Annotated in this window: 58 protein-coding genes and 2 pseudogenes (2 of these 60 only partly in view); 35 read left to right on the top strand and 25 right to left on the bottom strand. The window is 39.6% G+C overall.

All coding sequences use genetic code 11. From position 1 onward, the window contains the following. From NYE36_RS09435 to NYE36_RS09350, 18 genes are all read left to right on the top strand, one after another. Positions 1-546, top strand: the 3' portion of a protein-coding gene (locus NYE36_RS09435) for a hypothetical protein (protein ID WP_342496893.1). It extends 120 nt beyond the left edge of the window; only the last 546 of its 666 coding nucleotides appear in the window; its start codon lies off the left edge, out of view; it ends in the stop codon at positions 544-546. Next, complete coding sequence (locus tag NYE36_RS09430; RefSeq protein WP_342496892.1) at positions 543-1049, top strand: hypothetical protein; 507 nt, start codon at positions 543-545, stop codon at positions 1047-1049. Before NYE36_RS09435 ends, NYE36_RS09430 begins: the two co-directional genes overlap by 4 nt. Then, positions 1046-1756, top strand: coding sequence for a hypothetical protein (locus NYE36_RS09425; protein WP_069007082.1), 711 nt, complete (start codon positions 1046-1048; stop codon positions 1754-1756). The genes NYE36_RS09430 and NYE36_RS09425 overlap by 4 nt, the downstream gene beginning before the upstream one ends. Positions 1757-1796: 40 nt before the next feature. Continuing rightward, positions 1797-2600, top strand: coding sequence for a hypothetical protein (locus NYE36_RS09420; RefSeq protein ID WP_225045991.1), 804 nt, complete (start codon positions 1797-1799; stop codon positions 2598-2600). Between the two features lie 18 nt (positions 2601-2618). Continuing rightward, positions 2619-3083, top strand: coding sequence for a hypothetical protein (locus NYE36_RS09415; RefSeq protein WP_225045990.1), 465 nt, complete (start codon positions 2619-2621; stop codon positions 3081-3083). Between the two features lie 71 nt (positions 3084-3154). Further along, the gene (locus NYE36_RS09410) at positions 3155-3511 is read left to right on the top strand and encodes a hypothetical protein (protein ID WP_095353070.1); all 357 of its coding nucleotides are present in this window, start codon (positions 3155-3157) and stop codon (positions 3509-3511) included. After that, positions 3511-4842, top strand: a complete 1332-nt coding sequence (locus tag NYE36_RS09405) for a pyocin knob domain-containing protein (RefSeq protein ID WP_095353069.1) — start codon at positions 3511-3513, stop codon at positions 4840-4842. The genes NYE36_RS09410 and NYE36_RS09405 overlap by 1 nt, the downstream gene beginning before the upstream one ends. A 13-nt stretch (positions 4843-4855) precedes the next feature. Further along, a complete protein-coding gene (locus tag NYE36_RS09400; protein ID WP_095353068.1) occupies positions 4856-5131 on the top strand; it encodes a hypothetical protein in 276 nt (91 codons plus the stop codon). Next, on the top strand, positions 5132-5284 hold the full coding sequence (locus tag NYE36_RS09395; RefSeq protein ID WP_095353067.1) for an XkdX family protein: 153 nt from the start codon (positions 5132-5134) through the stop codon (positions 5282-5284). It begins immediately after the preceding gene. An 18-nt stretch (positions 5285-5302) separates the two neighbouring features. Further along, a complete protein-coding gene (locus tag NYE36_RS09390) occupies positions 5303-6151 on the top strand; it encodes a glycerophosphodiester phosphodiesterase family protein (RefSeq protein ID WP_113766212.1) in 849 nt (282 codons plus the stop codon). A gap of 82 nt (positions 6152-6233) precedes the next feature. Continuing rightward, positions 6234-6719, top strand: a complete 486-nt coding sequence (locus NYE36_RS09385) for a hypothetical protein (RefSeq protein ID WP_038458755.1) — start codon at positions 6234-6236, stop codon at positions 6717-6719. Then, positions 6719-7135, top strand: coding sequence for a hypothetical protein (locus NYE36_RS09380; protein ID WP_225045985.1), 417 nt, complete (start codon positions 6719-6721; stop codon positions 7133-7135). The genes NYE36_RS09385 and NYE36_RS09380 overlap by 1 nt, the downstream gene beginning before the upstream one ends. A gap of 13 nt (positions 7136-7148) precedes the next feature. Then, a complete protein-coding gene (locus NYE36_RS09375; RefSeq protein ID WP_215601726.1) occupies positions 7149-8150 on the top strand; it encodes a site-specific integrase in 1002 nt (333 codons plus the stop codon). A 430-nt stretch (positions 8151-8580) separates the two neighbouring features. Continuing rightward, complete coding sequence (locus tag NYE36_RS09370; protein WP_241158056.1) at positions 8581-9531, top strand: hypothetical protein; 951 nt, start codon at positions 8581-8583, stop codon at positions 9529-9531. An 83-nt stretch (positions 9532-9614) separates the two neighbouring features. Then, positions 9615-10295, top strand: coding sequence for an immunity protein (locus NYE36_RS09365; protein ID WP_124692888.1), 681 nt, complete (start codon positions 9615-9617; stop codon positions 10293-10295). 57 nt (positions 10296-10352) lie between these two features. Then, positions 10353-17243 carry a phage tail tape measure protein gene (locus NYE36_RS09360; RefSeq protein WP_327973080.1) on the top strand — a complete coding sequence of 2297 codons (6891 nt, stop codon included), beginning with the start codon at positions 10353-10355 and terminating at the stop codon, positions 17241-17243. A 44-nt stretch (positions 17244-17287) separates the two neighbouring features. Then, positions 17288-18049, top strand: a complete 762-nt coding sequence (locus NYE36_RS09355; protein ID WP_327973078.1) for a phage tail domain-containing protein — start codon at positions 17288-17290, stop codon at positions 18047-18049. A 15-nt stretch (positions 18050-18064) separates the two neighbouring features. Next, entirely contained in the window at positions 18065-20698 is a 2634-nt protein-coding gene (locus NYE36_RS09350; protein WP_327973077.1) for a phage tail protein, read from the top strand. A 108-nt stretch (positions 20699-20806) separates the two neighbouring features. Here NYE36_RS09350 and NYE36_RS09345 read toward each other — a convergent pair whose 3' ends face one another. Beyond that, the gene (locus NYE36_RS09345) at positions 20807-21394 is read right to left on the bottom strand and encodes a DUF6037 family protein (protein ID WP_069007067.1); all 588 of its coding nucleotides are present in this window, start codon (positions 21392-21394) and stop codon (positions 20807-20809) included. 516 nt (positions 21395-21910) lie between these two features. Here NYE36_RS09345 and NYE36_RS09340 point away from each other — a divergent pair. The 7 genes from NYE36_RS09340 to NYE36_RS09310 all read left to right on the top strand — a co-directional run bounded on the left by NYE36_RS09340 (position 21911) and on the right by NYE36_RS09310 (position 29174). Further along, positions 21911-22726: a hypothetical protein gene (locus tag NYE36_RS09340; protein WP_095353056.1), complete on the top strand. Its 816-nt coding sequence runs from the start codon at positions 21911-21913 to the stop codon at positions 22724-22726. A 13-nt stretch (positions 22727-22739) separates the two neighbouring features. Further along, positions 22740-25289: a peptidase G2 autoproteolytic cleavage domain-containing protein gene (locus NYE36_RS09335; RefSeq protein WP_095353054.1), complete on the top strand. Its 2550-nt coding sequence runs from the start codon at positions 22740-22742 to the stop codon at positions 25287-25289. 171 nt (positions 25290-25460) lie between these two features. Further along, the gene (locus NYE36_RS09330; RefSeq protein WP_327942370.1) at positions 25461-26504 is read left to right on the top strand and encodes an N-acetylmuramoyl-L-alanine amidase family protein; all 1044 of its coding nucleotides are present in this window, start codon (positions 25461-25463) and stop codon (positions 26502-26504) included. Positions 26505-26610: 106 nt separating this feature from the next. Beyond that, on the top strand, positions 26611-26982 hold the full coding sequence (locus NYE36_RS09325; RefSeq protein WP_031303970.1) for a hypothetical protein: 372 nt from the start codon (positions 26611-26613) through the stop codon (positions 26980-26982). A gap of 12 nt (positions 26983-26994) precedes the next feature. Then, the gene (locus NYE36_RS09320; protein ID WP_060964935.1) at positions 26995-27246 is read left to right on the top strand and encodes a phage holin; all 252 of its coding nucleotides are present in this window, start codon (positions 26995-26997) and stop codon (positions 27244-27246) included. Between the two features lie 337 nt (positions 27247-27583). Continuing rightward, positions 27584-27862, top strand: a complete 279-nt coding sequence (locus NYE36_RS09315; protein WP_022553060.1) for a hypothetical protein — start codon at positions 27584-27586, stop codon at positions 27860-27862. Between the two features lie 151 nt (positions 27863-28013). Beyond that, positions 28014-29174 (top strand): tetratricopeptide repeat protein, encoded by a 1161-nt coding sequence (locus NYE36_RS09310; protein WP_079891475.1) that lies wholly within the window; start codon positions 28014-28016, stop codon positions 29172-29174. 163 nt (positions 29175-29337) lie between these two features. Here NYE36_RS09310 and NYE36_RS09305 read toward each other — a convergent pair whose 3' ends face one another. The 4 genes and pseudogenes from NYE36_RS09305 to NYE36_RS09290 form a co-directional block, all read right to left on the bottom strand. Further along, the gene (locus NYE36_RS09305) at positions 29338-30588 is read right to left on the bottom strand and encodes a UV damage repair protein UvrX (protein ID WP_113766221.1); all 1251 of its coding nucleotides are present in this window, start codon (positions 30586-30588) and stop codon (positions 29338-29340) included. Continuing rightward, positions 30581-30913: a YolD-like family protein gene (locus tag NYE36_RS09300; protein WP_113766222.1), complete on the bottom strand. Its 333-nt coding sequence runs from the start codon at positions 30911-30913 to the stop codon at positions 30581-30583. The genes NYE36_RS09305 and NYE36_RS09300 overlap by 8 nt, the downstream gene beginning before the upstream one ends. 214 nt (positions 30914-31127) lie before the next feature. Then, a pseudogene (yunB, locus tag NYE36_RS09295) lies at positions 31128-31783 on the bottom strand (sporulation protein YunB). 236 nt (positions 31784-32019) lie between these two features. Next, positions 32020-32223 carry a hypothetical protein gene (locus NYE36_RS09290; protein ID WP_021493638.1) on the bottom strand — a complete coding sequence of 68 codons (204 nt, stop codon included), beginning with the start codon at positions 32221-32223 and terminating at the stop codon, positions 32020-32022. A gap of 242 nt (positions 32224-32465) precedes the next feature. Here NYE36_RS09290 and NYE36_RS09285 point away from each other — a divergent pair, with 242 nt between their 5' ends. Then, a complete protein-coding gene (locus tag NYE36_RS09285) occupies positions 32466-32555 on the top strand; it encodes a putative holin-like toxin (protein ID WP_076982784.1) in 90 nt (29 codons plus the stop codon). Positions 32556-32865: 310 nt separating this feature from the next. On the opposite strand, the gene NYE36_RS09280 is transcribed toward NYE36_RS09285, so the two are convergent. The 3 genes from NYE36_RS09280 to NYE36_RS09270 all read right to left on the bottom strand — a co-directional run bounded on the left by NYE36_RS09280 (position 32866) and on the right by NYE36_RS09270 (position 36247). Further along, positions 32866-33708 (bottom strand): hypothetical protein, encoded by an 843-nt coding sequence (locus NYE36_RS09280; RefSeq protein ID WP_327942366.1) that lies wholly within the window; start codon positions 33706-33708, stop codon positions 32866-32868. Positions 33709-33931: 223 nt separating this feature from the next. Further along, positions 33932-34492 (bottom strand): SMI1/KNR4 family protein, encoded by a 561-nt coding sequence (locus NYE36_RS09275; protein WP_342496891.1) that lies wholly within the window; start codon positions 34490-34492, stop codon positions 33932-33934. Continuing rightward, positions 34493-36247, bottom strand: coding sequence for a T7SS effector LXG polymorphic toxin (locus NYE36_RS09270; RefSeq protein WP_342496890.1), 1755 nt, complete (start codon positions 36245-36247; stop codon positions 34493-34495). A 266-nt stretch (positions 36248-36513) separates the two neighbouring features. Between NYE36_RS09270 and NYE36_RS09265 the strand changes: the two genes are divergently transcribed. Continuing rightward, positions 36514-37527 carry a hypothetical protein gene (locus tag NYE36_RS09265; RefSeq protein ID WP_233162025.1) on the top strand — a complete coding sequence of 338 codons (1014 nt, stop codon included), beginning with the start codon at positions 36514-36516 and terminating at the stop codon, positions 37525-37527. 43 nt (positions 37528-37570) lie between these two features. On the opposite strand, the gene NYE36_RS09260 is transcribed toward NYE36_RS09265, so the two are convergent. Further along, a complete protein-coding gene (locus NYE36_RS09260) occupies positions 37571-38005 on the bottom strand; it encodes an SMI1/KNR4 family protein (RefSeq protein ID WP_076982859.1) in 435 nt (144 codons plus the stop codon). 263 nt (positions 38006-38268) lie between these two features. Between NYE36_RS09260 and NYE36_RS09255 the strand changes: the two genes are divergently transcribed. Then, positions 38269-39234 (top strand): thermonuclease family protein, encoded by a 966-nt coding sequence (locus tag NYE36_RS09255; protein WP_113766227.1) that lies wholly within the window; start codon positions 38269-38271, stop codon positions 39232-39234. A 686-nt stretch (positions 39235-39920) separates the two neighbouring features. Here the strand turns inward: NYE36_RS09255 and NYE36_RS09250 are convergent. Beyond that, a pseudogene (locus NYE36_RS09250) lies at positions 39921-40478 on the bottom strand (AAA family ATPase); the annotation flags it as partial. Between the two features lie 306 nt (positions 40479-40784). Between NYE36_RS09250 and NYE36_RS09245 the strand changes: the two are divergent. Beyond that, the gene (locus NYE36_RS09245) at positions 40785-41543 is read left to right on the top strand and encodes an N-acetylmuramoyl-L-alanine amidase (protein ID WP_241458223.1); all 759 of its coding nucleotides are present in this window, start codon (positions 40785-40787) and stop codon (positions 41541-41543) included. A gap of 49 nt (positions 41544-41592) precedes the next feature. Here NYE36_RS09245 and NYE36_RS09240 read toward each other — a convergent pair whose 3' ends face one another. The 9 genes from NYE36_RS09240 to NYE36_RS09200 form a co-directional block, all read right to left on the bottom strand. Further along, positions 41593-42213 carry a hypothetical protein gene (locus NYE36_RS09240; protein ID WP_012117609.1) on the bottom strand — a complete coding sequence of 207 codons (621 nt, stop codon included), beginning with the start codon at positions 42211-42213 and terminating at the stop codon, positions 41593-41595. A gap of 48 nt (positions 42214-42261) precedes the next feature. Continuing rightward, the gene (gene nrdF, locus NYE36_RS09235) at positions 42262-43251 is read right to left on the bottom strand and encodes a class 1b ribonucleoside-diphosphate reductase subunit beta (RefSeq protein ID WP_007410372.1); all 990 of its coding nucleotides are present in this window, start codon (positions 43249-43251) and stop codon (positions 42262-42264) included. A gap of 17 nt (positions 43252-43268) precedes the next feature. Further along, positions 43269-45371, bottom strand: a complete 2103-nt coding sequence (nrdE, locus tag NYE36_RS09230) for a class 1b ribonucleoside-diphosphate reductase subunit alpha (RefSeq protein ID WP_007410373.1) — start codon at positions 45369-45371, stop codon at positions 43269-43271. Continuing rightward, the gene (nrdI, locus tag NYE36_RS09225; protein ID WP_003154061.1) at positions 45331-45723 is read right to left on the bottom strand and encodes a class Ib ribonucleoside-diphosphate reductase assembly flavoprotein NrdI; all 393 of its coding nucleotides are present in this window, start codon (positions 45721-45723) and stop codon (positions 45331-45333) included. The genes nrdE and nrdI overlap by 41 nt, the downstream gene beginning before the upstream one ends. Before the next feature lie 259 nt (positions 45724-45982). Then, positions 45983-46198, bottom strand: coding sequence for a hypothetical protein (locus NYE36_RS09220; RefSeq protein WP_003154062.1), 216 nt, complete (start codon positions 46196-46198; stop codon positions 45983-45985). 82 nt (positions 46199-46280) lie between these two features. Next, positions 46281-46556 (bottom strand): YmzC family protein, encoded by a 276-nt coding sequence (locus NYE36_RS09215; RefSeq protein WP_007611597.1) that lies wholly within the window; start codon positions 46554-46556, stop codon positions 46281-46283. Positions 46557-46652: 96 nt separating this feature from the next. Beyond that, positions 46653-46874: an RNA chaperone Hfq gene (hfq, locus tag NYE36_RS09210; protein WP_003154064.1), complete on the bottom strand. Its 222-nt coding sequence runs from the start codon at positions 46872-46874 to the stop codon at positions 46653-46655. Positions 46875-46913: 39 nt separating this feature from the next. Next, positions 46914-47858: a tRNA (adenosine(37)-N6)-dimethylallyltransferase MiaA gene (gene miaA / locus NYE36_RS09205; protein ID WP_007410375.1), complete on the bottom strand. Its 945-nt coding sequence runs from the start codon at positions 47856-47858 to the stop codon at positions 46914-46916. A 97-nt stretch (positions 47859-47955) separates the two neighbouring features. Beyond that, the gene (locus NYE36_RS09200) at positions 47956-48360 is read right to left on the bottom strand and encodes a YmaF family protein (RefSeq protein ID WP_014417831.1); all 405 of its coding nucleotides are present in this window, start codon (positions 48358-48360) and stop codon (positions 47956-47958) included. A 100-nt stretch (positions 48361-48460) separates the two neighbouring features. Between NYE36_RS09200 and NYE36_RS09195 the strand changes: the two genes are divergently transcribed. From NYE36_RS09195 to NYE36_RS09185, 3 genes are all read left to right on the top strand, one after another. Beyond that, a complete protein-coding gene (locus NYE36_RS09195; RefSeq protein WP_094032454.1) occupies positions 48461-48772 on the top strand; it encodes a hypothetical protein in 312 nt (103 codons plus the stop codon). A 137-nt stretch (positions 48773-48909) separates the two neighbouring features. Then, complete coding sequence (locus tag NYE36_RS09190; RefSeq protein ID WP_007410378.1) at positions 48910-49224, top strand: multidrug efflux SMR transporter; 315 nt, start codon at positions 48910-48912, stop codon at positions 49222-49224. A 17-nt stretch (positions 49225-49241) separates the two neighbouring features. Continuing rightward, the gene (locus NYE36_RS09185; protein WP_007410379.1) at positions 49242-49595 is read left to right on the top strand and encodes a multidrug efflux SMR transporter; all 354 of its coding nucleotides are present in this window, start codon (positions 49242-49244) and stop codon (positions 49593-49595) included. Positions 49596-49608: 13 nt separating this feature from the next. On the opposite strand, the gene NYE36_RS09180 is transcribed toward NYE36_RS09185, so the two are convergent. The 3 genes from NYE36_RS09180 to NYE36_RS09170 form a co-directional block, all read right to left on the bottom strand. After that, a complete protein-coding gene (locus NYE36_RS09180) occupies positions 49609-50061 on the bottom strand; it encodes an OsmC family protein (protein ID WP_094032453.1) in 453 nt (150 codons plus the stop codon). A 59-nt stretch (positions 50062-50120) separates the two neighbouring features. Continuing rightward, positions 50121-50828 carry a poly-gamma-glutamate hydrolase family protein gene (locus NYE36_RS09175; RefSeq protein ID WP_007410381.1) on the bottom strand — a complete coding sequence of 236 codons (708 nt, stop codon included), beginning with the start codon at positions 50826-50828 and terminating at the stop codon, positions 50121-50123. A 255-nt stretch (positions 50829-51083) separates the two neighbouring features. After that, positions 51084-51317 (bottom strand): hypothetical protein, encoded by a 234-nt coding sequence (locus NYE36_RS09170; protein WP_015239897.1) that lies wholly within the window; start codon positions 51315-51317, stop codon positions 51084-51086. A 178-nt stretch (positions 51318-51495) separates the two neighbouring features. On the opposite strand from NYE36_RS09170, the gene NYE36_RS09165 reads away from it, so the two are divergent. Both NYE36_RS09165 and NYE36_RS09160 read left to right on the top strand, forming a co-directional pair. Continuing rightward, positions 51496-52824 carry a S8 family peptidase gene (locus NYE36_RS09165; RefSeq protein WP_020955853.1) on the top strand — a complete coding sequence of 443 codons (1329 nt, stop codon included), beginning with the start codon at positions 51496-51498 and terminating at the stop codon, positions 52822-52824. Between the two features lie 193 nt (positions 52825-53017). After that, positions 53018-53380, top strand: coding sequence for a hypothetical protein (locus tag NYE36_RS09160; protein ID WP_007410383.1), 363 nt, complete (start codon positions 53018-53020; stop codon positions 53378-53380). Between the two features lie 33 nt (positions 53381-53413). On the opposite strand, the gene NYE36_RS09155 is transcribed toward NYE36_RS09160, so the two are convergent. Both NYE36_RS09155 and NYE36_RS09150 read right to left on the bottom strand, forming a co-directional pair. After that, positions 53414-54169: a YoaK family protein gene (locus tag NYE36_RS09155; RefSeq protein WP_094032452.1), complete on the bottom strand. Its 756-nt coding sequence runs from the start codon at positions 54167-54169 to the stop codon at positions 53414-53416. A gap of 59 nt (positions 54170-54228) precedes the next feature. After that, positions 54229-54663, bottom strand: a complete 435-nt coding sequence (locus NYE36_RS09150) for a NucA/NucB deoxyribonuclease domain-containing protein (protein WP_012117601.1) — start codon at positions 54661-54663, stop codon at positions 54229-54231. A gap of 288 nt (positions 54664-54951) precedes the next feature. Here NYE36_RS09150 and NYE36_RS09145 point away from each other — a divergent pair, with 288 nt between their 5' ends. Continuing rightward, complete coding sequence (locus NYE36_RS09145; RefSeq protein ID WP_094032462.1) at positions 54952-56163, top strand: cytochrome P450; 1212 nt, start codon at positions 54952-54954, stop codon at positions 56161-56163. Positions 56164-56300: 137 nt separating this feature from the next. Here the strand turns inward: NYE36_RS09145 and NYE36_RS09140 are convergent, their stop codons facing one another. Further along, positions 56301-57671 carry the end of a beta-ketoacyl synthase N-terminal-like domain-containing protein gene (locus NYE36_RS09140; RefSeq protein WP_094032451.1) on the bottom strand. 6087 nt of this gene lie beyond the right edge of the window, so the window shows 1371 of its 7458 coding nt (coding positions 6088-7458); the start codon falls outside the window, past its right edge; its stop codon occupies positions 56301-56303.

Here is a 57671-nt window from a genome sequence, read left to right as displayed (position 1 = left end):
TACAACATTGAATTGAATGGTAAGCCTGAACAGGTGATAATTCAAACCACTCAGGACAGCGAAACAAAAAAAGTCCTTACAGTTTTAGGCTTATTAAATCGTGGAGATTTGATTTTGTATGACGGTAGTTACTGGCTAGTTAATTCACGTCCTACCGATAACAAAATGAATGACAGTGCTACTATGCGGCTTTGTAATTCATCAATTAGTCTAACATCTTCTGATGAACTAATTGATTCTGGGAAGATTGATGAAGTTACAGGGAGACCGATAAAGATTAAAGTACCTGGTGAGAAGGTTGACATCCCGTGTGTTTTAGAACGAACAACCTCAACAATTGGATCAGAATTGGCCATAAATATTCCTGAGGGACAGGCACACGTTACCATCCCCTTTATAAGACATGAAAAATTAAAGAAGGGTCTTTTTCTTTCTTTTTACGGCGAGGAATTCCGTGTTGATGATATAGACTACTCCAAAGTCTATGGAGACCATGGAACAATTAGACTTATAGCCAAAAAGAAAGTTGGAGGTGATAGCGAATGAGTATGATGGTCGAACATATGACAACTGTATTCAGAACCATTATGATTGATACAGAATTGAATCGTCTTTTATATTATAAGGATGACCCTCTCTCCTCTTCTCTCCCTGACGTTCAGACGTTGGAAAATTATTATGATCCAGTTGATGATTCTCCATCAATATTAAGCTCAATAATTAAACGTGCTCCCAAAACTGATGATTTAACCGATCAACCAATATGCAGACTTTGTGTTTATCTTGGCAATGGAATCCCTAAACCCTCGACCCAAAGTGTGATGCTGCTAGATCAAGACTTGATGATTGATGTTTATACACACATTAACACTTATGAGGAGACCGAATTCAGGAACCTGAAAATTACTGATCGTATTTGTGACATGCTCTTCAATCAAAATTTTGCGGGTATCGGTAAAAATGTTAAATACACAAGACTACTCATATCAAATGCACCTGAAGGGTACTTGGGATACAAATTGATATTCACTTTTGGAGCAAGTAAATGAATGTGTTAAAGGATTTTTTCTTTTTAGGAAGACCTATTAACACTGATGTCGGTGCTATCAGCTTTATTCGCTTAAGAGATTATCCAGAGTACATAAGTGAGCTAAATATGATGAAAATGAGCAAGAAGGAAATCATTAGAAACTTTTTAAAAATCAACAATGACGGTTCATTAAATGATTTAATTATCGAATTGAAGAAGAACAGCCTCTTCAAAATTGTTCATGATTACTTACCTGAATTTAACCAAGCTTATTTTAAAGTGTTTAGCAAAGTATTTGTGGACAAAGAGTCACTAAAGCTTATTGATCAGAAAGCATTTAATAATGTTAGAAAATTGATATTAGAGATGCATTGTTTGACTGAAGAGAAAATTGTTGAAAATGATGAATTGCAAGAGTTTAATGATTTAAATAATCAATTAAAGCTCCAAAATTCTCAAAATGATTTAAAGGACATCGTCAGCTGTGTGACTGCTTTTAATGGATATACATATCAAGAGGTAGCCGATATGACAATTTATCAATTGTACCTGTCATATTACAGAATGGGCGAAATAATGAATTATAACACTTCTGCGTTATTCGCTACTGTAGCAACTGATGTGAAAATCGGTGACTGGAATAGTCATGTAGATATGTATAAAGAAGAAAAGCACCACCTCAGTACAGCAGATGCCAAAAATTTAGAGCAATTATTCGGAGACTGATTTTCAGTCTCTTTTTCATTTTATATTAGGAGGAAAACACTTGGCAAAACAAACAGTTATCCATGAAGTTGGTAAGGTGCTAACCAAAAGACTTAGTGACCATAAGGTTGTTGCATCTTCTGTAACACAAATGACTCAGTTCGCCCAACAAGTCCAACAAGACTTTTTAAAAGGTGGATGGGGAAATAGAGACCTCTATGTCATCAACTCAAGCAAAGAGGTTTCAGGTAATGTAAAAAATGCTTTCTTTGATCTTGATTTTATGGCAATGCAGCAAGGTGTAAAAATTGAAAACGAGACGATTTCTGTATGGGAAGATGAAAGTCTTACTGTAAGTGATTCTGGCACAGTCAAAATCGCGTATACACCTTTATCAAAAGTCTCACTTACAAATGAAGACGGAGATCAACAAGAATTTGCTGTTTCAGACAAAACAATTACGGTTCCCGAAACGTTTGCTACTAAAGGGAACGTTGTAACAGCTCACTATCAAATTGAAGTTGATGCAGAAACAGTTGAAATTAGTGGTGAAAAATTCTCTGAGAACTATTACTTCGAAATCCACACACTTGAGTACGATCCAAAGACATCAAAAATTTACAGTGACCTCTATATCCAGTTACCCAAAGTTAATTTCTCTGGTGAAGCAGACATGTCTTTAGAAGCTGGACAAGCCTACACACCTGAAATTGGATACCGAGCATTAGCTGATGACAATGGCAAGATCGGTACTTTTGCACGTGTTAAGCGTAATCCTGATGGGACAAAAGGAGTTAAAACGGAACAAGAAGATGTGACATCTAAAAGCAGTGTAGACATTGGAACAACGCAAGAAACAAAATAACGTTAGGAGCTTGATATCTTGGCACTTTTAAATAAAGACGGAGACATTTACACTTCAGCTAGAGACGATGGAAATGGTAAACCGATCACTGACATTCATCTAAAATCACAAGAAAAACCCCTACAAGTTGACTTCCCTCAAGCTGGCTTGGATGCTATCAAAGGGATTCAAGTACAACCTCCTTCCGTGACCTTGAATGAAAGAGATCCAGGCTTCTCCTCTTTTAAAACGGATAAATTCACTGTTACTTCAACAGCTCAAAAAGTTACCGCAGGTATCACTGACAGGACAGCACTTACTATTTACCCTCCTGCAGAAGGCACGATTTACATTGGGAACTCAACTGTAACTGCTGATACAGGTATCCCATTGACAGCCGGTGACAAACCTTTTTCGGTGCCTGTTGCTGCTGGCAAAACGCTTTATGTCTATGTGATCAATGACGGTACTGACAGAGACGTAAGAGTATTTGAAGCTAAATAAATTGAGGGGATACTTCCCCTCTCCTTTTTAAATAAAAGTCAGTTTTTAAACAGACTTAGGAGGTGGAGTTGTTGACAGAAACCGATGAAAATATTTTAAAAACCATTCCAGATAAAGCAACCTTTACATTCCACGAAGCAACAACTGCCCCGTCTGAAGGTGAAGAATTTGTAGTATCACATTATCGGGATATTACTGTTAAGATCTCTGGTTCCTCAACTTCAAGAGAAATAAAATTCTTTGCCGTAGATGAAAATGGTGAAAAGACAGAAATTGCTGGAACAAACAAAACTGATTTTCAATTAGGTACGGGGACATTGAATACAAATGAAAACTGGGATTTCGATATTGCGGGGGTTTTCAAATTCATGGTTGAGGTTGTTTCCGTAAATGGAGATATAACGATTAAAGGAATTGCGGTGAGTTAATGAGTAGCAGTAAATTTGTAGGTCAGCTCAAACAAAACAATGAGCAAATTAATAATCTTAAAGATCAATTTTTCAGAACTGAATCTCATATGTCAGATCATGAAAAACGCTTGAATGACAAAGTTGATGAGTTCATGGAAAAGCAGAATTTCGATTTGAAAATGCACATTCAAAACAATGAGAATCCACATCAAGTTACAAAAGAACAAATTGGATTATCAAATGTACTCAATGAAGAGCAGGCTACAAAAGTGAATTTTGATAGCCATCTTGACGATAAGAAAAATCCCCATTCAGTTACTAAAAGCCAAGTTGGTTTGTCTAAGGTTGATAACATTCAGCAAGCAGCGAAAATTGATTTTGACGCTCACGATGCAGACCTCGATCGACATATCACAAAGGATGAGCGCAGTTATTGGAACAGTTCCGATGCAAGGTCAAAGTCTTTTTTAGCTGACCATACTAACGATCAATCAAACCCACACAAGGTTACTGCTGAACAGGTTGGGCTTGGGAATGTAGACAATGTAAAACAAGCCGCTAAAAATGATTTTGATGATCATCTGAATGACACCAATGTTCATATCAGTAAGTCTGATCGGGATAAATGGAACGCTGCTCAACTTTTCAAGCTCACTGCCGATGATGGAAAGATAATCTACAAAGACAGTTCCGAAAAAACGGAATACAATGATTTAATTACCTCCGGGTTTTATTTAATCGCTAACCAAGGGCTTCACTCCCCTGCTAACTTGTCCAATGTATATTTGGTTGTCATGAATTATGGTGATACAGTAGCCCAATTTGCTTTAGAAGCATATTACGGAACTCATACTTATTTCCGATTTAGAAAAAGCGATTTAACTTGGACTTCGTGGCAAACACATGAAACGACTGATGGAGCGCAATCCAGAGCTAATACTGCACTCAACTCAGCTAAAACCTATACTGATACCAAGCTTTCCTCTACGACATGGTACACTCCTACTTTACAGAACGGATGGGTTAATTACACTGATGTTAACTCTACAGATCAAACAGTGTTTAAAACTCGGTATACAAAAGATGCAACAGGGACTGTTTTTGTAGAGGGCGCTATAGCAAAAGGAACGATCGGTTTTGGAGTAGCAGCATTCACCTTACCTGAAGGCTACAGACCCGGAAGAGCGTTTCAGTGGGCTGGTGTAGCTTCCCAAGCAGGAATGTCAGGCATACCCCAGACTCACAGAACGCTTGTTGATACTGAAGGAAGAGTTATTATAGAAAGTTGTACAAATACCTCCAAACCCAATGATTACATTAGTTTCGGTTTTAATTTTAAGGCCGTGTAGGGAGAATATTATGATGCAAGTATACAAATATGACGAAAATTATATTTATGAATCCCCTGTTGTACTTGAAGACGATAGTCCGCTTCCTGATAATTGCACTACTATAGCTCCATCCGATGGTCTTTATATTCCCAAATTCAATCCTAAAACAAAAAAATGGGTTGAGTCCGCATCGAAAGAATACATTGACAGTTTAAAACCACTTGACCCAGAGCCATCGGAAGCTGAAAAAGTTAAAAAACAATTAAGCGACTTAACATATCAACTAATGGTGGATGGTGTACTTTAAATGAATTGGTATGAACTTATAAAAGATTATTACAATGACGGTAATGGTGTGTGGGATGAATATCGCGTAGCACAAGCTGTAGTAAAAGGCAAAATTACACCAGAACAGTACGAAGAAATTGTTGGAAAGAAATATATTGAACCAACTGCCTAATTATGATAATTTTAGATCATGAAAATAATAATTTTTACAACATTAACTATTGCTTTAGTCATATTAGGAGGATGTTCATTTAACGAAGTTGATTCATCAGCTTTAGGATATGGGAAAGGAAGCAGTAAAAAATACGAGCCGCTAATGATTGCACACAGAGGCGCCTCGGAAATTGAGCCAGAACATACACTGCTCTCCTATGAACGAGCAATAAAAGAAAAAGCAGACTACATTGAAATTGATTTACGACAAACCAAAGACGGTCACCTAGTCGCAAACCATGACAAGACTGTTGATCGAACCACAAACGGCAAAGGAGAAGTTGAGGATCTCACATTAGATCAGATTAAAAAGCTACGTACTGGAAAAAGACAAAAGATATTAACTATTGAAGAGATCATTAAAAAATTTGGACAAACTACAAAATATTATATCGAGACTAGAACAAACAACAAAGGCAAATTAGTAATGGAGAAAAAATTAATTGACATACTCTCTAAATATAAACTAATCGCTAATAACAAAGTTGTTTTAGAGTCATTTAGTGACAAAAGTCTAAAGAAGTTACATAAGCTAGACAGCGATGTTCCTCTTGTTCAACTTTTGAAAGATGAAGATATTAAGCCTATGAGCAAATCAAAGCTAAACGAAATAAAAAAATATTCAAATGTTGTTGGGCCTAATGCCAAATTGGTTGATAAAGGTTTTGTTGATTTAGTCCACAAAAACAATATGAAAGTACATGTGTTTTTTAATGCTGATAGAGAAAGAACACTCACACCAAAAATGCTTAAGTTGAAAGTTGATGGACTTTTTACAAATAACCCATCTTATACAGAGAAAGTTCTAAAAGAAGATTATAAATAAAATACAAGTTTTATTTAGACACCTCTCCCCTATTGAGGTGTCTTTTTTAATGTGTGCAGAGGATATATAAGGAGGAAATGAGATGGCATCGAAAAAATTAAATCTTGGGTTAATCGAAGAAAGTGTAAGTAAATATGACAAGAAAGAACGAGTGCAACTAACTGATGACGTTCATGTTTTTATTTACCCTTACTTCTCCCCTACCCGCTTAACTAAAATGCTTACTGAATTAATTACTGATCCACAAAATGCTCAAGAAAAAAACATTGACTTTAAAAGCATAAATCCTGTTCAATGGGGATTCTTTTCACTAATTAAAGAATTTACAGACTTGGGTATTCCAAGTGATATCAAAAACAAAGTAAAGTGGTTTGTTAAGCTTGTGGACTCTGAATTTTTCCCATTGATTATCAGTAGTTTCCCTGAAGAAAGCATGAAGAAATTTAGAGAAGCAACAAAGATGATGCAAGAAAATTTAGACAAACTGTCAAACATATCTCAAGAAGAAATAAATGATCTTATCCTTAATAAGGTCGAAGAGATTGAAAATGAACAAGAGGCTGAATAATGGCCAAGAATATAAAAGATATAGCAGCACTAATTGAATATGCCGCAAAGCAAGCCGTTCAAAAGCAATCCAGCACAAAAAATACGATGATTAAAACGGGTCAAGAGCATGTGCAATCTGATGTATATGACACATACGACCCTCTTGCATATGAACGTACATCTCTTTTGAAGGACTCCTTTGTCATTCAAAACGAATCTAACGGAATTTCATTAGACAATACCCGTGGAGACAACGGTAAGGATGTTGCCACGGTTGTTGAGACTGGTCAAGGGTACACGTATCCAGATAAATACGATTATGGATACGGAAAACCACGCCCATTTATGAAGAATACTGCTGAATCCTTAAAAGATGGACGATTAGTTGTTGCTATGAAGAAAGATTTAAATGCAAGTGGTATTAAAACAGAATAACGGTGGTGTATTAATGGCCAGAGAAATAAAACAAAACATGATGCGCTCTAGAGCCGAAAAGTTGCCCGAAGTCACGGATGAAATGTGGGGTCAGATTGATGACGAGCATAGAAGCTTAACACAAGAATTTCTTGATGCCCACTCATTCCGAGATAAAACCAGGAAGCAATACAACTCCTCTCTTCGTCAGTTCTTCTGGTGGGTGCATAATTCCTTGAATGGGAAGAAGCTTTACAAAATATCCAAAAGGGATTTCATCAGATATCAAAGCTTCCTGAAAAATAGAGGGATGTCTTCAAGTGGAATAGCTTTAAAAAAGGCTGGAGTATCTTCTTTAAATAACTACATTGAAAATGTTGTTGCTGAAGATGACGATAATTACAAATCATTCAGGAACTTCACAAGAGGTCTCCCTGCCATTCCTAAAACAACCACGTATGAAAAAGTAAAGGTTACTTACGATGAATACAGAACAATGATGAAAGTGCTTGAAGAAGATAAAAACTATTTGGGGATGGCTTGGTTAGCTACTGCCTTTAATGTAGGTGCCAGAAGAGCTGAAATCATTCAGTTTAAAACCGAAATCCTGAATTATGAGATACCTGAAGGTCAATCTTATGTCATGGCTCACAAAGTTCTCGGAAAAGGAAAAGGCGAAGGAAAACCCCTCGACTACATGATTAACACAGAAGCTCTGGAATATTTGAAGCTTTGGCATGAACAACGGGGATATGACCATGAATATCTATTTACTACACAGTACGGTGGCCAACCAAGACAAATGTCAGAGGGTTGGGCTGACTATTTTTGTTCTGATGTTCTTTCTGATATCCTCGGTCGCCGCATTAACCCTCACCTCTTTAAGGCCTCCTGTATTACTTACCTTCTTGAAGTCAAGAAAATTAAGATTGAGCTCGTGAGTAAATATGTTGCACAGCATAATGACGTTTCTACAACAATTAAGCATTACGACCTTCGTGATTTTAAAGAAGAAAAGAATCAAATCTTCTCGTAAACATTATGAGTCTCTTCAATCCTCACCAAAGTTCAATTGAGAATATGCAACTGCAAATTAATGAATTGAACGAAGCTGTTGCTGAATTAACTAGACTGCTTGATACTAAAGCAGATAAGAATCAATTCGGGTCTAAACAGATTGATGAATCTAAGATCAGTGACGGTAAAGTTCTTGTTTACAACGCGAGCACCGGTAAACTTGAATACGGAAAGATTAAGAAAAGCCTGTTGGGAGACATATCAATTGATTTGCTTTAGGCAGCACTCTTTATGAAATCCCTCTTTTATGCAGAATCAAGATCCTTCAAATGAGGGGTTTTGCTTACGTGTAAAATTCATGCACTCAATGGATAGCATTTTCAAACCTTGGCACAGAATCGCTTAAGTAAATCCATATTTAACCGATAATATTATCGAGGTGAATATTGGTGGAATTTATCGAAATTATAGAGTCGCTGATTACAACACCAAAATTAAGAAAATTAATTAGATTTATCCGTAAAGAGTTTCCTTCAAACGAGAGCCTCAATTCCGAGCAACAGTGGCAGAAGTTTGAATATCTAAAACAGCTGAGTGATAAAGATATTACTTCTGGAATAGCTAAGATGGCACGAATTGAATCAGGGTTTTTCTATTCCAAATATGCAATGTTTATTTTATGTATATTAAGTTTATCACTTGGGTCACTTAAATTTATATTTATGAATACACTACCAATTGGAAGCGAAGTTTATTTCATTTATTTGATAGTTTGTGTATTCACACTGCTAAGTGCTGTTATATTAGATATACGAGTGATGACAACAGCTACGTACTTTAAAACCCTTCTTGAACAAGCTAAGGCTGACAAAAAGAATGAAAAAGAGTCTTTACCGTCATCACAAATTGAAGTAAAGATTTATAAGGTGTGGCCTTTCTGGAAAAAGGACACCTTTTATATAAAACAAGCAAAATCCTTGGAAGAAGTCTTATTTAAATGGAAAAACAACGAAATAGCCTCTTACATTAGTGACCGTCTTGGATATTGGTCAACTAAAGATAAAAAAGCTGAACTTCAACGAATAAGAGGCTTAGATCTCGACACTTTAATTTTAGCTATAGCAAGAATGAAGGATATCGAAGAGTATTTCGATAATTCAAAGATTGTACCAGGCTTAACATCGGTAAGCACCTTATTCGTAACATATCTTGTATACTACTTCGCTTATGCTAACGAAGGTAAACCCACCATGGCATCGGTTACTATTGGAATTATGTTTTCTGTAGGGATATTTTATGGCATTACCTATGGTATGGATAGTAGTAGAACTTGTCGATCACGCGCAATTCAATACAGAAGCCTGTTGGAACAAGTAAAGTCCGAAATAGAGAAGAATTAATGCTTCATTTCTGCCCCCTTTGTTGGTTCTACACTTTTGGAAATCATGATATAATGTAGGAAAATAATACTGGTGGTGGTTGGATGGGTTATAAGATTATGGCTTATGGTGGCTATTTTTTATTCAGCCTTTTCTTCTGTTTGATGGATGGTTGGAGACCTCTGGGGGTTTGCTTAATAATTGGAGGATTGGCCTATTTAGCGCTCGAACCTTACAGAATAAAAAACGCAGCTCTTGCTGAAAAGATTAGAAAAAATGCTGAAATGCTAAAAGCCTACGATAGCGAATATAATCCTGATAATTTCTTTAGCACTTATAAAACAAAGATTGCTTACAATGAAGATAAAGAAACTCTCAAAGTATACCAGCTTAATGGCGAAGAAATAAACGAGTATGTTGTCCCTTTTGCCCAAATTATTCAATCTGAAATCTCACTGGATGACCAGGTGATTTCGAAGGTTGCCAAATCAGGGATTATTGCTGGAGGATTATTAGGTGGTGGAATCGGTGCAGCAATTGGTGGTTTGTCAGCCTCCTCTACTCAAACAGAAATGGTGAAGTCGATTACGCTTAAAATTACGGTCGAAAACCTCAAAAACCCTATACACTATATCCACTTCCTCCCTTCTCGCGAGGATGATGGATATGAGCCTCAAGGTTATAAAAAAGACGGAAATATCATACAGCAAGCTTTAAAAAACGCTGAGTATTGGCAAGGTGTCATGGATGTAATTATCAAGAAAACAAGTACAGTCGCTCAATAATTTGAGTGGCTTTTTTATTTGTGTTAATTTAGCCTACTTGAAAGGATGTGACTATTTTTGAGTCAGGATTTAAAAATAATATTGACCCCCAAAGCTGATACCTCCTCAAAGACTGTCGAACAGTTAAATCAGCAAATTAAATCTTTAGAGAAAAAGCTTAATTCCCTTAATTTAAAGACCAATATTGATGCCTCTGCTTTAAAGACTCTCAACGACTTCTCCTCTGCGGTTGACACTTACCAAAAACATCTCAAATCCTTCAACCAAACAGTTAAAGAAACTACAACGATTACCAGAAATGCTGATGGTACTGTTGAAAAGTTAACGCAGCAGTATAAGAAAAATGGCGAAATCATTCAGCGTGAGACAAAGACCATAGACAATCGCAATCAATCATTACGCGAACAAACGCAAGAAGTTAACAGGCTTGCTCAAGCGACTGAAAAACTAGGTCAGGTACAGAAAAGAACAGAACAGAAGAATTCTCAAGGACAAACAACGAAGGTTACTCAAAAGAATCGAAATGGCTTCGATGATATTACTTATACAACTGACCCAAAAACAAACGCTACTACATCAAAAGTAACAACGAACTATGATCAGCAACGAAAAGCAATTGAACAATTAAAGCTGGATTTAGAAAAACTTAGACAGCAAGGAATTGTAACTGACACCACCCTCTCTTCCCTTGGACGGAAATTAAATACTGCTCAAACAGCTCAACAAATTGAAGCATTACAAAACAGAATTAAGATGCTCGATGATAAGTCTGCTGCTGTGGCGAAAAATAATGAACTCAGAAAAACTATTGAGTTGTATCAACGCCAAGCGCAGGTAAACGTACAAAACCTTAATACTCGTTATGGCGATACGATGGGTGCTGGAAATAGGCAAGCCATCCAAGAATATCTGAATGCAGTTAATAGTCTTAACGTAAGTGCCGGCGGAAGCAATATCAGATCTCAAATGCAAAGCTTGAACATGCAATTCAGGGAATTAGCTTCAAATGCTCAAGCAGCCGCTAGTCAAGCCTCTTCCTTTGGTGCGGAGCTAACTCAAGCTTTCAAAAGTATGTCTACATATTTAATCTCCGGTTCTTTGTTCTACGGTGCTATATCTGGACTCAAGGAAATGGTATCTCAGGCTGTTGAAATTGATACTCTAATGACAAACATCAGACGTGTGATGAATGAGCCTGATTACAAGTACAATGAACTTCTTCAAGAGTCAATCGATTTAGGTGACACACTTTCAAACAAAATCACTGACATTCTCCAAATGACCGGTGATTTCGGGCGTATGGGCTTCGATGAAAGTGAATTGTCCACCCTAACAAAAACCGCTCAGGTTCTACAAAACGTCTCTGACTTAACTCCTGATGACACAGTTAACACTTTAACTGCCGCAATGTTAAACTTCAATATTGCAGCCAATGATACAATTTCAATTGCAGACAAGCTAAATGAAGTGGATAACAATTACGCAGTAACTACTCTTGATCTAGCCAATTCTATTCGAAAAGCAGGAAGCACCGCTTCGACTTTCGGCGTTGAATTAAACGATCTGATTGGTTATACTACAGCAATTGCAAGTACCACTCGTGAATCAGGAAACGTTGTTGGTAACTCACTTAAAACTATTTTTGCCCGTATAGGAAACAACCGAAGCGCAATCAAAGCGTTGGATGAAATCGGAATTTCTGTAAAGACTGCAGGTGGAGAAGCAAAATCTGCGAGTGAGTTGATTAATGAGGTAGCAGCCAAATGGAACACATTAACTGATGCTCAAAGACAAAACACTTCTATTGGCGTTGCAAATATCCATCAATTGTCTCGATTTAATGCCTTAATGAACAACTTCTCTATCGCTCAAAATGCCGCAACAACTGCTTCTAATTCTGCAGGTAGCGCTTGGAGCGAACAACAGAAATACGCAGATAGCTTACAAGCAAGATTAAATAAACTTCAAAACAATTTCACCGAATTGGCTATAGCTTCATCGGATGCCTTTATTAGCGACGGATTGATTGAGTTCACTCAAGCTCTGGGTTCTTTGTTAAAAGCATCTACTGGAATAATTAACACTGTTGGTTTCCTCCCCCCTCTTTTTGTAACGATTAGCACTGCTACATTATTACTCAGTAAAAACACTCGAATTTTAGCTACTACTCTTATATTAGGTTCAAAAGCAATGAGACAAGAAACTTTAGCTAGCATCGGATTAGAAGCAGGTATGACCCGTGCTGCTGTTGCATCAAGGGTTTTGAAAACTGCTCTTAGAGGGCTTTTGGTTTCTACAGTGGTTGGAGGCGCACTTGCTGCGTTGGGTTGGGCTTTAGAAAGCGTAGTTTCATCATTCGCAGATGCCAAAAAAGCTAAAGATGATTTTGAACAGAGTCAACAGACTAATGTTGAAGCAATTACAACCAACAAAGACTCCACAGATAAACTGATCAAACAGTACAAAGAGCTTCAAAAAGCTAAGGAATCAAGAACCCTTTCATCAGACGAAGAACAAGAATACCTTCAAGTTACTCAGCAATTGGCTCAGACCTTTCCCGCTTTAATTCAAGGTTATGATTCTCAAGGAAATGCTATTTTAAAAAGTAATAAAGCTTTAGAAGAGGCTATTGCAAATACTAAAGAATATCTTGAACTTAAAAAGACGGAAACTAAAGATAGTGCTAAGAAAACATTCGAAGACGCTGCTAAAGAAATCAAAAAGTCTAAGGATGAACTGAAGCAGTACAAACAAATTGCTGATTATAATGATAAAGGTAGACCAAAATGGGACTTCCTTGCTGATGATGACGATTATAAAATTGCAGCTGATAAAGCGAAACAAGGAATGCTTAAAGCGCAGTCCGATATCGCAAGTGGAAATGCAAAGGTTAGAGATAGTGTGCTCTCAATCGCCCAAGCATACAGTTCTATAGATATCAGCAACACTTTAAAGACGAGTATCAATGACATTGTTGGCAAACTCACTCTAAAAGATGATTTGAATCCTGATGATCTTGATAAATTCTCTTCTGCACTGGGTAAACTCCAAGAGAAAATGCAAACAGCGTTGAATTCAAACGATGAAAAAGCATTTGATAGCGCAAAAAAAGATCTTCAAACCCTTTTGGAGACCTATTCAAAATCCGGTTCTTCTATTGATATCTTTAAGTTGAGTTTTGATAAGGCACAAAAGAACATTAAAGATGGAGATAAGGCCATTTCTTCTGTTAAATCGGAAGTTGGTGATTTAGGGGAAACTCTTGCTGAAGCAGGTAATGAAGCTGAAGATTTTGGTCAAAAGCTCAAAGAAGCACTTGATGCAAATGATATCAGTCAGATTAAAGATGTAATCAAAGGCATGTCAGAATCAATGCAGTTTGACTCTGTTCAAGGCATTCTTAACGGGGATATTTTTAATAACACCAAAGAACAAGTTGCCCCTTTAAATGAACTTTTAGAAAAAATGGCTGAAGGAAAGAGCATTTCTGCCAATGAAGCTAATGCTCTAATCCAAAAAGATAAAGAATTAGCCAAAGCAATAAGTTATGAAAATGGTGTTATTAAGGTTAACCGTGATGAAGTAATTCGTCAGCGAAAAGTTAAGCTTGATGCCTATAATGACATGGTTCAATATAGCAATAAGCTAATGAAAACTGAAGTCAATAATGCCATTAAAACCTTAAACGCTGATTCTTTACGAATTGACAGCCTTAGAAAGCTTCGGAGAGAGCGTAAGCTCGATATATCCGAGGCAGAATTGTCTCAGCTTGAAGTTAAATCAATTAATAATGTAGCTGATGCGAAGAAAGAATTACATAAGCTTGAAGAAAAAATGTTGCAACCGGGTGGATTTTCTAACAGCCAAATCTCTGCAATGGATAGCGTTAGAGCTGCTCTTAAATCCTACATCTCAGCATCCGAAGAAGCTACGTCTACTCAGGAAACAAACAAACAAGCGTTAATAGAATCAGGTACTTCCCTTGAAAAATGGACAGACGAGCAAGAGAAAGCAAATGAAGAAACCAAAACGTCCATGTACGTGGCTGATAAATACAAGGAAGCTCTGGAGAAAGTTAATGCTGAAGTCGAAAAGTACAATAAGCAAGTAAACGACTATCCAAAGTATTCCCAAAGTTATCGAAATGCCCTGCAGAAAGAAATTAAAGCTCTTCAACAAAAGAAAAAGCTTATGCAGGAGCAAGCCAAACTCCTCAAGGATCAAATTAAGTCAGGGAACATTGCACAATACGGTATAGTTACCTCTTCCCTTTCCTCTGGTTCATCTTCTGGTGGTTCTTATTCTTCCGGTAACGGGTCTTACTCCGGTAAATACTCCAGCTACATTAATTCTGCCGCAAGCAAATACGGTGTTGATCCAGCTCTAATTGCAGCTGTAATCCAACAAGAATCAGGATTCAATGCAAGAGCTCGTTCTGGAGCAGGCGCTGCCGGATTAATGCAGTTGATGCCTGCCACTGCTAAAAGCTTAGGCGTAAACAATGTTTATGATCCTTATCAGAGCATTATGGGCGGCACGAAATATTTAGCCCAACAACTAAGCAAATTTGGTGGCAATGTTGAGAAAGCACTTGCTGCTTATAACGCAGGTCCTGGTAATGTAATTAAATATGGTGGAGTCCCTCCCTTCAAAGAAACACAGAATTATGTTCAGAAGATCATGTCAAACTACACCAAGTCAATGACTTCTGCTAATTCCTCCATTGCAAGCTACTACACGAAGAACAGCGCTTTTAGAATAAGTTCTAAATATAATGCGCAAGATGGCGCTTACCGATCCACCCCACATAAAGGTATCGACTTCGCAGCGAAAGCTGGAACCGCAATTAAATCGGTTCAAAGTGGAAAAGTTCAAATTGCTGGTTATAGTAAAACTGCCGGTAACTGGGTTGTCATTCAGCAGGATGATGGAAAAGTTGCTAAGTATATGCATATGCTTGATACCCCTTCTGTTAAAGCCGGTCAAACTGTTAAAGCTGGCCAGACCATCGGTAAAGTTGGTAGTACGGGTAATTCAACAGGAAATCACCTTCATCTTCAAATTGAGGAAAACGGAAAGACCATTGACCCCGAGAAGTATTTAAAAGGTGTCGGTACATCTATTTCAGATGCATCTCAAGCTGAAGCAGAACGACAGCAAGCAATAGCGCAAGCTAAATCCGATCTTCTCTCCCTCCAAGGTGATATTGATTCAGTAAACGATCAGATCCAAGAACTCAGATATGAGATCGTTCAATCGAAGCTCGATGAATATGACAAACGTATTGGTGATTTTGATGTAAGAATCGCTAAAGACAAAGCACTCGCTAGTCATTATCTGAGCGACAGTAAAGAATTCCGCAAGTATACAAACGATCAGAAAAAAGCTTTAACTGAACAGCAAAAGATCCAGAGTCAGAAGGTTTCTTTTATTGAAAAAGAGATCAAAACAAACAAAACTCTGAACTCTGCCCAAAGAGCGCAACTTGCTGAAGAATTAAAACAAGCTAAGATTGATCTCATCAATTTCCAAGAAGAAGTAAGAGAACTTCAGGGACAGCTCATCCAATCTAAGGTTGACGAAACGCTTAACGGTATTGAGAAATCCACCAAGAAAACTGAATCTAAGCTTAAAGATGTTAGCAACAAAATATCCATGACCGAAGAAGATGAAGACAAGGTTAAATATTATAGCCAACAGATTAAACTTATTCAGCAGCAACAGACTGAAGCGAAGAAGTATATCAAACAGTTGGAAGCTCAAAAGAAAGCTGCAAAAGGATTTCCAGATATTCAGAAACAAATTACTGAAGAGATAGAAAACTGGAAAGACAAGCAGAAGGATTACAATCTGGAGCTTTACAACACAAAGAAATCAATCAAAGATGTGTACAAATCCCTTGCTGACGAAGTTGTCTCCATCTATAAAGAGATGTACGAAAAGATGCGAGATATTGAATTAAAAGCGCACCAAAAAGCTACGCAGGACTTGATTGATGAGATTGATAAAACTGATGATGAAGATAAATACCAAAAAGAACTCAAAGAAAAGAATCAGGCTATTCAGGAAACCAAAGATAAGCTAAACAAACTATCCCTTGATGACTCAGATGAAGCAAAATCACAGGTAAAAGACTTAGAAAAGCAACTTCAAGAACAGCAAGAAGCATTAGATGAGTTTCTTAAAGATCGTGAAAACAGTAAACGAAAAGAATCGTTACAAGATCAGCTTCAAAAAGATGAAGATTCAATTAACAAGAAATATGATGATCTCGTTAATGATGAGCGTGGATTCAAGGAACTTGAGAAGAAGCTGATGGACGGAAAGATTACTGATATTGCTAAGCAACTGAATGAATTCTCTAAGTTCATTAACAGCAATATGGAGTCCATAGGGAAAAGCATCTCCAATAACCTTATCGATAAGCTTAAAGAAGCCTCTAATGCCCTTAATACTGTGACCAAAGGTAATAAAACTGGAAAAAAGGTATCTTCTTTTGCATCAGGTGGATATACAGGAACAGGACTCGGCGCAGGTAAACTCGCCTTCCTACACGATAAAGAGCTCATCCTTAATAAAACTGATACTGCAAACATCTTGGATACAGTAAAAGCTGTACGTGAGAACAATACTCCAAGTGAAGAGACGCCTAAATGGGGTCAAGGTGGGAAATTAGCAGCCTTGATTAACAAAGGAATCACCACTATTCCATCAATAATTCCGAATATTAATCAATCAAGTCTTTCTAATAGTTTGATACCGAGCATTCAAAACCTCTCTTCCCCACCAGACACAGCTAAGTCAGTAAATGGCACTATAAACAACAATGATTTTAAAGTTGAATTCACCATTAACGAATCAGGAAATCCTCAGAAAACAGCTGATTTTGTATTCAATAAATTTGCAAATGGTCTTAAAAACAAGGGCATAAATTTCAACAACTCATGAGCCAGCATATTTACTGGCTCTTCTTATTTTTGAGGTGATAAAAATTGATTAGAGAAAGCCTCTATTTTTTATTTAATGACGAAAAATCAAGTGACTATGGAGTCACAAATGTTAATACTGATTCAGGCTTGGTTGAAGAACCGTTTTTAGGCTCAAGAACAGTTAATGAAACTTATGTAAAGGGTCGGCCTGAACCCTACACTGAAGGTGTTAAACAGGAACCTAAGCAATTCCCATTGAATTTTTATCTCGGTGATCACTTTGATGAAAAGAATGTACGAGCAATTAAACGTTGGTTAAGTGTAGAGGATTTCAAGCCTTTTGCGTTTAGCCAAAACCTTGATATCGTTTATTATGCAATGCCTGTAGATACATCTGATTTGGTTCATAATGCCGCTCGTAATGGCTACGTCCGGTTAACTATGAAATGCAACTCCCCTTACGCTTATAGCCGAAATGCAATCACTCATGTATTTGGTATATCCTCCGGCTCTGAAATTGTTGAGTTGCATAATAAAGGCGATGTAAACATCTTCCCCTCTTTAGAAATATTGAAAACTGGCGATGGTGACATAAAAATCGAAAATCTCAGTGATTTCTCTGAACCATTCATATTCAGCAACTTAAAAGATAAGGAACTCTTAAAAATTAATGGCGAAAAAGAAATCATTGAATCCAATCTTTATGGGAATGAACGCTATGATGATTTTAATGACCAGTACTTGAGAATGGGCTTCGGAAGAAACAGATTAAAGGTTACTGGCAATTGTAAATTAAGATTTTCATTTAGATACAAGTATTTATAGGAGGGGGTTAGACATTTGATTACAATTCGTAAAGACACGGAAATTAAAGATATTCGTCTTTCCCTAGCCAAACCAAATAAAACAAAGATCGCAAATATTGATGAAATAATCAATCCTACGGTAACGCTTAATCACGGTAGCAATGTACACGAATTAACATTCTCAATTCCTTTAATGGCTACTTACGATGGTGTAAATAAACGGAATCATGTTGTTGATCTATTGAGACCTTGGTACTTAATAAAATCAGAATTTTATGGGCTTACAATCTGGTTTACAGTAGTCAAGAAAACCAAATCATACAGCAATGATATGGACACTATCCAGGTTGAATGCAAATCACTTCAATATGTACTTTCTAAGCAAGGTGTCATTAAGTATGAAGAAACTTCGAAAAATCTTAAAGAGGTCGCTACCGACTGTCTAAAAAATACTGAATGGTCTATCGGTTTTATTGATCCTCTCTTCAATTTAAAATACAGACAGTTTGATATTTCTTCTTCAAACAAGCTTGATTTTATGTATTCGATTTGTGAGAAATTCGAAGCGATTCCTGTTTTCAATACAATTGACTGTACTGTTGATTTTTACAAAGAATCTGATGTGTCTAAATATAAGGGACTCAAAATAACCCCTGCCCAATATATGATTTCCCTGGATGACATTGAGGATATGGATGATGTCGTTACAAGGATTTACGCTACAGGTAAAGATGGATTAAGCATCAACTCCGTAAATCCAACTGGGCAATCATACATAGACGATTTTTCATACTTCCTCTACCCTTTCCAGCGTGATCAGGAGCGAAATGTGATTCAAAGAAGCAATTACATGTCTGATGCACTTTGTCATGCAATTTTAGATTACAACGACCTGGTTAATAATGAAGGTAGCTCATTCTATAAACTTTTAGAAGAGAAAAAGAAAGCCGAGGAAAAAGAAACGTCATCGAATAATGCCTTATATACGTTGCAGCTTGATTTCCAAAAGATATTGGACAGGATTACAGTTGCAAGTAAAGCCGGCGATGATACTACTGATCTAATAAAGCAAAGAGATGCTAAATCAAAAGAAGTTGAATCAAAAAAAGAAGAAATTAAAGCAATACAAGCTTCTATTACACAAATTTCAACACAGATTACCGCCCTTAAAGATAAACTGTCTTTTGAAAAGAACTTCAGCACTGATCTCCAGAAAGAACTTTCAAAATACATTATTACAGCCGAATGGTCGAACGACAGTATCTTTGATGAGAATGAATTATATGACGCTACAAATGAAGAGCTTGAAAATCGAAATGCTCCTGCAGTTAATTTGGCATTGAGTTTAGTTAACTTTTTCAATTGCATTAGTGAAAAACATAACTGGGACAGGTTTTCTCTTGGAGATATCGTAAGGGTACAACAAAAAAGCTTCTATACCGATGTAAAAGCAACAATAACCGCTATTTCGATTGATTTTGAACAGTCTAGCTTGAGCGTTACAATTTCAAACGGTAAACGAGCTTCATCGGATTTTGAAAACATGCTGAAAACTGTTTATCGAACAAATAAAATCAGCACTGAGACAAACAAAAGGAAAATCAAGTACGATGAGGTTACTGAAAACTTTAATCGACGTAATGACAGGATTGCTGTTAAACCAGCCTCCCCCATTATTGCAAAGGACGGAACTGCTATTTCACATACGACCAATGATGACGGTTCTGTTGATGTGACTTTCCAATGGGACTATGTTGAATCAGACGAAGATCAATACAATATTGATGGTTTTGAAATTTATCTGCATGGAAGCAACAAAAATGAAGAGTATGTTTTCGGCTCAAAGATGGCAAGTGAAGACCTGAAGAATGTAAAGTATGACAAACGAGCTGCTACATTTACAGGACTCCCCTCCAATATGTACTACACCATTGGCATTCAAGCCTATCGACGAGTTGATGCAGACATAGAGATAACTCAGTTTATTGGATCTGACATTGTAAAATCTCTTCATACAAACGAAAATCCTTACCTCCCCTCTAATTCCGTTGAAGTGAAAGGAAGTCTCGATGGAAAAGTTAACGGACTTTATACAATATCTACAGAGACAAAGCCTATTGCGCCAGAATCGGGAACGATTTGGATCGATCCAAAGACTAATAAACAAGAGCTTTTTAATGGCGAAGAGTGGATTGTGTCTTCTGCGGGATCGGCTGATTCATTAAATGGTTACACGACTTCAACGCTATCCACGCCTAATACAATACCTGTACGTAATGACCAAGGAATCATTATAGGTTCCATAGATGGCAACGCTGAGTTTCTTGGGGGTAAACTACACTCAGAATATGCGCTATCCTCTGATGTTCCTCAGATGGCTAAAGGAACGTATGTGGGTGATGGAACAATTAGTAAACAAATATTGCTGCCTTTCACTCCAACACATATGAAAGTGTGGCCAGTGTCTTCCAATGATTCAATGCTATTAATTGATGAGACAGGGGGTTATATGTATCAGGTAAATGAAATGGGAATATCGCTAATTGGCGGAAACTCTACCTACGGAAGCATAAATGAATTAGGATTTATAACAGGCTCAGACAGTAATCAAAGAGGGAATAAATTAAACATCAAGTATATATGGGAAGCATATAGGCATGTAAACTAAACAGGCGTTATTGGTTACGTCTTTTTGTTTTAAAGCCCACTTTATTTATATATATTAGATTCCTTTTCAATCATTAAGAAATCGTCGATAACCTCAGTCTTTACTCCCCTATTTTTCTACTACAACATCAGGCAAATGAAATTCTTTTGATTCAGTCTTATGCTTTGTCCAAACACTGCTAATATTATGTTCTTTACACATTTGGTAGGCTTCTTCACCTAAACACTCTTTAGTTTTTTGCAGGTTTCTCACTTTTTCACCTTTGATATTGTTATCCTTCCATCCTTTGAAATAAATCTTCTCTCCATCTTCATAGGATGGACGATTCAATTCAGCTATTTCATGAATTGCAACTCTTGAATTAACATTAACCCTTTCAGGAATCTGGATATTTAATTCATCGAAAAAGTACTTTGGTTTAAAAGGATTATTCGGATCGTACTGTAATCCTAAAATCTCAACTAAAGCCTTGTACTGGTCTCTTTCAATGGAAGTTTTTATATCATAATCAGTACTTACGGACACGGAAAGGCAAAACAATTCAGAACGTATACCGATTAAAAGTTTATATGGTTCAATATCAGCTAAGAATATCGATTTAAAAAGTTTTCCGTTTTTTCTAAAATCAAACTTCACACGTTCCAAATTGTTTTCTTTCATATTCTGATGAAGAATTTCTAATCCATCTAGTTTCATGGCCATCTCCTTTTTTGATGTTTATCATTCAATTTTAATGTTCTATGGACTATTTTTCCACTAAACAGATGACTTTTAAATAAAATTCTTCTTTTATGCAAAGACTTGACCGTTTTCATACGATAATACCCCTTTTTTACTTAAAAATACCTTGTAAATTATATACCATTTTACCACTTGATCCCATAGTAGAAATTGTGTCATGATGGATTTTGGTATATAAAGTGTTTAACAGAAAGAGTGAGGGGATCAGCAATGAGTGACAAAAGATATGAATCTATACACTGGTTTGCGTCAGTACTAGCGTTTTTATTAATAATTTTGAATAGCTTTTTTATAAAAATTGAGGGTGTAACTGTTGGTATTGCGATTGTATACATAGTGATCATGGGAATTGTTAGGAGCAAATGGAAAAAAGCTTAGAGAGAAAAGACTGCAGAGTTTAGAAGAGAGAGTCGCGCACTTGGAAGAATTGCTCAAATCAATTACACAATAAGAAAGGACGGTGAATTTAGTTTGGATTTTCCTCAGCTCTATAACGACCCTACCCTTTCTCAAAAAAGGAAGGGTTCAATCGATGACCCTTATTTAAGCTTTAGTGAAACTTTAACTGTTTACAATGGTCGAGTCTTACTTACAGAAGTACCTAACCGTGAGTACAGAGTCGAGGTTAGTGGTGACAGTAAAGAATGGCGAGAAATTGAAGATGGTGAATTAGAAGACAACTACTTTAAGGTTGATTACCTTATGGGAGTTGTCTTTTTCAATGGTTCAAATGAAGGCAAATCACTTACTTTTACATATCAAGGAGAAGGTGCATCCTTCTTCCCTGCCTCAAGAATTTGGATTAAACGGCAAGGAAATATGGTAATTGAAACACTTCAAGGCTTAATTGATGATGCTGAAGATGCCATTATTCGTATCAACGAACGTATTGCTGAATGTGAACGTGTCACCAAGCGATGTGTTGAAATAACAAATTGGTGCAGACAAGCAACATCAGATTATGAGTATGTAGTTGAGAACACTAGGAAGATTTACTTGCCGTTTGTGTACACCTATCAGGATTTATTAAGCACTTATCCTTCCCCTCAAATTGGTTGGACTGTCACTGTAAAAGAAACAGGCATTGAATATCGATGGGATGGTTTTGACTGGATAAATATTAGCGTCTCAGATAAGTATGATGGTTTCAACATTGTTTCTAGCTATGTAGAGCCTTACAACATCAGGTCAGTATGGTTGAGAACGAACAATGCTCCCAAAAAGATGAGGATAAAACCTTCTGTAGAACCCCCTGACGGAAGTATGGTTTGGATTAGAAAAGGATAAGGAGGAGTATATATTGAACGACAATTTAATTCCTGTAAACACAATGGGTTATATGGACGAAGAAACAGAGCAATGGATACCCATTGATGCTATCGGGTTAAAATCAAATAATATTAGATATACTGCAGACGATATTCAAGAGGCTTTTGATAAAGCTTCTAAGGATATTAAAAACGTAATAAGTACAGTCGATTCTGGCTTAACAGATATCACAAACACTATTGGAGACATTTCAAAAATCCCTGCATCCGGTGCAACAATTGTTGATAAAGTCCTAAATGAATTTATCAGACGAAGTGTCAATGTTCAGGATTTTGGAGCTAAGGGTGACGGTGTCACTGATGACACTGAAGCTTTTAAAGCTGCCTTTGCAAGTGGGAAGCGAGAAGTTTTTGTTCCTGCAGGTATTTATATGGTTCAAGGATTGCATATTCCCTCTTATGTCAGACTCTATGGTGTTGGATCAGGGTCTATTATCAAACTTCATCCTACAGCTGCTGGAACATCTTGCGTTCTTACCAACAGTGACTATACTAACGGAAACGAATATATCTTAATTGAAGACTTAGACCTCGATTGGAATTTAGACAAAAAGGATAACACCATCACAAACGGGACAAATGCAAACTGTGTGGGTATTGTTAACTCTAAATTTGTTCGGGTTAGAAACGTCAATGCCCGAAATCCCGGTCTTCATGGTTTTGATGTAAGCTCTCCTATTTGGAACACTTCTTCAGATGGCGCTGATTATTATCAACCGAAGGGCAGTAAATATGTTTGGATTGAAAACTGTACTGCAACTAATTTCGGTGACGATGGCTTCACAACTCACTATTCTGAATACATCTACATCACTAATTGTCACGCATACAATGCCAATGGGTCTGCTCATGACAAAGGCTCATCAAATTCAAATGGTTTTGAAATCGACGACGGTTCTAGAAACGTATGGCTGGTGAACTGCAACAGTCAAAAAAACTGCAGAGGTTTTGAAGTTAAAGCCCACAATAGAGCGCCTGCAGCAAGAAACGTTAATTTAATCAACTGCTACTCAGAGAATGACATTCGTGCATTTGATTTTAGACACATCGGCTTTCATCGTGCTTCTGATAAAATTTCCACTAGTGCATTCGACATTAATGTTGTTAACTGTACTGCGAAGTCTCCAATCTTTAGTGACCTTTATAAAGAGTTGAGCCCACGAGCACTAGTAATCTCAGCTTACAGAAATGTCAACATTTCAAACTTTAACGCAATTGGAGACCCTTTTTATGATTACAAAGGAAATCCCGCAATCGCTACACAATTTAAATCAAGAAACATCAATTTAAACAATCTTTCTATTTCTAACTTCAAAACATCTGGAGCTGACATTTATGTATACGGTGGGGATCAAAAATCAGATAATGTAAATATTTCAAATGTGAATTGTTTTGAATCGGCGAGAATCGGCGTGCGTATTGGCAGTGGCACAGAAAATGTAAAGCTTATTAATGCAAGTTTAATAGGTGACGGGAAAGCTGACAGTATTGGTGTATATTGTTCTAATTCTCAGGTAAGCCTTATGGGAATTTCAGTGGAAAAATACAAAAAGGCTGCCAGAATTGCAGGAGTTGATTACACTTTTGTACCAAATAATATAAAAGGCGGGACAAAGATTGCAACCTCTTCTGGAGCACCCAAATCTAGCACCGGCTTAATAGCAGCGTCTACTGGACAACCTGAAGTATCAGGTGAAGCTTCTGCTGTTATAGGGACCACTGGTGGAGCAAAAGCAACTGGGGTTAGAACAGGAGTATTTTCCTCTTCCGGAGCAAGTTCCGTTAGCGGTTCGCGTAGCACAGTCATGTCTTCAAACGAATCCCACATTGAAGGCGACAATGTCTCACGAACTATCTTATCTTCGGGAGGAGTCAAACTCGGTGCAAATGATCGCTATATGGTGGTTGGTGGATATGGTTCTACCCCGTCCAGAGCGAATATCAAATGGATGCTAAACTCCTGGAACGGAGACATAACATCTACCGGCAAGATGAATGGCGGAGCCACTTTCAGTGATTACGCTGAGTATTTTGAAAGCCTAGACGGAAAAGCAATACCAACAGGAACAATTGTCACTCTTGAAGGAGCTAAAATTCGCCCGGCGAGAAAAGGTGAAGATGTACACGGAGTAATTTCCGAAACTGCAGGGACTATTTTAGGCGGAGCTGATATTCACTGGCAAGGTAGATATTTAAAGAATGAATTCGGTGGATACATATATGAAGATGTGGTCAACCCAGAAACCGGTGATGTTAAGAAACTGCCTAAAGTAAACCCTGAGTGGATTGAAAAAATAGATTACGTCCCTCGTGAAGAACGCCCTGAATGGAATATAGTAGGATTGCTTGGACAGGTTTATGTGAAAGTGGACAACACCGTTTCTGTTGGAGATCGGATTGAAGGCAATTATGGCATCGGCACAAAAACAGAAGACAGATTTTACTCCTGGAAGGCTATGGAGATTGTAACTCCATATTCAGACAAGCTTGGCTATGGCATTGCTATATGCTTAATTAAGTAATCCTTTGAAACTAAAGGAGGTGATTATGTTCTAGTTAAAATATAAATTTTATTCAGTTTACAACATTCAAAAACAGAGATAACAAGAGCATACGTGAGATAAAGAGAGATTGGGATTTGTCCCCTTCTCTCTTTTTTGTGCTCAAATTTAATTTTAGGAGAGATGTTTAATATGTCTATTCAAGCGAGACAAATGTTAGTATCCCCAGAAAAATATTCAATCAAAGGCCCCTATGCTATGACAGCTGAGTATATTACTTTCCACAATACAGCAAACGACGCAAGCGCAAATAATGAGATCAGTTATATGAGAAATAATAATGAAACAGTATCATATCACTTCGCTGTAGACGATAAAGAGGTAGTTCAAGGACTCCCAACAAACCGAAATGCTTTTCATTGTGGTGATGGTGAATACGGGACTGGAAACCGCAAGTCAATCGGTGTTGAAGTTTGCTACTCCAAGTCGGGCGGAGAACGCTATAGAAAAGCTGAAGCGTTGGCTATTAAGTTTATTGCACAACTCCTTAAAGAACGTGGCTGGGGCGTAGATCGAGTTAAAAAGCATCAAGACTGGTCTGGCAAGTATTGCCCGCATCGAGTTCTTGATGAAGGACGTTGGAATGATGTTAAAGCTGCTATTGCTGCTGAGTTGAAAGCACTCGGCGGAAATACTTCTTCCTCATCTTCAAAGCCAACAAAAGTGGTTAAAACAAATGGTTCTTATGTTAAGAACACAGTTATCGCTGACAGTCTTAATGTGAGAACCCAACGCAATGCAAACTCCTCTATTGTACTCGCTCTTCCTAAAGGCTCCACTGTCCAATATCAAAAGGGATCAACTCAAAACGGTTGGGGATATATCAAATATACAAACTCCAAAGGTGCTACATACAGCGGATACGTAAATGTGAAATACATTAAAAGCGATGCTGAGCTTGGACAATCAACCCCAAAGCCTAAATCCACTTCTAAGCCTAAAAGCAGTGGTATCAAATCTGTAGGCAAAATTAAAATTGTCGGTGTAAAAAGCGCTGCAATCGTTATGGACAGACCCGATAAAAACAAAGCGAAGAACCTCGGCACTGTGGAGCTAGGTGATACCGTCAACATTTCTGGCTCAGTGAAAGGTTCAAACAATGCTAAGGGTTACTGGGAAGTGATCTATAAAGGTAAACGCGGCTACATCTCAGGGCAGTTTGGATCAAAAATCTAAATATATTTAAATATCTTTGAGGATGATTGTAGCTCAAAGTGTATTAATGATTATTTAGGAGGTGATGTGACATTACCTCCTATTTTTTATGGAGGATGATTGCATTGTGGCTGAAAAAGAAAATTATGAAGTTTTAAAGACCGAGGTCGCTCATATAAAAGAACGTCTTAAAGAACAAGCAGAAGATAGAAAAATCATGTTGGAAACACAAAAAACAACAAGTGAATCGCTCATTAGGCTTACCACTGTTGTTGAGAATCAAGAAAAAAATCTTGTTGAAACAAAAAATTTGTTCACCACTGAGATAGCTGGACTAAGAAATGAATTTCAGCAAGTTAATCAGTCGCAAACAAAATGGCTTCAGAGCTTGTTAGAAGGAACTTTTGGCAAGACATTAAAGATTTTAGTTTTAATTATCCTCATACTGCTTGGCGCTGAGATTGCTGGTGTTGATATCACCAAATTAGCTAATTTATAAGGAGACGATTTAATGACTAAAATTAACTGGAAAGTAAGACTTAAAAAGAAAACATTCCTGGTTGCAATCTTCTCTGCAACTCTTTTGTTTGCTCAAGCAATTGCATCTGCATTTGGATACGACATTTCTATGTTTAGTGATGATCTCACTGAGAAATTTAATGCTTTGCTTACATTTTTAACTGCAATGGGGATTGTAGTAGATCCGACCACTACAGGTATCTCAGACAGCGATCAAGCAATGGAATACACAGAACCAAAATAATTTGGGGAGTTTATCTCCCCTTTTTTTCATTTTTAATAAGAAAGGAATGATTGTTGATTATGCAAATAGGATCTGGATATATCGGGAGTCCCATGCTTGAGAAATCAGAATCTAACCATGAAGTTATCCCTTCCCCACCTGCAACCTGGACGATTAAATATTCTTTCTATAAATTCAGCTTTTCGAATGATCAGGAATGTCACGTATCAATCAATGGTGGTGATCCTATCTATTTAAGAGCTGGTCAAGGCTTTCAAATGGACGCTCATGATTCACCTATCACAAGCTTCAAGATTTCTGAGTCAGGAATAACATATAACTTTTTGGGGGCGCATAAATGAGTTTCTTCAATCCGATGGTTAATGTCTCAATTGTCACTGGGAAGTCTGCTTATGATATTGCAGTGGACAATGGTTTTTCAGGAACTGTAGAGGAATGGTTAGCTTCATTAAAAGGTGAAAAAGGCGATACTGGAGCTACAGGTGCAACCGGGGTTAAAGGTGCTACTGGCGCTGCCGGTAAAGATGGAAAATCAGCATATGAATTAGCTGTTCAACAAGGTTTCTCAGGAACATTAGATGAGTGGCTTGCCTCACTGAAAGCAACAGCAAACTGATCACGTACCCTTCTCTAACGAGGAGGGTATTTTTTTCGTTTCGTTCAAAATCGAATTATTGATTTGTTTTTAATTTTCACTCAAATCCCCTTTACATTTCTTTCCTCTAATGCAACTATATAATAAAATGGATATGAAAGGGGTTTAGGACTTGAAGAGTGAAAAGGTCATTCCTTATGATTTAGTAGCAACAAAGATGAATCATTGGTATGTGGCTATTAAAAAGAATTGGGTCGGTAGAGCAGAAGAAATGCGGAAAGAAGTTATGCAGGAAATAAAAATTATGGAAGAAAATCAAGATGTTTTACTATACTACTCCCTGCTTGAGTTTAGACATAAGCTAATGTTGGCATATATGTATCCTAATGCTATAAAAGACATTGAGAAAAATTATGGTGAGTTAAAAGCATATGAAGGCCATGAAAACTTAACAGGAATGCTCGAATATTACTATTATTTTTTCATGGGCATGTTCTATTTTAGACAAAAGGAGTTGGCATTCTCCCTTAATCACTATAGACAAGCTGAGAGATATTTGGATTCAATCGAGAGCGAAGATATTGAAGTTGAAAAAGCTGAATTTTATTTTAAATTATCAGAAGTGTATTACCACATGAAGCAGACTTATTTTTCAATGAATTATGCCATGAGGGCTTACGATATATTTAAAAAGCAACCTGTTATTGACGGTAACCCTACATACGGGGTACAAAAGGTACGCTGTCAATTCGTCATATTTGGTAATTTATTGGACAGTATGAAGTTTGATGAAGCTTTAAAGCAAGCATACAAAGCGTATCAGGAAGCAGTAGAGCTAAACAAAAGTGAAAAGAATCGTGGGCATTTGATGCGTTCAGCACTGTTTAATATTGGATTATGTTATAATCAAATGGAAGAACTTGATAAAGCATTTTTTCACTTTAATAAGTCACTTCAAATCATTGAGCCGGAAAATCATGATTACGCTGCTAAAACATTATTTGTTATCTCCTTCTTAAAGGGAAGACAAAATGACATTGAAAACGCAAAAAGATTTTATGAACAGGCCAAACAGTTGGCTGAACGGCATAACAATGAAATGGTACTTGAAAAGTTAAAAATGGTTAAAGGACTTTTCTTGGACTATGATTTAGACTTAGTTAGGAAAACATTCGAGTTCTTCAAAGAAAGAAGTATATACCCTGACATGGAAAGTTATGGTGTCTCTGTAGCAGATTTTCTCACTGGAAAACAGGATGCTTGGGGTGCAGTTGAATTTTATCGTTTGGCAAATGAAGCAAGAAGACAAATCAAAAGGGGAGAAGCAATATGAAAACTAAGCTATTTATTTGTGCAGTTCTATTATTCGGCGTTGCCGGAACAGTGGGTGCTTCCTATCTCCAACAACAAAATGATACGTTCAAGGTTGCTGAAAGAGCCGAAACGTGAAAAACTAATGACTTTGTAAGGAGAACAGAGGGAACGACTCTCTGTTCTCATGATTTATGTCCACCCGTCAAACCTGCTCTATGCAAAGCTGTGCCTCCAGGTGTATAAGAAACAGCTCGTAAGATCGCTTTAGATCCGTATTTGTTTCTTATCCCGTCCATAACAAATCCAAGCTTTCTTCTCTTCTCATTATCTTTTTCAAACAGACTTAATTGTTGATTTACATCATCCTCAATATTGGATAAGGTAACTGAAACACTTCGTACCGTTTTGCCTGCATAGAATTTATCAAAAAGCATCAAGCAATATCGATAAATATCCATTGTGATATTTGTAGGTAAATCAATTGTTTTAGCTCTGTGAAAGCCACCGCCGAACTCATCTTTACTGTAACCAATTCCTAAGCTGATCGTACGCCCTACTTTATTATGTGTCCGTGCTCTTCGTGCAACCTCTTCACAAATCTCCAAGAGAACCGCCTTTATGTCCTCTTTCTTCGTATAGTCTCTAAGTAATATCTGACTTTTCCCGTAACTAATCTGTCCCTGCATCAAAGGAGCTCCAATTTCAGAAAGGTCGATTCCATGAGCATGATAATAAAGCTGATTGCCCATAATGCCGAATCGTTTTTCAAGCAGCTCTAATGGATAATTAGCTAATTGACCAACAGTTGAAATCCCCATCCGGTTTAAATTCCTCTCCATCCTCCCTCCTATTCCCCACATTTCAGATAACGGATGAACACACCAAAGCTTTTTAGGAACATCTTCATATCTCCACCGTGCAATCCCAGTCTTTGTTTTCTTGCTCTCTAAATCAAGAGCTAACTTACTCAGTAGCATATTGTCACCAATACCAACAGTACAAACTAAGCCGAACTCTCTCTTCATACTGCTCTGAATCGCCTCTGCCATGGCTTCTGGATTTTCTTTTCCTGCATCTAAAAAAGATTCATCAATTGAGTACGTGTGCACACATGTTTCAGGAACGAACCTGTAAAACAATTTAGTGATCTCAGTTGAAACTCTGATGAAAAGTTTCATTTGCGGATTTACTATGTGAATTCTTGGATCATCTGGAATCTCAAATAACCGGGAGCCAGTCTTGATTCCATAATCTTTTTTAAGTGCAGGAGATGCTGCTAAGACAACACTTCCCTGTCTTTCTGTATTCCCGACTACAGCGAGATAACATGTCATTGGATTCAATCCCATTGTTACAGCTGAAACCGAAGCATAAAAGGATTTCATATCTACACAAAGTATATTTTTACGTGGAAACTGTGAGTAATCAATCATTGTAAGCAACTCCTATGATGTCATTCATGGTGATGTATACGGTTTTATCGTGATGATCTTTTACATGTAATTTGTGTTGTTCGTAATTGAGATATTGGACTGTACCGATTAAATCCTCAGCAACCCCTTCTTTAAAGAGCTTAAACTTCAGTTCTTTATTCAATGCCATTGCTTCAGAAACTAAGATGTCAATCTCCTCAATTTGTTGTTCATCTAAAGATGGCTTCTCCATTTTCGAAACATCTAACAAGTCCTTTTTTAGTTGCGTTAAATGTTCTGGAAGCATCATGGAAGTCCATTTGATTGCTCCTCGATCTCTAAGCATTTTAATCACTCCTTTATCGATCTAATATTAACAGAACAAACGTTCTTTATTCAATATAAATAAGAACAATAGTTCGATGTAATTGTTGGAAATGACTATTCATTAAATTCCACTAACCTTTATGACCTGTTCTAGTCGATGCTTGATTTCAGTTTCAAGAAATCCGCAGGAAAAAGTAAAAACAGCCGTCAGGAAAGATTGCAGCTGTGTGTCTTTATTTGTCTTTATCGGCTCCGGATTTCTCTTGTTTTTCATTCGGCAGCTGAATGGAAGGCGTCACACCTGATCCTCCACTTCCATTATAAAACTGCGGCACCTCTCCTTGAATCGCTTTAATGGAGACCGGAATATTATTTGTCACGACCGATGTCTTACTGGCAAACGGAATAATGACCTTCACTTTAATCTCCACGAAAATACTGATATCAATCAGGGCATTGTTAATGCCGTACGGCTTTATTTTTGTTTTCACATCAGTTAACGCATCGCCGATCAAGTTAAAGCGCACGGGGATTTTCGGCCCAAGATTTCCGAGAATGCTGTTTCCCGTGACCTGCCCTAAGGGAATATCGATCATAATTTCATCGGCCGTTTTCGCGCCTTTTTCTGTTTCATGCTGCTTATTGTTCGACTCCACTTCCTTCAAATGAGCCTGAAGCTGCTTTGTTACTTTCGCCTTCATACTGTTGACCATTTGTGTATTAAAATCCATCGTTGTGACTTTTCCGTTTTCATATCGACCATATCTTTCACATTGTCGCTGTGAGACATGTATTCTTCAATGGATTCCGTAATGACCTCTGTCGCCACCCGTTTGGTTTCCATTTCTCCTATGTTCATCAGCACCGGTTTGATTGAGGAGTTGATCATCCAGAGGCTAATGACCGTCGACATGGTAAAAAAAGCAAACGATAGAAGAAGCACATACCGAAAAGGCAAAGGCCCTCTCTTGCGAAGAGCTCTTCGGTATCTAGGCAAGAAAAATCCCCCCTTACATATCACAATGTATGCTTGTAAGGGGGGACATAGTAATTTATTTTCACATTTAAAAACTCCAACATAAAGCATTGTTTTCCTTTCGGATCACGCAAATGACGGGCTATTTTTTATATCCTGCTTATTTTCGTTTTTCTAATCCTTTTTCTTTTCATATCTTCATTAGATATTTTTGTTTGCATCTCCATAACACTTAATTGGCTTTTTAATATCTTAATGTCTTGTTTATTGAGCACTGGAGGCACATTTATTTCTGCCCTTTTGCCACTTGTTAATGAAAACTTTAAAACCTGTTTAGCTAAAGTAAATTCCAACGCCAGATTCTCCTTTAGTTAATTTCAACAATTTAAAATTATAAGAGCCAAGATGCACTTATACAATAAAGGTTACATGATATTGTCTTAATCATCAAACTTTGATTTTCAATTGACTGTTTCAGCTTGGTAATCTGTCTCCTACAATCACAGACATATATTTGGAATTAGTGTATAATGATTCCTGTACATTAAGTTTGCTCACTCAAGGGAGTCTTGCTCATCCCCTACGAAAGGGGGTGATGCTTATGTCAACATTTCAGGCATTAATGTTAATGCTTGCATTTGGGTCGTTTATAATCGCCCTGTTGACGTATATAAATAAAAAATAGACCTCCCTTGAGACTGGAATCCTGAAGGGACAGGTCTATCACGAATAACTGCTGAGCAAGCCCTTTGATGGGTAGCTTTTTGTACAGAGCCGGGGTGCTACCAACACCCTGGTCTTTTTATTTTATGCATTTCTTATTAAAGAAATACACTGTAATGCATTTACAACTTTTGCAAAACACATAAGATGTATTGTAAAACTGATTATAACACATTTTCCGTGAAATGCATTACAATAAACCTCAAGAGATTGGAAAGCTTTTTTATTGTTTCTTATAACGTTATATTGAATCTAAAATAGCGCACAAGCCTTTATACATCTTCATCATTTCTTACTCTTCTAGCTCGTCTTTCAACGTTCCAATTCCCAATCTTTCTCCAGACATTCTTGTTAGTCCATTTCCCTAGCTTAGTTTTATCAAACCATTCCTGAAACAAAGATATTTCATCTTTCCTTTGCATTGTATCTCTTAAAAGGAAATAATGTATTATCCAAAAGATATAAAGAGCTGAACAAGAAAGTCCAAAAATAAGTTTATTTACTTCTAACCAATTTCCTAAAACGTGTTCGCCTAAATATTTATCATATAGAAGGGGCATAAAAGCAAATGCTGAAGCACCGACAATAAAAGCTAGAGTTTCTTTAAACCATCTAACAAAAACAAAAACAGCGCTTAAAATATAATTCGTTCTAAAAAGAACTTTATACCAATTATAATTCTTGTTTAGAGTAACAAATATACTTCTATATTCTTTATTAACTTGTTGATCTAACATTCTCATTTTATAAAATAATTTTTTCCTATTCTCGTCGTTCTTGTTTAAAAAATACTCTTTGAAACAATCTTCCGTGTTCAAAATTTGATCTATCAATAAAATGTTTCTAAGTTTTGACAACTTTCCCTTTTTCACACTATACTCTTCGAAAAAATTTTCTATAAGAACTATTTTATGGTTTTCATCTTCTTCACTCTTTATTTCTTTTAGAGAATAATACATAGGCTCCAAAATTTTTTCTAATGTTTCACCTGATTGAGAGTAGAATCGTTCTATACTTTTTTGTCTTTGGTTGAATAGCAATGCAACTATACCCGTAATTACTGCAGTAAGAATACCATTTTGTTGTATCCAATTCCAAATATCTAATAACTCCAATTAAGCTTCTCCCCTTCTCACTGAACTTACTTTTAATACGGGCTTAAATAAAAAAGGTTTCATATAAAACGGGACTAGGAAACGTCTGTCAATTTAATTATTTAAACCAATAAAATAAGCTCTCATTGTGAGAGCTTCATTAGTTTTATGGTTAAAACCATTATTTTATTTTGATTGCGAATGCTTACTTTTGCATCATCTCATACAATTGCAATACTTTTACTTAACTGTTTAATAAATCATCATCTAGCTCAATAGATAAAATACCGTCGTCTTCATCGTCCACATCTGTTGCCTCTTCTATAAACAGACTTTGAATGAAGTCAGAGAAAGAATTTGCCACCAAAAACGTGTCTTTCACTCCATTTGTCAATTCATGATCCCAAAAATAAACTTTCCCTGCTGCTTCCCCTTTCACACCCAGACAAACCTGGTCTCCTCCATCGCCATCAGCGATCGGAATAATCCAGTCTGGCATTTGTTCTGAAAGATCCTCTTTTAATTTGATAATATTAGCATCATTGTGATTTAGACCGTAGAAATATCCCAACCGGAGATTACCGTTATCTGCTAGTGGGTTGTCCTCTAAAACAGGGAAAAACACATTATCTTCCTCTATCCAGCATTCCCCGTACAAATTGAGAAACTCTTTATAATCATCTGTTATATCGAAAGAATTTTCGTCCTCAAACTTTTTAAGGACTTGATGAGAATTTATGTTCTTATCAAGTCTTATATCTAAATTAAATTCACTCATTTTTTTCTTGATTGCCTGTAAGCCCATTTAAAATCCTCCTCTTAAATCAGATGCCGAACCCACGTGTGGTATATTACCATGTAAATCCATAGGGATTAATTGGATGGTGTTATTGTCTAAATGATGTGGTGTTAATCTAACTACTTCTTTCAGCCATTTTTCAGCTTCTTTTTGGGTTTTAAAGCCTTTCATTTTTTGAATACGTTTATAAACTGCTGGAAAATCCTTTTTAGTACCTTTCAGTTCTCCTGGTTTAAACTTAATCGTCCCTTTGCTCCACGGTGTAAAAATCGGTCTGCCATCTATAAAAGTGACTGGTTCTCCTTTAGTAACTGCATTAACGTCTGGTCTATCTGAGTGCCATTTACCGTTACCAGGAGTCCCTTCCCATCTCCCATGATTTCTGGGCAACCTTGTTCTAGGATTGGCTGACTTTATTAATTGAAGTAGACGATTCTTTAAATTTTCACTGTTAACTACATTATAAGGAACTCCTCCAGCCGGAACAACATCATAACGAGGATTATATGGCAATAAATCAGCAATTGAGACATCTTTCAGCTTCTGGCTTGCTTTACTGACTTTAGAGGTGACTTTTCCTGCTACATCTGCTTTTGTAAGAGAACCGGCTCCCTTTGTGCCTACTACAGAGGTAACTACTGTACCTATCGCATATGTCACCCATCTTGATCTGGAATACGCATCTCCGTTTACCATATCTTTTTGATACGATTCCTCAATAGCTGTTGAAATGGCATTATATGTGTTTATTGGATGAGCAACTGCCCCTATGATACCTTCAACAACTTCATCAGGCTTACTGATCAGCTGCCATAGGCCGGTTACCGTGTCTTTCCCGACATCATATAAACCAACGCCGGTTCCTTTTATAATATCCCAAGTAGTTTCCCCTGCTTCTTCAAGCTGCTTTGCTTGCTCAAGCTGAATGACATATTGCTGTTGGGAAGGTCCAAGGTTCTCGTAACCGATCTTCTTCGCAATTTCCAAGTATTCCTCCGGATCGGTCACACCGTCAGCGAGTTTTTTCTTCAAATCCTTGATTTCCCGCTCTTTCGCTTCTTCCTTTTTAATCGTCAAATAAGCATCTGAATGTCTTGCAATCTCGCCTTTCTTCTTATGTATGTCACTTTCCCTGTATGCCTTGGCGTTATAATGAAGCGGAGTGGCGTTTTTTCCTTTGCCCGTAGCGTTTTGGAGCTGTTGAAAGTCGGCTTGGATAAACTGTTCGTTCGCTTCGGTTTCGGCGTATTCTTTCGTTAGATCGTGATCAAGCTTGCCGAGCTTATTTACGGTATCGTCCCGTTTTTTGTCTGCTGATTCCAGCTTTTGATCGACATCTTCTGTAGAGAAAACATCAAGATGAACGATATCGCTGATTTCATCAAGGATACCTTTCATTTCATTGCGCTGCTCTTGCATGATGGCTTGTGATTTATTCTTCGCATGAATCAACTCATGTTCTAAAAATGACTCTTCCACAAACGAATCGGCCAATCCCGCATCAGTTACTTTTCCAGAAATACTGTTAAGAAACGCAATTTTCATGTCGATCAGATCAAGCCAGCTGTCTGTGACGCCGGCGTGGTCTTGAAAGAATGCTTTGATGTTATCAGCACCTTTGCCCGAAAACTCACTGTCATCTAAATCAGCCATTCCTTGAAATGCTTTTCTGAGATTAATAAATTGTTCTCTAATCTGATCGTATTCTTTTGCTCGCTTTTCAGCTGCTGAAATTAACGAGGATGCTTCAAATACTTTCATATCCGTCTCCTTCCCACTCAATCTTATCTAAATTTTACCACATTAAATCACATGTAAGGAGAGCTTCTTCGTTTTGTTGAAGGTCTCTTTCTTAGGAGATTTGTACTTTAACAAAATCTTAAAATAGGATTAATTCAGTTGATAAAAAATGGAAAAGGTGATACTATCCTCACGAAAGGAGGTATTAATTGTAAAATATATTATTTATTTACACCTCAGATACTCATAACAGGTTTAAACAGAAGAAAAAGGAGTGTAAAACCATTATGAAGTATGTGTCAAAAAGCATTTGGTTAGTTGTAATAGCTCTCTCTTTATTATTCTCTTGCTATCCCCTCTATGATGTAAAGGCAACGGCAAACAAAGAAATCACTGACAATAATGCAACTGGCATTGACCTTAACAAACGTATCTCAACAGTAAATGAAAAACCGCAAAACACCGATTCATCTAAAAGAGAATTAGCCGGATCAGAAAGTAAGCTGCAAAAAATCGCCAAGGAACAAGGAATGGATGTTGAAAGTTCATACCAAACTTATATAGCTTATGACAAAGATGGTAATCAGACATCATCTGGACAAGTCACCTCTGAAAACCAACGGAAAACTGTTGAGAAAAAAGCAAAAAGTATTATCTATTTCAGTCACACTTTTTTAGGTGGAAAAGTTAATAAAGTGATGCACGGAGTTGAAATTTCAAAAATAGTAGGAATTCCTCCTGCGTCAGCAGAAGTACATCAGGGTTTATGCAAGAGTGGCTATTATAACAAACAGTTTACTTGCCCCCATACTATTAGAAAGACCTTTGTAGGGACTCAAGTGAAAAAGGGATCGGAAGTTCATCAATTTATTAATGTAAACAAAACAACATTTTGGAAGTATACTGGCGGCGCAATTGCTACTTGGGCAGGGAAAAAACCAACTGTTAGAACGATATCCTGGACTGAAGGATTATACCTAACGAATATGAAGGGAATGTTTTTCCCCTCCAATTACACAGATAAGCAATCAGGATTAAATATATTAGCTCCATCTAATGCATTTATTAAATGGGTGCCTAGCGATAAAAGAGTAAAATGGGGAACTACAGAACGCAAAGCATATAGGAACTGGTATGATAAAAAATACGGCAAAAAAACTTGGGTAAAATTTGAGATTCATCATCAACTACCTAGAGAGTACGGTGGAGGAAATCAGACAAGCAATTTAATTCCTATCGATGTGAATTTTCACAGGAAAGAAGTAAATCCATGGTGGGCTTCTTATACAAAAAAGAAGTAAAATTGTAGATGAATGTAGATGAAGACTCCTATGCGGAGTCTTTTTATTCTGAAACCAGTTTATAATACTCTCGGATATTCGGATTCACTTCCCAATATTTCGTTCCATTAGAAGACACTAACATATCAAACCATATTTCAAAATTCGAATCTAAGTTAATCGCATCTTCAATATCATCAATTGAGTCTAGATATAGCATATAACCTAATCCATTTTTTGATTTGTTTGTGTCTATGACATATCTTCCATCAAAATGATATCCAATTAAAACGTATCCCTCTGGGAAATCTTGAACCTCATTATATTCAATGATCCCCTCTAAGCTAAGTATTTCAATCCCATCAAACATTTCCATCCCATTGTGCTGTAACAAAAACTCTTTATAGTCATTAGGGAAGGTAACACCTAGCTTCTGTTCTATATCACTAATTTCTTGAGGACTAGCAGGATCTTTGAAATGAAAAGTAGCATCTTCCATGACATACCCTCCATGATGAAACATAGGGAATGTTCCGTATTTAGAAACAGCTTCCTTTATTCCATTAAGAGTCATTTGAATTAACTTCCCTTCTTCCATATAACTTTCCCTCCTCTAAGGTTTAGACCACTAAATTTTACCACACAACTTTATTTGAGTGTTTTAAAATGACAAAATCAAATTTACAATCTTTGGCTTTATATTTATAATTAGGAAGGTTTGTCCGATATAGAGACAGAACAAACAAATTTGGGGGAATTACAATGAAGAAATGGTTGTTAGGTATTGCCGCATTATCTCTAAGCTTTTCTTTGGCTGCGTGTGGGTCTGATTCTGCTTCTACAGATAAAACAGATTCAGATAAAGCTAAAACAACGCAGCAAGAAGAAAAGAATGCAAAAGAGACAAAGGCAGACACCCAAGCAAACGACAAAAGCAATAATGACAAGAATGAAAAAGCCGAAAATGCTTCAAAGAAGGATTCGTCGGATAAAAAGAAATCTGAAAATAAGAAAAAGCTGGTCGATGTAACGCTTAACAGAACAGTTGACGGAGACACAATTAAAGTTAACTATAAAGGCGAAATCAAAACAGTTCGTTATTTGCTGGTTGACACTCCTGAAACTAAAAAGCCAAACTCTTGTGTGCAACCATATGGTGAGGATGCTTCAGCAAGAAACAAGCAGCTAGTCAATAACGGCAAACTTCAACTGGAGTTTGATAAAGGAGATCGTACAGACAAGTATGGCAGAATGCTGGCTTACGTTTATGTAGACGGTAAATCTGTTCAAGAAACACTTCTTAAAGAAGGATTAGCACGAGTAGCTTATGTGTATGAGCCGAACACGAAGTATTTAGACACGTATAAGAAAGATGAGCAAGTTGCTAAAGATAAGGACTTGAAGATTTGGAGTAAGAATGGCTATTCAACTGATAAAGGATTTAATGGTTGCGTATCTAAACCGAAGAAATCAGTAAGTGAATCTAAACCGGCTCAAAAGTCCGTTACAACACACCAATCAGAGACACATCAATCGAACTCAAGCAGTTCAGCATCAAGCAGCTCTTCTAACTCTACACAAGCCTCCCCTTCTACTGGAGGAGCAGAACACTTTGCAAACTGTACAGAGTTGAGAAAGAAATATCCACATGGTGTACCAAGCACTCACCCTGCCTATACATCTAAAATGGATCGCGACAATGACAACTTTGCATGTGAGAAGAATTAATCATTTTGAAGCCCTCTGAGGCTTCTTTTTTATTTGGGTATATTCTATCTAAATAAAAAACCACAGAGCGCTGTGAGGGACTCTGTGGTCTATAGTGGCTGTTAAACCCCTATGATACATCAATTAGAATACTTTAAATTAGATTAATAAGCAAGCTGATCTAAAAATGTTTCGTTAAAATGAGGATTTTATCAGAACTTTTCTTTTAAAGATAGCATCATCTCTGTCTCTTCTTCAGAATTTAGGCTGTTGTCTTTACCCAGATATACAAAACGAATTTCCAGTTTAATTCTTATTCTGATTTTTAAACGCCAAGTGTTTGATTCCTTGATCCTTAAAAACTTGACGGATATAGGGAGGTGAATAATCATATTTCCGGCCAATTTCTTTTAGGCTCATTTTTTTGTTGAAATGCAGATCGTAAAGTAGATCAAAGTCCTTTGCTCTTCTCCTCTTTGACAATTCAGGATAAGAAAGCTTGTCCACTTTTTTCGCCTTAAAAAGATTCAAAATGCTCCAGTCTGGAATATTAAGCTCCTTTGATATTTCCCCCACCGTTTTAAGTTCATCAAAATGAAGTCTTTTTATTTGTTCAAGCTTATCTGAGTACTGTTGCCATTGGTATGTGTAATTGCTCTCTGGTCTAGGGATATCAATCTTAGTAGTGACATAAAAGTTAAAACCTTGTTCTTGACAAGCGTATCAATCGCCTCTTTACCGAAATCCTTTTCTCCGCCCCTTGCAAGTGAGTATGCTTCATCAATGAATAAAATGCCCCCGAGCGATTTTTTAATCAGATCTCTCGTTTTTTGCGCCGTGTGTCCGATGTATTCACCGACCAGATCAGCACGTTCCGCTTCGATCAGATGTCCTTTGGAAAGCACGTTCATTTCGAAGAAAAGCTTGCCGATCAGTCTCGCGACGGTGGTTTTCCCGGTGCCGGGGTTCCCTTTGAACATCATATGAAGAGCTTGTTTTCCGACTTTCAGCCCTTGTTCGGCCCGTTTTTGGTTGACGAATATCCACGCGTAAATTTCTTTAATGTTGCGTTTCATTTCTTCCATACCCACTAATGTGTTCATTTCTTTTTCAATTTCTTTCAGAATGCTGTGCTTGGCTTCATTTTTTTGCAGGGCGGCCTGATATTCCGCCTCAGCTTCCGCATTTGTCAGCACTTGCTTTTGGCCATTAAGAATGATGTTAATTTGTCCGTTATTTTTATAGGTTACAGCGCGCTCCAACATGCTCACCTCTCTGTTCTCTCTTTATCTTACTCATGATGAAGCGGTTCCGTGACATCCGCCTATCATCATGAGACCCGTTTTCCTCTTTATCTGTCACTTTTTCCGTTCTCTTCGGGAATGATGTTGAATCCTGCGCTTTCCCGAGAAATATTTTTCATTTCTTATTGTATTCAACAGAAACGGGAGGACAAACCATTTATTTTTATTTTCCGGGAAATGTTGGGTATATTTCTCATTTTTTTCATGAATGACAGCCGTACAAGCACCTTTTGAATATCATCATATGCTGTAATGAGGTGATGGAGAATGGTTAAAATTTTTATAGACCCCGGTCATGGCGGAACTGATTCAGGTGCAACCGGAAACGGACTTCAGGAAAAAGCGGTCACGCTGGAGATCGCGCTGGCTTTGCGCACGATTCTGACGAATGAGTATGAAGGAGTTTCTGTCACGATGAGCAGGACAAGCGATAAGACGGTCAGCCTGACGGAAAGAACGGATGCCGCCAACAGCTGGGGCGCAGATTATTTTTTATCCATTCATATTAACTCAGGAGGCGGAACCGGATTCGAAAGCTATATTTACCCCGGTGTCGGAGCGCCGACCTCGACTTACCAATCAGCCGTCCACACGCAAGTGATTCAAGCATCGGGTTTTAATGACCGAGGAAAAAAAACAGCCAACTTCCATGTGCTGCGGGAGACAAGTATGCCGGCAATTTTGACGGAGAATGGTTTTGTTGATACGTCAGCTGATGCAAACAAACTGAAAACAGCCAGTTTTATTGAAAGCCTTGCAAGAGGACATGCCAAGGGCTTGGAGCAAGCTTTCGGTCTAAAAAAAAAGGCTGACTTATCTAAAGTGCAAATCGGTGCATTCAAAGTGAAAGCAAATGCTGATGCACTTGCCGCCGATGCGGTGTCTAAAGGTTTTGACGCGATTGTGCTTCCAAAAGGCGGCTTATTTAAAGTGCAGATCGGCGCATTCTCTTCCAGAGATTATGCTGAAGCGTTGGCAGCGCGGGCCGAAAAAGCCGGATTTGATGCCTTCATTGTGCAAGACTAAATGAAAAAACCCCTGCTCTCCCTTTTTTGGGACGAACGGGGGTTTTTTGTTATTGAAGTATATCGGCGACAAACTGAGACCAAGCTTCAAGACGCTGATACACATTTTCCTCTTTCAGTTCGCTCAGTTTCATCCAGCGGCCGGCGATTTGATCTTTTTCTTTCACTTCGACTTGTGCCGCAGACGCTAACTGGAGCGCAGAAAGGATGCCGATATGCACCTTCCCTACATCGTTTTCATCATCATTGATCAGGCCGAGTGTGACAATGTTTTGTTTGTCCTCCTCGCGAATGTACAGTTCTTCCGCCAGCTCCCGGTCGGTATTCTGTTTCAGCACTTCCGAAAATGAAGCCGCCCCTTCCATAGGGTTCATGTGTCCGCCGAAGCCGAGAGAAAGCTTATTATGGAGGCGCGATTCCCCTCCGCCGGCGAGCCGTTCATACACAAACACCTCATCATCGCGGCGGATGACGACATACGGAATCGGCTGTTTAAATCGCGGGTCCTCTTCCGCGTCGCCTCTTCTGATTTCAAAAAAATGCGCCTCAATTTGAGCCATAATGTTTACGATACGTTCATCCTCGCTGTTGACTCCCTGAAATGTCAGCATTTCGTTTTGAAAGACGTCACTCCGCGGTGCAGCCAAGATGATTTCATCCATTTTATTCATGCCCGTTCCTCCTGTCTTACCTCTCCATTCAAGCCAAAAGAGCAGATATTATATCTGCTCTTCATCTTGGCCAAAATAAAAATCTTCGTCCTTAATCGGTTCTACCGTCGCCTTTTTGTAGCCGTTCCCTTTCATGGAGAAGAAATCATGTGATTTTGTTTTGGTGTTTAATCCGTTTAATACGATCGGATTAATATCCTCTTCTTCAAAGTAAGGATCGAACCCTAAGTTCATCAAAGCTTTATTGGCGTTATAGCGGATGAATTTCTTTACATCGTGTGAGAGTCCGACTTGATCGTACAAGTCCTCTGTATATTCAAGCTCATTGTGATAAAGCTCTTCTAAAAGCTCAACCGCAAATTCGCGAAGTTCCGCTTTTTTCGCTTCTGTTTGTTTATTGTATATTTCTTGGGCAAGCAGTCCGACATATACACCGTGGATCGCTTCATCACGAAGGATCAGGTTGATAATTTCACCGCTATGCATCAGTTTTCCTTGTCCGTAGAAATATAACGGATAATAGAAACCGCTGTAGAATAGGAAGCTTTCTAAATACACAGATGCAACCATGGCTTTGAACAGTGAAATCTCGTCATCTTTTTTAATCGCTTTGTAGAGTCCGACGATGATTTGCGCTTTTTTCTGCAAAAATTTGTTTTGTTTGACCCATTCGAATACTTCATTAATTGTTTCAGTCGGTGCCAGTGTCATGAAAATATTAGAGTACGATTTTGCGTGAACGGCGTTCTCCATCATCGCCATAAAATTCAGCACGGCTTTCCGCTGGTGGCCGTCTACGTGTTCAGCCACGATCGGCATTCCTGTATTCCCCTGCTCTGTATCAAGAAGAGTCAATCCGGCCAGTACCTTCATATACGTGTCTTGCTCGTTTTTCCCGAGGTACTTCCATGTGAGGATATCGCCGTTTAAAGCAATCTCTTCCGGAAGCCAGAACTGTTTCACATTTTGGTTATAGAACATTTGGGTAAAGTCGTCTTCATGCTTTGACCAGTTTGCTGCGTCATAAATTTTCGTCACTATAAACTCTCCTTTAATCAAACAACACAAGAAAGGCAGCTATCTTGCCCGGTATCTTTCGTTCTTGCATAGTAAATGGTTTTGATGCCTCTATGGTGGGCATACAGATCAATACGGTTCAGATCACGAGTTGTCATCGTATCTTTCAAAAACAGGGTAAAGCTGATTCCCTGATCGATATGCTGCTGGATTGTCGCGATCATATCCACCACTTTGAACATGTCCATATCATAAGCTTCTTTGTAGAAGAACCAGTTATTAGACGCTAATCCCGGCATCGGGTAATACGTTTTTGAATTTCCGTATGTTCTTTCTTCGATCCGTTCCATGATCGGCATAACGGACGCCGTGCTGGATTGGACGTAGGAAATGGAGCCTGTCGGCGCGATGCACAGTCTGTAGCTGTGATACATACCGTGTTCAGCGACAAACGCCTTCAGCTCTTTCCAGTCTTCGATTGTCGGAATGTGCATGCCCTCAAAGAGCGCAGCGATTTTTTCGTATGCCGGTGAGAACTCTTTTTCGATGTATTTATTGAAATATTCTCCCGTTGCATAAGTGGAGCCTTCATAATGCTCAAACGTTTCGCCTTTTTCTTTCGCAAGCTCAGCTGAACGCTGGATGGAATAAAAGTTCACCATCATAAAGAACGTATTCGCGAAATCTCTTGCTTCCGGGCTTTCATAAGCGATGCCGTTTTGGGCAAGGTAGCCGTGGAGGTTCATGGCGCCTAAACCGATCGACTTCATCGCTTTGTTCGCGCGTCTGACTGCCGGCGCGTTGCGGATATCCGTCGTCTCAGATACATGAGTCAGGGAATCCGTCGCGAGTTTCACCGTGCGCTCAATCGATTTATGTTTCATGACATTCAAAATATTTAATGAACCAAGGTTGCAGGAAATGTCCAAGCCGATTTCGTCTTCTTCATCATAATCTGTGTAAGCCGAAACTTGTGACGCTTGAAGCACCTCAGAGCAAAGGTTCGAGAATTTCACTTTTGATACGTGGTTATTCGCGTGCTCTTTGTTTACGTTGTCCTGGAACATAATGTACGGATAACCTGACTCAGAACGGAGAACGGCAAGCTTTTCAAGCAATTTGCGCGCATTCACTTTTTCTTTTTTGACACGCGGGTTGTCGACAAGCTCCTCATACATCGCCGTCATGTCCATTTCGTCCATATGCTGGCCGTATTCTTTATAAATCGTATGCGGATAGAATACATAAGCCGCTTTGTCCTCACGTGCAAGCTCAACGAACTTATCCGGAATGACGACACCGATAGAAAGCGTCTTGACGCGCACATCTTCATCCGCAGAAATCTTTTTCGTATCAAGAAAATCATTGATATCGCGGTGGAAAATGTTTAAATACGCCGCGCCCGAGCCTTGTCTCTGTCCCATTTGGTCAGCGTAACGGAACGCATTATCAAGAAGCTTCATGACGCCTACAACGCCTTTTGTGGCGTTTTCAACATCTTTAATCGCTTCGCCTTTCGCGCGAAGCTTGGACAGATTAAGAGAAACCCCGCCGCCCAATTTAGACAGCTGCATGGAAATATCGATCGCCCGTGAAATATCGTTTAAGGAATCATTGACTTCGAGCAAGAAGCAGCTCACCAGTTCTCCGCGGCGTTTTCTGCCGGCATTCAAAAATGTCGGTGTACTCGGCTGATATTCCTGGTTGATCATCAGGTTTACATATTCTTTTGCTTTCTCAGTATCGCCGTTTGCGAAGAACAGCGCGACGATTGAGATTCGGTCCTCATAACGCTCGAGGATTCTTTTCTTGTCATTCGTTTTCAAAGCATAGTCATTATAAAATTTAAACGCACTCATGAAGGAAGGAAAACGAAACTTCTTTGCGTAAGCTGTCTTAAACACTTCTTTAATGTCTTCAAAAGAGTAAAGGCTTAAGAATTCCTCTTCGTAGTATTGGTTTTCAATCAAATAATCCAGCTTCTCTTTTAAATCGTGAAAGTAAACTGTGTTTTGATTGATATAGTCAACAAAATAGCTATGTACAGCCTCTTTATCTTTATCAAACTGGAATTTTCCATCTTGTTGGATCATGATTTCGTTATTTAACTGGATCCATTTTGGCACTTGATTTTGTGACAACTCTTTCTACCTCCTGAGTAAACAATTCAACGTCTTTAGATGTGCCGCTGAGTTCAAATTTGTGCAAGATCGGCACCTGATATTGTCTCGAAATGGTATCGGCGCTTTTTGCAAAGTTATCGCCCCATACTTTGTTGCCGCTCGCAGCGACTCCTAATAAGAGATGGGCGTATTTTTCGAGAAATGATTGTGTTGATGCCGGTACCTGGCCGAAGTTTGTCGTGTAGGTGACCAAAACAAACGGAGTGTCCACGTGGTCCGTTTCGTCCACCTTGCGGATCAGCTGAAAGTCTGTTTTATTCACAAAACGCTGAACATTCCCTGTCTTTGAATCAAATATGATTTGAACCATCCTTATCACGACCTATCAAAAATAATGAATCTCTTAACACTATATATAGTATACTAACCTCTCAGAAAAACACAACATATTGAGATCAATTTATAAAAAATTCATATTTTTGAAAGAGCCGACTTTGGCTCTGGCCCGATTAACGCCCAAAAAAGAGAGCAGAACGAGAATCATCTCTCATCCTACTCAAGGTGTCATGTGTAAGCCGATGTCTATCATAACATGAAAAAAAACTGCTTAGTAGTCTAGACTTTTATTCTTATTTTTTGTAAGAATCACATTTTTTTTCGCTTTCAACGGTTTCTTCAATCTCCACATCAGCACCGATTTCTTTCAGTACGGCTTTCAGAGCGCTTGTGATGGAAGCCTCTCTGATCAGTTCTTTGCCGTCAACGATGATGCTGGTTCCATATTCATAGCAGGAATCATCTTCACAAGTTTCTTCCCAATGGTTGATTATCACCTTGTGTTTCAATCGTCTCACCCTCTGCATGATCAATGTCAGTACTTAGTGTAGCTTGTGCGGCCCGCTTTGTAAATTCGAACGCTTGTGAAATTTATTCAAGCTCATCCAGCGCCGTTTCTTTTTTCAGTTCGATTTTATTCGTTTTTTCATCATAGCGGTATATTTTTAAGTAACCGTCCTCAACGATGCCGAAACGATTATGTTCCAGCTGCACCATGCCTTCTGTCTGCGGTTCGGTATCCGTTGAGCCGCCGTCATCATCCGTCACCACAGTCTCATGATTGCTGCAAGCTCCAAACAGCAAAAAAACAGCGATCCAAACGAGCGTAATCCTGATTCTTCTCAGTTCATTTTCACTTTCGAACACGATTTTCCGAACCCCCTTTTATGTTTCCGATATACAGCCTGCAATATACAGATGCGCATAGAAAAAGACCATTGTTCATGGTCTTTTTCAAAAAGTCTATTCAAGCTCAAGCTGGACGTTTTTTTGCGGGGCGAACGTGGAGATGGCATGTTTATAAATAAGCTGCTGCTTCCCCTCCGTTTCGAGCAAAACGGTAAAGTTGTCAAAGCCTTTTACCTGGCCGCGAAGCTGGAAGCCGTTGAGTAAAAACACCGTGACGAACGTATTGTCTTTTCGGATTTGATTCAAAAACTGATCTTGAATATTAATCGGTTTCATGTTTCGTCCTCCTTGGTTCTCAATACAATACTGTTTCGATTAAATTTCCAGTTTTCCTGCTATGCACTCGAAAATTTCCTTTTTTTTCTGCTCAATATCAACAGGCGGCGTCATATCTGTCCATGAAACAGGCATTTTATTGCGAAACCAGGTCAGCTGGCGTTTCGCATATCGCCTTGAATTTTGTTTTAATTGCTCCACAGCCTGAGGGAGCGGCACTTTTCCATCAAGATATTCATACAGCTCTTTATAGCCGATCGCCTGAATCGATTGGCTGTCCCGGATATTCATATCATACAGCCGCTTTACTTCGTCAAGAAGGCCGGTTTCCAGCATCAGGTCAACGCGCTCGTTAATCCGGCCGTACAGCACTTCTCTGTCCATTGTAAGACCGATAAGAACCGCATTGTAAAGCAGCTCCCGTTTTTGGGTTTTAAGATGCTCTGACATTGTTTTTCCCGATACATGCAGGATTTCGAGCGCGCGGATGACTCTTCGCGTGTTGTTTTGATGAATAGCTGCCGCCGCTTCCGGGTCGGCTGCCGCAAGCTTGGCATGAAGCGCTTCCGCCCCTTCTTCAGCCGCCAGTTTCTCCATGCGCTCCCGGAATACAGGGTCGCCGGAGTTTTCCGTGAACGTATAGTCATACAGCACGGACTGAATGTACAGACCCGTCCCCCCGACAATCATCGGCAGCTTTCCTCTATCGGCAATCTCGGTGATTTTTCCCCTCACCATTTTTTGATAATCCGCCGTTGAAAAAGTGTCGGACGGCTCCAAAATATCAATCAGGTGATGCGGCACGCCTTCTGTCTCTTCTTCGGTGACTTTGGCCGTTCCGATGTCCATCCCTTTATATACCTGCATGGAATCTCCGCTGATGATTTCCGCATTCAGCATTTTCGCGAGTCCGATGCTTAGTTTTGTTTTTCCGACTGCCGTCGGTCCGACAAGTATGACGACAGGCTGTTTTTTATTTTTCAATATGTATCACTCTCTTTTATAAATCTCCCCCTAATTATAGCATTCATTTCTTCAGGCACCTATCCATTTTGCCCTTTTTCCTGAGCGCTAAACGTCGCTACCACCCGATCGGCTCGTTTCCGACAACCTCTCTCGTTTTTCCTTTGAGTGTATGGCGGTGCGTTTTCCGTCCTTCCTCCCGCGGATCGTAAACGACGCCGCCGTGCTGGATCTGAATCGGCTCATTGTAGGCGGCAAAGGTGGTCTCTGAAAGCTCATGGTAATGTGTTCCGTCAACCCTCGGGATGGCAGGGCCGGAAATGCCGTAATACCTATGAAAATGGCCGTTTTCAAACGAGGTGATGCCCGTATAGAAATGTGTATGCTCATCTGTATTGCTGCCGTTTTCCGGCTGCGAAAAGCCTTCAATCAAATGGTAATGCCCCTGCACTACATCCGTAACCGCCCGGTATGCGTGTGTGTGCGGAGGTTTTTTTGACCAATCGGACTGATACAGGCCCACAAAAGCTCACTCCTTTATTTTTTGATAAACGCCCAATCAAAAATTGGTGGGCTGAATACTCTGTTATCATCTCAAATTTATTCTTGGAGGTACCTTAATTATGAATGAAGAATACGCATACGCAGTAGATAGTGATATGAGACAGTTCGGGCGGCCTGGATTTGGGTTCGGACGTCCCGGATTTGGGTTTGGACGGCCGGGCTTCGGCTTCGGGCGTCCCGGATTCGGATTTGGATTCGGACGACCGGGTTTTGGATTTGGCCGGCCTTGGTTTGGTTATGGATTCGGACGGCCGTTTGGTTTTTACGGCGGACCGTTTTTCGGAGGGCTTGTCGGGGGGCTTGTCGGGAGCGCTTTATTCAATCCGTACTTGTACGGGGGTTACGGCTACGGCTATCCGTATTACTATTGACGAATCAAAAAGGTTCCTCCTCGGGGGCCTTTTTGTATAGGCCTAATGTCTTGACTTGGCAGGCAAAGTTCGGATATTATTTTATTTTACTGCCTTAAACAAAAGGCATAAGGATTATGATGAGAGGGGGATTTGATATGATTCTGGGTTATATCTTCCTCACAATTGCTATTTTATCAGAGTCAATCGGCGCGGCCATGCTGAAGGTCTCCCGCGGATTTACGCGGTTTTTGCCGAGCGCGCTTGTAGTGGCAGGCTATTCATTGGCCTTTTATATGCTTTCACTGACACTGAATCTCATTCCGCTTAGCTTATCCTATGCAACATGGAGCGGAGCCGGAACGGTGCTCGCATCCATTATCGGAGCGAAATGGTTTCATGAAAAACTGGACAAGCAGGCCGTCATCGGACTCTTTTTCTTATTAGCCGGTGTCATTTTGATGAATTGGTAGAAAGGAGAGGCATGCTGATGAAAGGATTACTTTGCTTGGCATTAGCCATTGTATCAGAAGTGTTCGGGAGCACGATGCTGAAGCTGTCGGACGGTTTTACGCACCTGTGGCCCGCTCTCGGCGTCATTGCCGGAATCGGAGCCTCTTTTATGTTTTTGAGCTTCTCATTGAAAAGCCTTGATTTATCCGCCGCATACGCGACATGGTCAGGTGTCGGCACCGCTTTAACGGCAATTGTCGGCTTTTTTGTTTTTAAGGAGGCCATGACAGTCAAAATGATGATCGGGCTTGTTTTGGTCATCACGGGCGTCATCCTGCTGAACCGTTCCAAGTCTCAAAAAGCTAAAAAAAATCAAACGGCCCGGAGCTGACCGTTTGAACTCGTCAAGCGCGGGCAGCTTTTACTTCAACCTCAAGCTCCATCTCCACGTTTCCTTGGACCGCTCGTGAAATCATACATGAGGACTCTGCTTTTTGCGCTAACTTCCTGGCGAGCGTAAAGTCCGTTTCGGCTGCATCCGGCTTTAATAATATAAACGGGCGGTGAATGATTTTCTGGTACGTGAACACACCGTTCGTGACGTCTACAATTCCTTCAGATTCCATATATAGATCTTCTTTATCCAGGCCGCTTCTTTCCATCATCGCCGCAAGCGTTATAATATAACAGGTCGCGGCCGCTCCAAGCAGCATTTCATCAGGATTTGTGCCTTCTCCGGGTCCGTCCATTTCCTTAGGAATGGACACAGCCGTTTCCAGCCGGCCGCTTTTAATATCGCCGACGTCATTGCGATTTCCGGGCCAATTTGCTTTTAAATAAAAGTGATGTTTTGCCAAGGGACAAACCTCCTTTTTTTCAGTTTACTCATCTTTCACTCGTTTGTCTTTTTTTAAGCTTACGAATACTCTTGATTGATCACTCTTTTTATCGTACGGACAAACCGGTAAAATTCCTCCGTTTTTGTGAATTCCCTTTCGCGGTAATCAAAATTATCAAAAAACGCTTCCCGCTGTTCTCTGCTGATCTCAAGCTGTATGCTCAGCCCGGTTTGCGCCTGGTTATTGATATTTTCGGTGTCAACCCCGGCCAGACCGGTTTTTGAGGTTGCCAATTCTGCAGAAAATCCGTTTCGTTCGAGAGCTCTCACCAATTTTTTCGCCCGCTTCCGGTCGCTTCCTCCGACAAGAGTATTTTTCTCGTCGCCTTTATAACCGTGAACTGCGATAACATAATGGTGCTGCTTAATGCTTTCGACTGCTGAAGGCTCATCGAACCTGGTGCTCGTAATATGAAGAGTCTGGTTATCATGCGTTTTTAATCCCTCAAACAGATAGGTTGAATAATCATCTCTGAAAGAGCGGACGATCTCGCTCACCCCGCCCTCAATTCTCCCTCCGTGCGGCGACATGATCAATACGGGACTCCCCTTTCGCTTATTGTACGATATATGATAATCATCGGGGTCTTCATGTTCAGCCAAATCTTTAAAATCTGTGTATGTATCAGAAGAATTCGAGGGATCAGGGTCTGACGCATAATGAGCACATCTTATTAGTAAGACCATTGCTACGATAATGATGACATTAAGTAAAATTCTTTTCATCAGCTCTCCTTCTTTGCTCCTTTCTGAAAAATGACATGTTCATTATATGGATTTTTGTCAATAGGTCTTATCTTAACATTCTATTAACATTATCATCAGTGAAAAACTTCCCGGTTTCGAAAAATCAATGGATTGTCACGGTTCAAGCGCTCAAATGCCGGGCATCAGTGAAAAAAGGTTGAGAGAGGGCAAAAAAAAAGGGAGGAACGCCCGAATTTTCAGGGGCGGGAGATTCACGGCCGGAAACGGACGGCATCAAGAATACGCTTTTAAAAATGAATATCCGCCTCCCGAAGCGAATGCACAGGACAGAATGGAGCCCGTCAAAAAAGTTCTCATCTGCCTTTTTGTACAGCAAAATGCCGTTACAGCCCGCTCATCCCCTTTTTTTATCATAATGGTCCGTTTTGAAATGGAGCCGTCTTTTTTCATATATATAATATCAATCGGAAGCTGTTTTTCCAAGGAATGTCTCAATATTATGTTCATGTATATACCTCCTTCCGCCGGCTTCATTATAAACGAACAAACGTTCCGTTTCAACTCGATTTCTTCTCCGGAAAAAGCCGCAAGTAACCAACGCTCCTGAAGGACAAACAAACTGACCGAACATACGGCCTGTTCATATGGTATAGAGAGAATCGCCAGAATGGGAGGAAAAGTATATATGTTTGGTTACTCAATGGTACAAATGGTGCGGTCAAATGCTCATAAGCTGGACTGGCCGCTCAGAGAAAACGTATTACAGTTATATAAACCTTTCAAATGGACACCTTGCTTTTTGCACAAGTTTTTCGAAAAAAAGGTGAAAAACAGAAAGAAAATGTCAGTCATCATTGAATTTGAAGAGGGCTGCCATGAATCCGGTTTTCACAGCACAGGACAGGTCTTATCAAAAGAAAAACGCTGCACCATAAAAAAGCAGTTTCAAACAATCAATTGCTGCAGCGCCGAAGTCACTCCGTCCGCCCTTCACATGCTTCTTTCGCAATGCCGGGATATCCGTAAAATCTATTTAAACCGTGAAGTAAAAGCGCTCCTTGATACGGCAGCTGAATCGTCTCATGCAAAAGAAGTGACCCGTAACGGCACCGTATTAACAGGAAAAGGCGTAACCGTCGCCGTTATTGATACCGGAATCTATCAGCATCCCGATTTAGAAGGCAGAGTTATCGGATTTGCGGACTTTGTCAACCAAAAGACAGAACCGTATGATGACAACGGACACGGCACCCATTGCGCCGGTGATATCGCAAGCAGCGGCGCTTCATCTTCCGGTAAATATCAGGGGCCGGCGCCGGAAGCCGATCTGATCGGAGTCAAGGTTTTAAACAAATCAGGATCAGGAACCTTGGCTGATATCATCGAAGGTGTGGAATGGTGCATACAATATAATAAAGAACACACAAAGAATCCGATCAGAATCATCAGCATGTCACTGGGCGGAGATGCGCTCAGATATGATAAAGAAACGGACGACCCGCTCGTCAAGGCCGTTGAAGAGGCATGGAATGAAGGAATCGTCGTCTGCGTCGCCGCAGGCAACTCCGGTCCGGAAGCTCAAACGATTTCAAGCCCCGGTGTCAGCGAGAAGGTCATCACGGTAGGCGCCTATGATGACAATGATACGGCCGGCAATGAGGACGATACGGTCGCTTCTTTCTCAAGCCGCGGCCCGACGGTGTACGGAAAAGAGAAGCCTGACATTCTTGCGCCCGGGGTCGATATCGTATCTCTCCGTTCTCCGCGTTCATACCTTGACAAATTACAGAAATCAAACCGTGTAGGCTCCTTGTATTTCAGTCTGTCGGGCACGTCCATGGCCACTCCGATCTGTGCGGGCATTGCCGCCTTAATCCTTCAGCAGAACCCGCAGCTTTCGCCTGACGAAGTGAAAACACTGATCAAACAAAGTCCGGGTCAATGGACAAATGAAGATCCGAACATTTACGGAGCGGGCGCAGTAAACGCTGAAAACGCCGTGCCGAAAGAGTAACCTTTTTATCATGAGAACGGAGTCGTCTGCACCTGCAGATGACTCCGTTTTTCAGGTGAACAGATGAAACATTTATAATGAAGGAACTCGGAACGCTTCACAAATCGGCTGTCAGAAAAAAAGATCAATGCAAGGCAGTGTATTTCTAAAAAAATAGGGAATAAGTATGGTGTAGATAAAAGGAGGAATCACAATGGCACTTACAAACACCGAATTGTCTGAATGGCTGCAAAAACAGATCGGACAAACGCTTGATATCAGAAAAGGAGAGCTGACAGACAGCCGAAACGAGATTTCTGATATGGACCAGATCATGCTTCACCTTGATGATGTTCTCGTCCGCCGGACAAACCATCCCGATGACTATGTAGCGGACGAAGAACTCGTCTTAAAAGGGCACGGCACAACCTATACGGAGGAAGGAAATGTCCCGCTTCCCCAAGATGCGTATGAAATCCCACTGCTCGGCGACATCACCATCCAAAAGGAGCAAGACGGATTAAAGGTACATACAGATCGGGCCGTTTATACAATCGGGACCCGGAAAGAGCAATAAAAAGAAAAAACGCCCTGATTCAGCGGCGTTTTTTTATTGATTTTTTTCTTCTGAATATCCGTGGAACATCGTGAATGCGCAAAGCATAATGCCTAAAATAATGATAATCGGGAGCCAGATCACGGCAAACTTATAATCCGGTTCGGCAAAAGCGCCGATGACCGCTCCAAAGCAATACAGCACCAAGGCAAGCGCGCGCAATAAAGCATCTCTCGTAAACTGCTTCCGCTTGTCCGCTTTGTAAAACCTTGCGGTGAGATCTTCAAAAAAATTAGCGAGCGTTCCCGTTAATACGGTCGTGGAAATCCCCGCTACACCAAGTTTTCTCGCGGCTGTCGTCTGCATTCCCATTGCGAAGCTGAGCAGCATAATCAGCACATAAACAGAAATGGCATCTGCAAAAAAGCAGGAGAACAAAGCAAACAGCAGCAAAACTGCTCCTTCAATAGCTAAAGCGGCAGTTACCGCAGGGGGCCAAAATGATTTCTTTTTATTGCCCACAAGCAGGGCCGCGACAATAACGCCGGCAATAAATCCGATTAACGAGGTTAACGATTTGAGTACGGCAAGGTGCCACGAGTTGCCGATCGCCAGGCCGAACAGAACGATGTTCCCCGTCATATTGGCGGTAAAGATATGTCCCAGGCTTAAATAACCGATCACATCCACAATTCCCGCTGTTAAACAAAGAAGTAAAAGTGCAATATTTCGGTATGTAGTCACTGTCAATGTGATCCAATCCTTTCTCATGCTGATTCCAACATATAAGTTTACTCTTTGCCATTTCATATGTCCAGCCGGCGTGCCGCTTTTTCAGAGCATAAAAAAACTCCGGCGAACCGGAGAAGCTACTGAACGATAAATAATACTCTCGTGCCGTCGGAATATCCGCTCATTTGATTTCCAACCCACGAACCGGCCCCGCGGTTATCCGACGGGGTTACATATCTGATATCAGCCCCGGCCCCGCCTTCTGTGCAGACTGCCATGGGCCATTCATCACGGTCAAACCCGGGCTTTGTCGGAATTCCTTTCAATGATTCTTTCCTTCTATTCTCTGCTCCGCCCCGATCAATTGTACAAATCTCAGAATGACCTGCCGAAATGGCGTCTTTTATATGATTTCCCGTCTCCGGATATTTTGACAGCGGGAAATACAGCACCTGATCGTATCGGGATGCGGCACGAGCAGCACTGTCCGAATGGATGCCGGCGCCCGTAAAGCCGAACTGAAGAGAGATCACCAAAAGCAGACTTGCCGCCCATTTCATAAACGCATTCATTCACATCCTCCTTAAGAAGTTGATATGAAGCGTAAATATGTATATTAGCCGGATTTAACACACATGATGAAATGGCAAAAAAAGTTTGCTGTTTTGTTGATAATCAACGAAAATGGCGGCTTTACGATTTGTCTATTGAACCGGCTTCTGTTTCCTTATATATTTTAGACATACTTATGAGCCGTTGTGATCAGTGTCTTCGGCAGATAAAAGGAGGAATGCCGTCCGGTCGGCAGGCACCGGCTGTTTGTTATGTCTTTTCAAAAACATGAAGGCGGGGAAATCCAGATGGAAAAAACAATGTTTCACCCACACTCACCCGAGTTTCACGAAAACCCTTTTGCGGTTTTAAGCAGATTCAGAGAGCAGGACCCCATACATAAATTCGAACTGCAGCGTTTCGGAGGCACCTTTCCGGCTTGGCTCATCACGCGTTATGATGATTGTATGGCGTTTTTAAAAGACGGCAGAATTACGAGAGATGTAAAACGGGTCATGCCGAAGGAGCTGATCGCGAAGCTGAATGTCAGTGAAGATATCGATTTTGTCTCAGAGCATATGCTGGCAAAAGACCCTCCGGATCATTCACGTCTTCGCTCTTTGGTGCATCAGGGGTTCACTCCCCGGATGATTGAGCAGCTTCGCAGCGGGATAGAGCAGATCACAGAAGAGCTGCTGGATGAAATGGAAACAAAAGCAGACCCTGATATCATGAGAGATTTCGCCGCACCGCTTCCGTTTATCGTCATTTCCGAACTGCTCGGGATTCCGAAAGAGGACCGCGCCAAATTTCAAGTGTGGACAAACGCAATGGTCGACACGTCAGAAAGCGGACAAGATGCGACCAACCAGGCTCTCAAAGAATTTAAACAATATATGAAAACACTGATCGAAGAAAAAAGAAAACATCCGGGTGAAGACTTGACGAGCAAGCTTATTTACGCTGAAGAGGACGGCCAAAAGCTGAGTGAATCAGAGCTGTATTCCATGCTGTTTTTGTTAGTCGTTGCCGGGCTTGAAACAACGGTTAACCTTCTCGGCTCCGGCACCCTGGCGCTTCTTCTGCACAAAGACCAGATGGAGAAGATAAAGCGGCAGCCGGAAAATATCCAGACGGCGGTCGAAGAGCTTTTGCGTTATACCTCTCCCGTCATCATGATGGCAAATCGATGGGCGATTGAAGATTTCACCTATAAAAATGTTTCCATTAAAAAAGGCGATATGATATTTATCGGCATTGGTTCAGCCAATCGGGACCCGGAATATTTCGATGATCCTGATACATTAAATATAGCGAGAACACCGAACCGTCATATCTCTTTTGGATTCGGCATTCATTTTTGTCTCGGGGCTCCGCTCGCCCGGATGGAAGCATCCATTGCCTTTACTGCGCTTTTAAAACGGTTTCCGAATATAGAGCTGAAAGGCGCGGCCGAGAATGTAACATGGAGAAAAAATGTGTTTTTGAGAGGGCTTGAAACATTTCCTGTCAGATTTTAACATCGCCCCCCCTGTTTATCGGGGGTTTTTTTAATGTCTTATAAACAGAAATCAATACAACAATGAAAATTTAGTACATAGTAAATTTAGTTCTATATAGATAAAAAAAGCGGCCGGATTGCTCCGGCCGTTCTCTATTACCGTTTTACCAACTCATTTGTTTCGTCCAGCTTTTTTCTGAAAGATTTAAGGAAATTTGCGCTTATCGTTCCTTTGTTTGCGTACAGTTTTTCGCAGAATGCCTTAATGGCGTTTTGCGGCTTCGGTTCCGACAGCATCGTGACATGATTGGAAGAGTGGACGTCCAGCAGGTGAAACTGTTTCATCTGGCGTTCCCATTCTTTCCAATACGCATCATGGTCTAACGGAATTTGTTCTTCCTCTGCTGTCAGATAACGTTCAAGATCTCCGAGGAACAAACCGCTTTTATTACGGAAGTAGTAGCATTGCAGCGCTTCCGGATGAGGCAGCGGCTTCATGTCATACTCTTCCATTCCGTAAGCGAGCTGCGTCTTCATCATTTGCTCCAGCTGCATCCGGATTGCTTCTTCGGATTTTGGCAGACCGCGCTTTTTGGCAAGGCCGATCAATTCTTTCAATACTTCTTCTTCCTCAGCCTGGACGGTAATGTCTTCTCTGCTGATTAATGCCTCTTCAAGGTTTTCAGGCTTAAGATATGCTGTAAGCATCGTATTGATCGTTTGCAGCATGACTGACTTAACAGATGGTTTTCTTTCTTTCCATTTTTCACTGTACGGGGTGTCGATCATGACGGCGCTTTTTACCGTATGACCTTCCTCCTGCAAGAGACGCGCGGTTTCATATGCAAGCATGCCGCCCAAGGAATATCCGCCGAGGTCATAAGGGCCTTTCGGCTGTACCGCTTGGATGATTCTCTTATAAGAAGCGGCCGTCTCTTCGATTCCTTGCAGCGGCTCTTTCCCTGTCAAACCCCTTGCCTGGATACCGTAAAAAGGTCGCTGACTCTTTTTGGCGAATGGCTGGTATGCTTCCACGCCTCCCGTTCCGCCGTGAAACCAAAAAACAGGACGGCCTTTTTCTCTTTCATTCAGCTTGACGAGTTCGGGAAAATTCCGGCCCGTCTCCTGCGGTTGGTTCGTTTTTAACAGCATGCAGATCTCCTGAAGAGTGCTGCATTTCTGAAGAGCCTCCAGACTGATGCGGCTGTCTCCGTCCTCAAGTTTCTTCAACAGCTGAATAGAGGAGATTGAATCGAAGCCGTATTCAGTCAGCGGCTTATTTTGATCCATTTCCGCTGCCTTCATCCCCAAAATGTCAGCCACAATGTCAGCCGCGCTCCCGCAGCGGATCTGAGGATTCTGTGAAACCGGTGCAAGGCTGATGTCTTCTGACTGACCGCCGTTCCAATACTTATGGTTTTCAAAAGGATATGTCGGAAGCGGCACTCTTTGAACAGATTTGCCTTGGTGGAGTCTGTCCCACGGTATATCCGCACCTTTCACCCAGCAAAATGCAAGCTTTTCCAG

Origin of the sequence: Bacillus sp. FSL R5-0593 (genome assembly GCF_038603755.1) — a bacterium.
Classification (GTDB): domain Bacteria; phylum Bacillota; class Bacilli; order Bacillales; family Bacillaceae; genus Bacillus; species Bacillus velezensis.
Note: the sequence above shows the minus strand (reverse complement) of the source record. Positions and strands in the feature narration are given on the sequence as shown.

What these genes read in the sequence shown, in the direction of transcription:
- NYE36_RS09430 (WP_342496892.1), top strand. Translation starts at nt 543, where the DNA reads ATGAGTATGATGGTCGAACATATGACAACTGTATTCAGAACCATTATG.
- NYE36_RS09425 (WP_069007082.1), top strand. Translation starts at nt 1,046, where the DNA reads ATGAATGTGTTAAAGGATTTTTTCTTTTTAGGAAGACCTATTAACACT.
- NYE36_RS09405 (WP_095353069.1), top strand. Translation starts at nt 3,511, where the DNA reads ATGAGTAGCAGTAAATTTGTAGGTCAGCTCAAACAAAACAATGAGCAA.
- NYE36_RS09400 (WP_095353068.1), top strand. Translation starts at nt 4,856, where the DNA reads ATGCAAGTATACAAATATGACGAAAATTATATTTATGAATCCCCTGTT.
- NYE36_RS09395 (WP_095353067.1), top strand. Translation starts at nt 5,132, where the DNA reads ATGAATTGGTATGAACTTATAAAAGATTATTACAATGACGGTAATGGT.
- NYE36_RS09390 (WP_113766212.1), top strand. Translation starts at nt 5,303, where the DNA reads ATGAAAATAATAATTTTTACAACATTAACTATTGCTTTAGTCATATTA.
- NYE36_RS09385 (WP_038458755.1), top strand. Translation starts at nt 6,234, where the DNA reads ATGGCATCGAAAAAATTAAATCTTGGGTTAATCGAAGAAAGTGTAAGT.
- NYE36_RS09380 (WP_225045985.1), top strand. Translation starts at nt 6,719, where the DNA reads ATGGCCAAGAATATAAAAGATATAGCAGCACTAATTGAATATGCCGCA.
- NYE36_RS09375 (WP_215601726.1), top strand. Translation starts at nt 7,149, where the DNA reads ATGGCCAGAGAAATAAAACAAAACATGATGCGCTCTAGAGCCGAAAAG.
- NYE36_RS09365 (WP_124692888.1), top strand. Translation starts at nt 9,615, where the DNA reads ATGGGTTATAAGATTATGGCTTATGGTGGCTATTTTTTATTCAGCCTT.
- NYE36_RS09345 (WP_069007067.1), bottom strand. Translation starts at nt 21,394, where the DNA reads ATGAAACTAGATGGATTAGAAATTCTTCATCAGAATATGAAAGAAAAC.
- NYE36_RS09330 (WP_327942370.1), top strand. Translation starts at nt 25,461, where the DNA reads ATGTCTATTCAAGCGAGACAAATGTTAGTATCCCCAGAAAAATATTCA.
- NYE36_RS09320 (WP_060964935.1), top strand. Translation starts at nt 26,995, where the DNA reads ATGACTAAAATTAACTGGAAAGTAAGACTTAAAAAGAAAACATTCCTG.
- NYE36_RS09315 (WP_022553060.1), top strand. Translation starts at nt 27,584, where the DNA reads ATGAGTTTCTTCAATCCGATGGTTAATGTCTCAATTGTCACTGGGAAG.
- NYE36_RS09305 (WP_113766221.1), bottom strand. Translation starts at nt 30,588, where the DNA reads ATGATTGATTACTCACAGTTTCCACGTAAAAATATACTTTGTGTAGAT.
- NYE36_RS09300 (WP_113766222.1), bottom strand. Translation starts at nt 30,913, where the DNA reads ATGCTTAGAGATCGAGGAGCAATCAAATGGACTTCCATGATGCTTCCA.
- NYE36_RS09285 (WP_076982784.1), top strand. Translation starts at nt 32,466, where the DNA reads ATGCTTATGTCAACATTTCAGGCATTAATGTTAATGCTTGCATTTGGG.
- NYE36_RS09275 (WP_342496891.1), bottom strand. Translation starts at nt 34,492, where the DNA reads ATGGGCTTACAGGCAATCAAGAAAAAAATGAGTGAATTTAATTTAGAT.
- NYE36_RS09270 (WP_342496890.1), bottom strand. Translation starts at nt 36,247, where the DNA reads ATGAAAGTATTTGAAGCATCCTCGTTAATTTCAGCAGCTGAAAAGCGA.
- NYE36_RS09265 (WP_233162025.1), top strand. Translation starts at nt 36,514, where the DNA reads ATGAAGTATGTGTCAAAAAGCATTTGGTTAGTTGTAATAGCTCTCTCT.
- NYE36_RS09260 (WP_076982859.1), bottom strand. Translation starts at nt 38,005, where the DNA reads ATGGAAGATGCTACTTTTCATTTCAAAGATCCTGCTAGTCCTCAAGAA.
- NYE36_RS09255 (WP_113766227.1), top strand. Translation starts at nt 38,269, where the DNA reads ATGAAGAAATGGTTGTTAGGTATTGCCGCATTATCTCTAAGCTTTTCT.
- NYE36_RS09245 (WP_241458223.1), top strand. Translation starts at nt 40,785, where the DNA reads ATGGTTAAAATTTTTATAGACCCCGGTCATGGCGGAACTGATTCAGGT.
- NYE36_RS09240 (WP_012117609.1), bottom strand. Translation starts at nt 42,213, where the DNA reads ATGAATAAAATGGATGAAATCATCTTGGCTGCACCGCGGAGTGACGTC.
- nrdI (WP_003154061.1), bottom strand. Translation starts at nt 45,723, where the DNA reads ATGGTTCAAATCATATTTGATTCAAAGACAGGGAATGTTCAGCGTTTT.
- hfq (WP_003154064.1), bottom strand. Translation starts at nt 46,874, where the DNA reads ATGAAACCGATTAATATTCAAGATCAGTTTTTGAATCAAATCCGAAAA.
- NYE36_RS09195 (WP_094032454.1), top strand. Translation starts at nt 48,461, where the DNA reads ATGAATGAAGAATACGCATACGCAGTAGATAGTGATATGAGACAGTTC.
- NYE36_RS09190 (WP_007410378.1), top strand. Translation starts at nt 48,910, where the DNA reads ATGATTCTGGGTTATATCTTCCTCACAATTGCTATTTTATCAGAGTCA.
- NYE36_RS09185 (WP_007410379.1), top strand. Translation starts at nt 49,242, where the DNA reads ATGAAAGGATTACTTTGCTTGGCATTAGCCATTGTATCAGAAGTGTTC.
- NYE36_RS09175 (WP_007410381.1), bottom strand. Translation starts at nt 50,828, where the DNA reads ATGAAAAGAATTTTACTTAATGTCATCATTATCGTAGCAATGGTCTTA.
- NYE36_RS09170 (WP_015239897.1), bottom strand. Translation starts at nt 51,317, where the DNA reads ATGAACATAATATTGAGACATTCCTTGGAAAAACAGCTTCCGATTGAT.
- NYE36_RS09165 (WP_020955853.1), top strand. Translation starts at nt 51,496, where the DNA reads ATGTTTGGTTACTCAATGGTACAAATGGTGCGGTCAAATGCTCATAAG.
- NYE36_RS09160 (WP_007410383.1), top strand. Translation starts at nt 53,018, where the DNA reads ATGGCACTTACAAACACCGAATTGTCTGAATGGCTGCAAAAACAGATC.
- NYE36_RS09155 (WP_094032452.1), bottom strand. Translation starts at nt 54,169, where the DNA reads ATGAAATGGCAAAGAGTAAACTTATATGTTGGAATCAGCATGAGAAAG.
- NYE36_RS09150 (WP_012117601.1), bottom strand. Translation starts at nt 54,663, where the DNA reads ATGAATGCGTTTATGAAATGGGCGGCAAGTCTGCTTTTGGTGATCTCT.
- NYE36_RS09145 (WP_094032462.1), top strand. Translation starts at nt 54,952, where the DNA reads ATGGAAAAAACAATGTTTCACCCACACTCACCCGAGTTTCACGAAAAC.